At 56.2% G+C, this 56351-nt stretch carries 53 protein-coding genes, 2 tRNA genes and 1 riboswitch (2 of these 56 running past the window's edge); of the genes, 32 read left to right on the top strand and 23 right to left on the bottom strand.

What is annotated here, in order from left to right:
• The 4 genes from RBB44_RS15755 to RBB44_RS15770 all read left to right on the top strand — a co-directional run.
• On the top strand, positions 1 to 691 hold the 3' portion of the coding sequence (locus tag RBB44_RS15755) for a glycosyltransferase family 39 protein (RefSeq protein WP_306148637.1). Its footprint begins 1025 nt before the window's first position; the window shows 691 of its 1716 coding nt (coding positions 1026-1716); its start codon lies beyond the left edge, outside the window; its stop codon occupies positions 689 to 691.
• Positions 678 to 1574: a phosphatase PAP2 family protein gene (locus RBB44_RS15760; RefSeq protein ID WP_166672638.1), complete on the top strand. Its 897-nt coding sequence runs from the start codon at positions 678 to 680 to the stop codon at positions 1572 to 1574. Before RBB44_RS15755 ends, RBB44_RS15760 begins: the two co-directional genes overlap by 14 nt.
• A gap of 9 nt (positions 1575 to 1583) precedes the next feature.
• Entirely contained in the window at positions 1584 to 2345 is a 762-nt protein-coding gene (locus RBB44_RS15765; RefSeq protein ID WP_306148638.1) for a glycosyltransferase family 2 protein, read from the top strand.
• Positions 2346 to 2408: 63 nt separating this feature from the next.
• A complete protein-coding gene (locus RBB44_RS15770; RefSeq protein ID WP_008191718.1) occupies positions 2409 to 2723 on the top strand; it encodes a lipid-A-disaccharide synthase N-terminal domain-containing protein in 315 nt (104 codons plus the stop codon).
• 43 nt (positions 2724 to 2766) lie between these two features.
• On the opposite strand, the gene RBB44_RS15775 is transcribed toward RBB44_RS15770, so the two are convergent.
• Complete coding sequence (locus RBB44_RS15775) at positions 2767 to 3618, bottom strand: PhzF family phenazine biosynthesis protein (RefSeq protein WP_306148639.1); 852 nt, start codon at positions 3616 to 3618, stop codon at positions 2767 to 2769.
• A 100-nt stretch (positions 3619 to 3718) separates the two neighbouring features.
• Positions 3719 to 4894, bottom strand: a complete 1176-nt coding sequence (metC, locus tag RBB44_RS15780) for a cystathionine beta-lyase (RefSeq protein WP_306148640.1) — start codon at positions 4892 to 4894, stop codon at positions 3719 to 3721.
• A gap of 231 nt (positions 4895 to 5125) precedes the next feature.
• On the opposite strand from metC, the gene RBB44_RS15785 reads away from it, so the two are divergent.
• From RBB44_RS15785 to RBB44_RS15810, 6 genes are all read left to right on the top strand, one after another.
• Positions 5126 to 6142: an amino acid ABC transporter substrate-binding protein gene (locus tag RBB44_RS15785; protein ID WP_306148641.1), complete on the top strand. Its 1017-nt coding sequence runs from the start codon at positions 5126 to 5128 to the stop codon at positions 6140 to 6142.
• A 392-nt stretch (positions 6143 to 6534) separates the two neighbouring features.
• Positions 6535 to 7551, top strand: coding sequence for an amino acid ABC transporter substrate-binding protein (locus tag RBB44_RS15790; RefSeq protein ID WP_209002198.1), 1017 nt, complete (start codon positions 6535 to 6537; stop codon positions 7549 to 7551).
• Positions 7552 to 7796: 245 nt separating this feature from the next.
• A complete protein-coding gene (locus RBB44_RS15795; protein WP_371932272.1) occupies positions 7797 to 9002 on the top strand; it encodes an amino acid ABC transporter permease in 1206 nt (401 codons plus the stop codon).
• A 10-nt stretch (positions 9003 to 9012) separates the two neighbouring features.
• Positions 9013 to 10164, top strand: a complete 1152-nt coding sequence (locus tag RBB44_RS15800; RefSeq protein ID WP_306148642.1) for an amino acid ABC transporter permease — start codon at positions 9013 to 9015, stop codon at positions 10162 to 10164.
• Between the two features lie 67 nt (positions 10165 to 10231).
• Positions 10232 to 11035 (top strand): amino acid ABC transporter ATP-binding protein, encoded by an 804-nt coding sequence (locus tag RBB44_RS15805; protein WP_133947151.1) that lies wholly within the window; start codon positions 10232 to 10234, stop codon positions 11033 to 11035.
• Between the two features lie 317 nt (positions 11036 to 11352).
• Entirely contained in the window at positions 11353 to 12687 is a 1335-nt protein-coding gene (locus RBB44_RS15810) for a globin-coupled sensor protein (RefSeq protein ID WP_306148643.1), read from the top strand.
• A gap of 63 nt (positions 12688 to 12750) precedes the next feature.
• On the opposite strand, the gene RBB44_RS15815 is transcribed toward RBB44_RS15810, so the two are convergent.
• A complete protein-coding gene (locus RBB44_RS15815) occupies positions 12751 to 13371 on the bottom strand; it encodes a TetR/AcrR family transcriptional regulator (protein ID WP_306148644.1) in 621 nt (206 codons plus the stop codon).
• A gap of 75 nt (positions 13372 to 13446) precedes the next feature.
• On the opposite strand from RBB44_RS15815, the gene RBB44_RS15820 reads away from it, so the two are divergent.
• Positions 13447 to 14262: an HD domain-containing protein gene (locus RBB44_RS15820; protein WP_306148645.1), complete on the top strand. Its 816-nt coding sequence runs from the start codon at positions 13447 to 13449 to the stop codon at positions 14260 to 14262.
• Positions 14263 to 14317: 55 nt separating this feature from the next.
• On the opposite strand, the gene sseA is transcribed toward RBB44_RS15820, so the two are convergent.
• The 7 genes from sseA to RBB44_RS15855 all read right to left on the bottom strand — a co-directional run bounded on the left by sseA (position 14318) and on the right by RBB44_RS15855 (position 20488).
• Positions 14318 to 15163, bottom strand: a complete 846-nt coding sequence (gene sseA, locus RBB44_RS15825; RefSeq protein WP_306148646.1) for a 3-mercaptopyruvate sulfurtransferase — start codon at positions 15161 to 15163, stop codon at positions 14318 to 14320.
• The gene (locus RBB44_RS15830) at positions 15160 to 15648 is read right to left on the bottom strand and encodes a GFA family protein (RefSeq protein ID WP_306148647.1); all 489 of its coding nucleotides are present in this window, start codon (positions 15646 to 15648) and stop codon (positions 15160 to 15162) included. Before RBB44_RS15830 ends, sseA begins: the two co-directional genes overlap by 4 nt.
• A gap of 21 nt (positions 15649 to 15669) precedes the next feature.
• Complete coding sequence (locus tag RBB44_RS15835; RefSeq protein WP_306148648.1) at positions 15670 to 16386, bottom strand: alanyl-tRNA editing protein; 717 nt, start codon at positions 16384 to 16386, stop codon at positions 15670 to 15672.
• Positions 16387 to 16484: 98 nt separating this feature from the next.
• On the bottom strand, positions 16485 to 17132 hold the full coding sequence (locus RBB44_RS15840; RefSeq protein WP_306148649.1) for a LysE family translocator: 648 nt from the start codon (positions 17130 to 17132) through the stop codon (positions 16485 to 16487).
• Between the two features lie 91 nt (positions 17133 to 17223).
• Positions 17224 to 17784: a GNAT family N-acetyltransferase gene (locus tag RBB44_RS15845; RefSeq protein WP_306148650.1), complete on the bottom strand. Its 561-nt coding sequence runs from the start codon at positions 17782 to 17784 to the stop codon at positions 17224 to 17226.
• Between the two features lie 120 nt (positions 17785 to 17904).
• Positions 17905 to 19419 (bottom strand): cardiolipin synthase, encoded by a 1515-nt coding sequence (gene cls, locus RBB44_RS15850; RefSeq protein ID WP_306148651.1) that lies wholly within the window; start codon positions 19417 to 19419, stop codon positions 17905 to 17907.
• A 34-nt stretch (positions 19420 to 19453) separates the two neighbouring features.
• The gene (locus RBB44_RS15855; protein ID WP_306148652.1) at positions 19454 to 20488 is read right to left on the bottom strand and encodes a cysteine synthase A; all 1035 of its coding nucleotides are present in this window, start codon (positions 20486 to 20488) and stop codon (positions 19454 to 19456) included.
• Between the two features lie 314 nt (positions 20489 to 20802).
• Here RBB44_RS15855 and RBB44_RS15860 point away from each other — a divergent pair, with 314 nt between their 5' ends.
• Both RBB44_RS15860 and RBB44_RS15865 read left to right on the top strand, forming a co-directional pair.
• The gene (locus tag RBB44_RS15860; protein WP_306148653.1) at positions 20803 to 21453 is read left to right on the top strand and encodes a ChrR family anti-sigma-E factor; all 651 of its coding nucleotides are present in this window, start codon (positions 20803 to 20805) and stop codon (positions 21451 to 21453) included.
• Positions 21454 to 21514: 61 nt separating this feature from the next.
• Positions 21515 to 22312, top strand: a complete 798-nt coding sequence (locus RBB44_RS15865; RefSeq protein ID WP_306148781.1) for an SDR family NAD(P)-dependent oxidoreductase — start codon at positions 21515 to 21517, stop codon at positions 22310 to 22312.
• A 183-nt stretch (positions 22313 to 22495) separates the two neighbouring features.
• Here RBB44_RS15865 and RBB44_RS15870 read toward each other — a convergent pair whose 3' ends face one another.
• The 4 genes from RBB44_RS15870 to RBB44_RS15885 form a co-directional block, all read right to left on the bottom strand.
• Positions 22496 to 23725, bottom strand: a complete 1230-nt coding sequence (locus RBB44_RS15870; RefSeq protein ID WP_166672640.1) for a cyclopropane-fatty-acyl-phospholipid synthase family protein — start codon at positions 23723 to 23725, stop codon at positions 22496 to 22498.
• Complete coding sequence (locus RBB44_RS15875; protein WP_306148654.1) at positions 23722 to 24600, bottom strand: DUF1365 domain-containing protein; 879 nt, start codon at positions 24598 to 24600, stop codon at positions 23722 to 23724. Before RBB44_RS15875 ends, RBB44_RS15870 begins: the two co-directional genes overlap by 4 nt.
• Positions 24597 to 25895, bottom strand: coding sequence for an NAD(P)/FAD-dependent oxidoreductase (locus tag RBB44_RS15880; RefSeq protein WP_306148655.1), 1299 nt, complete (start codon positions 25893 to 25895; stop codon positions 24597 to 24599). Before RBB44_RS15880 ends, RBB44_RS15875 begins: the two co-directional genes overlap by 4 nt.
• A 301-nt stretch (positions 25896 to 26196) precedes the next feature.
• Positions 26197 to 26793: a hypothetical protein gene (locus RBB44_RS15885; protein ID WP_306148656.1), complete on the bottom strand. Its 597-nt coding sequence runs from the start codon at positions 26791 to 26793 to the stop codon at positions 26197 to 26199.
• Positions 26794 to 27393: 600 nt separating this feature from the next.
• Between RBB44_RS15885 and RBB44_RS15890 the strand changes: the two genes are divergently transcribed.
• On the top strand, positions 27394 to 28161 hold the full coding sequence (locus RBB44_RS15890) for a transporter substrate-binding domain-containing protein (RefSeq protein ID WP_306148657.1): 768 nt from the start codon (positions 27394 to 27396) through the stop codon (positions 28159 to 28161).
• Between the two features lie 146 nt (positions 28162 to 28307).
• Here RBB44_RS15890 and RBB44_RS15895 read toward each other — a convergent pair.
• A tRNA-Asn gene (locus tag RBB44_RS15895) sits at positions 28308 to 28383 on the bottom strand.
• Positions 28384 to 28712: 329 nt separating this feature from the next.
• Positions 28713 to 28945: riboswitch (cobalamin riboswitch) on the top strand.
• Positions 28946 to 28978: 33 nt separating this feature from the next.
• Between RBB44_RS15895 and cobU the strand changes: the two genes are divergently transcribed.
• The 8 genes from cobU to RBB44_RS15935 all read left to right on the top strand — a co-directional run bounded on the left by cobU (position 28979) and on the right by RBB44_RS15935 (position 37947).
• On the top strand, positions 28979 to 29530 hold the full coding sequence (cobU, locus tag RBB44_RS15900) for a bifunctional adenosylcobinamide kinase/adenosylcobinamide-phosphate guanylyltransferase (RefSeq protein ID WP_306148658.1): 552 nt from the start codon (positions 28979 to 28981) through the stop codon (positions 29528 to 29530).
• Positions 29527 to 30645, top strand: coding sequence for a cobalamin biosynthesis protein CobW (gene cobW, locus RBB44_RS15905; RefSeq protein WP_306148659.1), 1119 nt, complete (start codon positions 29527 to 29529; stop codon positions 30643 to 30645). The genes cobU and cobW overlap by 4 nt, the downstream gene beginning before the upstream one ends.
• Positions 30646 to 30777: 132 nt before the next feature.
• Positions 30778 to 34518 (top strand): cobaltochelatase subunit CobN, encoded by a 3741-nt coding sequence (gene cobN / locus RBB44_RS15910; RefSeq protein WP_306148660.1) that lies wholly within the window; start codon positions 30778 to 30780, stop codon positions 34516 to 34518.
• A gap of 14 nt (positions 34519 to 34532) precedes the next feature.
• The gene (gene cobO / locus RBB44_RS15915) at positions 34533 to 35171 is read left to right on the top strand and encodes a cob(I)yrinic acid a,c-diamide adenosyltransferase (RefSeq protein ID WP_209177940.1); all 639 of its coding nucleotides are present in this window, start codon (positions 34533 to 34535) and stop codon (positions 35169 to 35171) included.
• A gap of 9 nt (positions 35172 to 35180) precedes the next feature.
• Positions 35181 to 35648 (top strand): GNAT family N-acetyltransferase, encoded by a 468-nt coding sequence (locus RBB44_RS15920; protein WP_306148661.1) that lies wholly within the window; start codon positions 35181 to 35183, stop codon positions 35646 to 35648.
• 1 nt (position 35649) lies between these two features.
• Positions 35650 to 35958, top strand: coding sequence for a YrhK family protein (locus RBB44_RS15925; protein WP_306148662.1), 309 nt, complete (start codon positions 35650 to 35652; stop codon positions 35956 to 35958).
• Positions 35955 to 37442 (top strand): cobyric acid synthase, encoded by a 1488-nt coding sequence (locus RBB44_RS15930; RefSeq protein ID WP_306148663.1) that lies wholly within the window; start codon positions 35955 to 35957, stop codon positions 37440 to 37442. Before RBB44_RS15925 ends, RBB44_RS15930 begins: the two co-directional genes overlap by 4 nt.
• A gap of 28 nt (positions 37443 to 37470) precedes the next feature.
• Entirely contained in the window at positions 37471 to 37947 is a 477-nt protein-coding gene (locus tag RBB44_RS15935) for a hypothetical protein (RefSeq protein ID WP_306148664.1), read from the top strand.
• Between the two features lie 72 nt (positions 37948 to 38019).
• Here the strand turns inward: RBB44_RS15935 and RBB44_RS15940 are convergent, their stop codons facing one another.
• From RBB44_RS15940 to cobD, 3 genes are read right to left on the bottom strand one after another with little or no spacing between them, the layout of a single operon-like run.
• Entirely contained in the window at positions 38020 to 38631 is a 612-nt protein-coding gene (locus RBB44_RS15940) for a DUF938 domain-containing protein (protein ID WP_306148665.1), read from the bottom strand.
• Positions 38632 to 38642: 11 nt separating this feature from the next.
• On the bottom strand, positions 38643 to 39620 hold the full coding sequence (gene cbiB / locus RBB44_RS15945; RefSeq protein ID WP_306148666.1) for an adenosylcobinamide-phosphate synthase CbiB: 978 nt from the start codon (positions 39618 to 39620) through the stop codon (positions 38643 to 38645).
• 9 nt (positions 39621 to 39629) lie between these two features.
• Complete coding sequence (gene cobD, locus RBB44_RS15950) at positions 39630 to 40631, bottom strand: threonine-phosphate decarboxylase CobD (RefSeq protein WP_306148667.1); 1002 nt, start codon at positions 40629 to 40631, stop codon at positions 39630 to 39632.
• 247 nt (positions 40632 to 40878) lie between these two features.
• On the opposite strand from cobD, the gene RBB44_RS15955 reads away from it, so the two are divergent.
• On the top strand, positions 40879 to 41754 hold the full coding sequence (locus RBB44_RS15955) for a hypothetical protein (RefSeq protein WP_306148668.1): 876 nt from the start codon (positions 40879 to 40881) through the stop codon (positions 41752 to 41754).
• A gap of 191 nt (positions 41755 to 41945) precedes the next feature.
• Positions 41946 to 42089, top strand: coding sequence for a hypothetical protein (locus RBB44_RS15960; protein WP_306148669.1), 144 nt, complete (start codon positions 41946 to 41948; stop codon positions 42087 to 42089).
• A 30-nt stretch (positions 42090 to 42119) separates the two neighbouring features.
• Here the strand turns inward: RBB44_RS15960 and RBB44_RS15965 are convergent, their stop codons facing one another.
• Together RBB44_RS15965 and RBB44_RS15970 are read right to left on the bottom strand one after the other, a co-directional pair.
• Positions 42120 to 43280, bottom strand: a complete 1161-nt coding sequence (locus tag RBB44_RS15965) for a carboxylate-amine ligase (protein WP_306148670.1) — start codon at positions 43278 to 43280, stop codon at positions 42120 to 42122.
• Between the two features lie 208 nt (positions 43281 to 43488).
• Positions 43489 to 43562 (bottom strand) — tRNA-Cys (locus tag RBB44_RS15970).
• A 250-nt stretch (positions 43563 to 43812) separates the two neighbouring features.
• On the opposite strand from RBB44_RS15970, the gene RBB44_RS15975 reads away from it, so the two are divergent.
• The 3 genes from RBB44_RS15975 (at position 43813) to RBB44_RS15985 (ending at position 47111) form a co-directional block, all read left to right on the top strand.
• Positions 43813 to 44475, top strand: coding sequence for a protein-L-isoaspartate O-methyltransferase (locus tag RBB44_RS15975; RefSeq protein WP_209177930.1), 663 nt, complete (start codon positions 43813 to 43815; stop codon positions 44473 to 44475).
• A 244-nt stretch (positions 44476 to 44719) separates the two neighbouring features.
• A complete protein-coding gene (locus RBB44_RS15980; protein ID WP_306148671.1) occupies positions 44720 to 46084 on the top strand; it encodes a TolC family outer membrane protein in 1365 nt (454 codons plus the stop codon).
• A 262-nt stretch (positions 46085 to 46346) separates the two neighbouring features.
• On the top strand, positions 46347 to 47111 hold the full coding sequence (locus RBB44_RS15985) for a PopZ family protein (protein ID WP_306148672.1): 765 nt from the start codon (positions 46347 to 46349) through the stop codon (positions 47109 to 47111).
• Positions 47112 to 47140: 29 nt separating this feature from the next.
• Here RBB44_RS15985 and RBB44_RS15990 read toward each other — a convergent pair whose 3' ends face one another.
• Both RBB44_RS15990 and RBB44_RS15995 read right to left on the bottom strand, forming a co-directional pair.
• Positions 47141 to 47569: a DUF1284 domain-containing protein gene (locus RBB44_RS15990; RefSeq protein ID WP_306148673.1), complete on the bottom strand. Its 429-nt coding sequence runs from the start codon at positions 47567 to 47569 to the stop codon at positions 47141 to 47143.
• 51 nt (positions 47570 to 47620) lie between these two features.
• On the bottom strand, positions 47621 to 48502 hold the full coding sequence (locus RBB44_RS15995; protein WP_306148674.1) for a hypothetical protein: 882 nt from the start codon (positions 48500 to 48502) through the stop codon (positions 47621 to 47623).
• A 291-nt stretch (positions 48503 to 48793) separates the two neighbouring features.
• Between RBB44_RS15995 and RBB44_RS16000 the strand changes: the two genes are divergently transcribed.
• A complete protein-coding gene (locus tag RBB44_RS16000; RefSeq protein ID WP_306148675.1) occupies positions 48794 to 51724 on the top strand; it encodes a valine--tRNA ligase in 2931 nt (976 codons plus the stop codon).
• 176 nt (positions 51725 to 51900) lie between these two features.
• The gene (locus RBB44_RS16005; protein WP_306148782.1) at positions 51901 to 52410 is read left to right on the top strand and encodes a DUF2155 domain-containing protein; all 510 of its coding nucleotides are present in this window, start codon (positions 51901 to 51903) and stop codon (positions 52408 to 52410) included.
• A 79-nt stretch (positions 52411 to 52489) separates the two neighbouring features.
• Here the strand turns inward: RBB44_RS16005 and RBB44_RS16010 are convergent, their stop codons facing one another.
• Positions 52490 to 53158, bottom strand: coding sequence for an alpha/beta hydrolase (locus RBB44_RS16010; protein WP_306148676.1), 669 nt, complete (start codon positions 53156 to 53158; stop codon positions 52490 to 52492).
• Between the two features lie 287 nt (positions 53159 to 53445).
• Here RBB44_RS16010 and RBB44_RS16015 point away from each other — a divergent pair, with 287 nt between their 5' ends.
• The 3 genes from RBB44_RS16015 to sufC all read left to right on the top strand — a co-directional run.
• The gene (locus RBB44_RS16015; RefSeq protein ID WP_306148677.1) at positions 53446 to 54615 is read left to right on the top strand and encodes a cysteine desulfurase family protein; all 1170 of its coding nucleotides are present in this window, start codon (positions 53446 to 53448) and stop codon (positions 54613 to 54615) included.
• Between the two features lie 106 nt (positions 54616 to 54721).
• Complete coding sequence (gene sufB / locus RBB44_RS16020; RefSeq protein ID WP_133947191.1) at positions 54722 to 56194, top strand: Fe-S cluster assembly protein SufB; 1473 nt, start codon at positions 54722 to 54724, stop codon at positions 56192 to 56194.
• Positions 56195 to 56253: 59 nt separating this feature from the next.
• Positions 56254 to 56351: the 5' portion of a Fe-S cluster assembly ATPase SufC gene (sufC, locus tag RBB44_RS16025; protein ID WP_133947193.1), read on the top strand. 658 nt of this gene lie beyond the right edge of the window; 98 of the gene's 756 nt are visible here — the first part of the coding sequence; it begins with the start codon at positions 56254 to 56256; its stop codon lies beyond the right edge, outside the window.

The following is a 56351-nucleotide window of genomic DNA, read 5'->3' on the forward strand; positions in this document are numbered from 1 at the left end:
GGCGGCGGCCCTGATCGAAGGCGCCGGTTTCCAAACGGCGAAATGGCTACGTTGGGTGGCGGCGATCTTGTTGGCGGTGCCCGCCATAGGAATTGCGGCCGCCGCCTTTGGAGGCCCGTTTGCGCTTGGTATCTGGCCATCACCTCCAGGGGCGATTGTCACCGGGATTGGCGCAGTTTTTGCCGTCTTTGCCGCTACCCGTCTGCTCCGTGGACCGGCGCTCTATGCTCTGCCAGCCACAACGCTGACCGCAATTTGCGTTGCCATCGGTGTATGGGGTTTTTCAGGACCGGCACTGACCACGATCTGGGTTAGTCCGAGGCTTGTGACTGCGATGGACGAGATCCCGGGGTGCGCAAATCGGGATGCCCGGCAAGTGGTCACGACCGGCTTCCACGAGCCGAGCTTTATCTTCCTGGAAGGGACCAACACCAAGATCGTGCCGGAGGCTGAAGCCGCCGATTTCCTCGCGCAAGTTAAGGCGGGAGAGAGTGGTGTTTGCCGGATCGCAGCAATCGAGAGCCGGCATGAAGAGGCGTTTTTGGCCGCAGCCAAGGAGAAGGGTCTTGTCCCCGTGGTGCGAAAAAGGGTAGACGGCCTGAATATCAACGGCGGCGATGATGTCGATATTGCGCTCTATCAGTCGGCCGCGGACGCAACAGACACACAAGGCGGCAATGAGCAGCAATAGTCGGATAAAATGGGTGCTGGAACGGATGCGCGGCAATGCCCGGCGCGCCATGATTCTTTATTCCAATCGCAAGGAGCGCGGTACCGCTCAGTTGCGGACATTGCCTCCGGGCCAACGGCCACAAGATATCCTTGCTGTTCTTCTTTTAACGGTGGGTGTCGCAGTCGTTGCCTTTGATGCGCCGACGTATCCTTGGCTGAACTCACTGCCGAACGAATACCGGACGGCCTTCCGCTCATTCACTGATTTGGGTAAGGCAGACTGGATCCTGATTTCAACGGGTGTTCCTTGTCTCTTTCTGCTCGCGCTCGACGCCGGCCGATATGCTTTCCGGATCCGGATGGCGATCGGCGCCGTCTTCACCTATGCGGCGTTCGTCTTCTACACGGTCGCAGCGTCCGGGATTGTGGTGCTGATCATCAAGTGGAGCCTTGGGCGCGCGCGTCCGAAATTGTACGAAGAGTTCGGCCCCGTTCATTTTGATTTCCTTGCTTTTCACGGCAAGTTCACGAGCTTTCCGTCCGGCCATTCCACAACAGTCGCCGCCCTTGCGACTGCGCTTTATTTCATCTTCCCGGCTTACCGGTGGTTGATTGTTGTCAGTGCGTTCTGGCTTGCATTCTCCCGGGTGATGGCGGGTGCGCATTACCCAAGTGACGTCATTGCCGGCACACTGCTCGGCATGACCTTCACCTTCTTCACCGTGCGTGCCATGGCCCGGCGCCGGATCGGTTTTCATATCGCGGAAAACGGCAATATCGTTCCGAACATGACCGCCATTTCGGCCAAGGCAAGCGCGCGAGCCGTTTGGCAGGTTTTGCGCGGACAACGCGGAGCGCAGCGTATCGTTCCAGGCCGGGCTGCGGCCAACGAGGCGGACTGAGTGGATGTCATGACACAGAGTTACTTGGAGGCCTTGGCCGCGACAAAGGGCGGGATTGCCGTCACCGTGGTTGTTCCTGCCAAAGATGAGGCAGAGAACCTTGCCATTCTTCTGGATGAGATTGAAACGGCACTCAGCGGACGGACGTTTGAAGTCATTGTGATCGACGACGGATCATCTGACGGTACCGACATTGTTCTTCAGGACTACGCGGCAACGCATGACTGGCTGCGTCCGGTTCGGCACGAAAAGTCTTGCGGTCAGAGCTGTGCAGTACGCACCGGACTTCAGCATGCGCGTGGTGACGTCGTCGCCACCATTGATGGAGACGGGGAAAACAATCCCGCATATATCCCGCAGTTGCTCGATGCACTTGAAGCCGCAGGGCCGTCTGCTGCGCTTGCTGCAGGTCAAAGACTGGGCCGGAAAGCAAGTCTTGCAAAACGGTATGCCTCCAAGTTCGCGAACAAACTGCGGGGCGCCATCTTAAAGGACAACACCCGCGACAGCGGCTGCGGTCTCAAAGCGCTGCGCCGTGAGGTCTTCCTTCAGCTTCCGTATTTTGACAGCTGGCACCGGTTTCTCCCGGCATTGGTGATCCGCGAAGGATACAATGTGGTGCATATTGACGTTCAAGACCGGCAACGGCGCCACGGGACCTCGAAATACGGTATCTTCGACCGGGCGTTGGTCGGAGTGTTGGATTTGTTTGGTGTGTGGTGGTTGCGCCGCCGCCGCAAAAAAATTCCGGTTGTCCGGCCATTGACCTGATTTGACGCCACAATTTCCGAGCAGAAACGCGCCGCTGGCGTATCAAGGTAACTGGAATTCGACATGGCTGCCCTCATAGACTGGTTTCATGCAGTCTTCATTGCACAGTTTGATTTTTGGCTGATCTTCGGTCTGGCTGCGCAATCAATGTTTATGATGCGCTTTGTTGTTCAATGGATGGCATCCGAACGTGTCGGACGATCCATTGTGCCGATCGCTTTTTGGTTCTTTTCGATTGCCGGCGGGATCATGCTGTTCACATACGGTGTGATCAAGAAGGAGCCGATCATCATTCTGGGGCAGGGACTCGGACTGGTGATTTACTTCCGGAACCTTTGGCTGATTTTCAAGGAAAAACGGCGCGATCCTGCAATCTGACCGCGCCGTAGTTCGTGTGATATTTTGAGTGATTAGGTTGTGATCAGTCTGTGAAATCGCTTTCGTTCATGACCCGGGCCGAACCGGAAACACGGATCGAACTTCCCTTTTGAGATCCGATCTCCGCAACGATCCGGCTGGGATGCCCCATGTCAAATCCCTGATTGATTTCGATGCGGCCCTGATGCGGCCAACCAATGTCCCGCAGATATCCGGCATAGGCAGCGCTGGCAGCCCCAGTTGCCGGATCTTCATAGACCCCGCCCGAGGCAAAGGCATTGCGTGTATGGAAGAGTTGTGGCGTTTCGCTGAAGGCGATTAGAATCGTAACCCACCCATGCTTTTCCATCAGTTTACGTCCCGCTTCCTGATCATAGGTCATGTCCGAGACGGCCTCGCGTGAGTTAAGCGTCAGCGCAAAATGATCTGCGCCGCCGTGGACGAGCGCTGGCGGGATACGGATATCGATCTGATCTTTCGTGTAGCCGAAGAGATCCATAACCTCGCTCACAACATCATCCGGTGCTGGTTGGTTTTTTGTCGGCGGAGATTGGAGGGCGGCTTCCACGAGTTCGCCTGAGACCGCGCCTTCCACGGAGATTTCAGCTTCGTTGAGCTTCAGATTGTAGCGCCCTGGACCGAATTCGCGGGTGAGGGCGGATCCGAGTGCGATGGTCGCGTGACCACAAAACGGCACTTCTGATTGCGGCGAGAAATAGCGGACCCGCCAGGCCCCGTCGCCTTGAGGCGCAGCAAATGCGGTTTCGGAAAAGCCGACATCCGCTGCGATGGCCCGCATGTCTTCGACCGACGGATGCGTGTTACTGATGAGCACACCGGCCGGATTGCCGCCGGTGTCGCCATCTGAAAATGCGGAAATGCGCTGAATGTCCATGGTGGGAGCCTTTGTGTGTTTTCGGTTCCCACCATTTTGTGACAAGCAAGACTGATCACAACAGGTTCCATCCATGAAACTTGTTAATGGAATCCATCAATTATGCGAAAGCCTTGTCGAGTGCTTGGCCAAGATCCCTGATCAGATCCTCTGGATCTTCAAGGCCGATGTGAAGGCGAACAGAGTGAAGATCCGGATCTACATTTGTCGCCGAACGCATGCCTTTCAGTCGAACCGGTATCGCAAGACTTTCAAATCCGCCCCAGGAATATCCGAGACCAAACAGGGTCAGGGCGTCGAGAAACGCATAGGCCTGGCCTTGTGTTGTCCCAGTCGCAAAGTCGAAACCGCACAGGCCCGACGCCCCGCTGAAGTCACGCTTCCAGATCTCATGGCCGGGATCGCTCTCAAGCGCTGGATATCTGATCGCGCTGATGGCGGACTGCGCCTTCAGCCAATCAAGTACCACAGCTGTGTTTTTCTGATGCCGCTCCAGGCGGACCGACAGGGTTCGAAGCCCGCGCAAACCCAAATAGACATCGTCAGGACCGACATGGCTGCCCATTGCGCCATGGAGCGTGTCCAGTTTGTGCCACGCCTTTTCGCTGGCAGCGATCGTGCCGAGCATGACATCTGAATGGCCGACAATGTATTTCGTGCCCGCCTGAATGGAGAGATCAACGCCGAATGCAATTGGCTGGCAATAGAGCGGGCTGGCCCAGGTGTTGTCCATGAGCACGGTCGCATCGATTTCGTGCGCGGCTGCCGCAATTGCTGGAACGTCCTGCATTTCGAAGGTGAGGGAGCCTGGGGCCTCAGTAAAGACTGCAGTGGTGTTCGGTTTGAAGAGCGATTTGATGTCCGCACCAACAGCCGGATCGTAATACTCAACTTCGACGTTGAGGCCTGGCAGGACGGTATCTGCAAAATGACGGGTCGGGCCGTAAGCCGTATCGGCGATCAGCATATGATCGCCTGCCTTCACGCAGGATAAAATCGCCAACGCTATGGCGTTCAGGCCGGAGTTGGCCAGTTTCACGCCAGCCGCGCCTTCAATTTCCTTCAAGGCGTCTTCAAGGGAATCAGTGGTTGGATTGCCGCGGCGTGCATAGGAGTACGTCTGCGCGCCCGTCACCATGGTCTTGGTGTCGGGATAGAGCACTGTGGAGGCATGGACGACTGGCGGATTGACAAACCCATGGAACCCGGACGGATCCCGGCCGCTGTGCGCAAGAACGGTTTCAATGCTTCTTTTATTGTCCGTCGTATTCGTCATCTATCCTTTAGTCCGCTTTGGCTGTTTTGTTTTTCCATGTCGGCACTCAGCACCGGCTCAATGCCAACGAGCTGATCATGTGATGCGCCGATCGGCTTTCTGATCGCGAAATTGCGTCAAATCGCTGTTTTTCCCAAGACATTTTTTCATTGGTATTCGTGATTTGTTGCAATGGTCCTTTGAAAGGCAGGGATTTGCGAGCCCTATTTCGCGCCTCAGGAGGACTGAAAAATGAAAAACACTTTCAAAAGCCTGGTGGTTGCGGCCGCCTTTTCCGGCGCTGCCTTTCCCGCTTCTGCGTCAACACTCGAGCAGGTCAAGGAGAACGGTTACTTCACCTGTGGTGTGAGCCAGGGCAATCCCGGGTTTTCCAACCCGGACAGCGATGGGAACTGGAGTGGACTGGATGTCGACTACTGCCGAGCGATTGCCGCAGCCGTTCTCGGGGATCCGACTGCAGTCAAGTTCCGGCCATTGTCATCACCTGAACGGTTCGCGGCTCTACAATCCGGCGAAATTGATGTTCTGTCGCGCACGACAACATGGACTATGTCGCGTGACACGAACCTTGGCGCCAACTTCGCCGGTGTTATGTACTACGACGGCCAGGCGATGATGGTCCGCAAGGAGCTTGGGATTACATCGGCCATGGAACTTGCCGGCGCCTCGGTCTGTACGGCGACTGGAACCACGACGGAACTCAACGTCGCCGACTTCTTCCGGGTCAACAGCATGGAGTACGAGGTCGTTGCCTTTGAAAAAAACGATGAGGTGACACAAGCCTATGATGCTGGCCGGTGTGACGTCTATACGACCGACAAATCGGGTCTGCACGCCAACCGCTTGAAGCTGACCAATCCGTCCGAGCACATGATTTTGCCAGAGGTCATTTCAAAAGAGCCACTGGGCCCGGTGGTCAGGCAGGGCGACGACCAGTGGTTCAATATTGCGAAATGGACCTTGAACGTTCTGATTAACGCAGAAGAACTCGGTGTGACCCGGGCAAATTTCACAGACATGGCATCTTCCGATAATCCAGCTGTAAAACGGCTGCTTGGGGTGGAAGGCAACTTCGGCGGTGCGCTCGGACTTGATCAGGACTGGGCCGTCCGCATCATAAGCGCGGTCGGCAATTACGGAGAAATCTTCGCGCGCAACGTTGGTGTTGATACCCCGCTTGGAATTGAGCGAGGTTTGAATGCGTCCTGGATGGACGGCGGTATTCTTTACGCCCCACCGGTTCGGTAAAAAGGCCTTGGTCCGATGCTTTTACACGAGTGCATCGGACCTCACTTTGCGGCGTTTCAGGTCTTTCCGTAGGGGACGAAGCCTTAGCGAACAAAAACGAATGATTACGTAATGGGCAGCCAATGAGGCGAAACTAGACATGTTCGCGTTTTGTGCAGCCATGGTAACCGTATTCCTACTTCGGCCCGAGAATTTTAACGAGATATCGTCAGCAAGTACTTGACCCGAACACGCAAATGCCATCGTATGGGGGCTGTTGGATCGGGGGGATGATTTCCGGAGGAACCAGCGCTTTGCGCTGGAATTTGCCCGCAATGTCGGGCGAAGAGGACATCAACTCATACCGGCCAGCTAAATAAAAGTTATGGGTAACAAATAAAGGCTGCATATCCATGTCTAACAAAATCCTTCCGCTCGTACTCGGCGCCGCTATGGGTGTCGCTGCGACAGCTGCTGGTGCGACGACGCTGGAAGACGTCAAGGGCAAAGGCTTCATCCAGTGTGGTGTGAGCCAGGGTCTGCCGGGCTTCTCAAACCCGGATGCACAGGGGAACTGGACCGGTCTCGACGTTGATCTCTGCCGCGCAATGGCTGCTGCAGTGTTCGGCGACGCTTCTGCCGTTAAATTCACCCCGCTTTCTGCTAAAGAGCGCTTCACTGCTCTGCAGTCCGGCGAAGTTGACGTTCTGTCCCGGAACACCACCTGGACCATGTCCCGCGACACTCAGCTTGGTCTGAACTTCGCTGGCGTCAACTACTACGACGGTCAGGGCTTCATGGTCCGCAAGGATCTGGGCGTGACCTCTGCTCTGGAACTGTCCGGCGCATCTGTCTGCACCAACACCGGTACAACCACCGAGCTGAACGTTGCTGACTACTTCCGTGCGAACAACATGCCGTACGAAATCGTCGCTTTCGAAAAAGCTGACGAAGTTGTCGCTGCATACGACGCTGGCCGTTGTGACGTTTACACCACGGACGCATCCGGCCTGTACGCTCAGCGCCTGAAGCTGACCAACCCGGGCGACCACATGGTTCTGCCGGAAATCATTTCCAAAGAGCCGCTTGGTCCGGTTGTTCGTCAGGGCGACGATGAGTGGTTCAACATTGCTAAGTGGACCCTCAACGCAATGATCAACGCCGAAGAAATGGGCGTGACCTCTGCAAACGTTGACGAAATGAAGGGTTCTGACAACCCGTCCGTCAAGCGTCTGCTGGGCGCTGAAGGTGCATTCGGTGAGGCCATCGGCCTGTCCAACGACTGGGCTTACAACATCATCAAAAACGTTGGTAACTACGAAGAAAGCTTCAATGCCAACGTCGGTCCGGACACTCCGCTCGGCATCTCCCGCGGCGTGAACGCTCTGTGGTCGAACGGTGGTTTCCTGTACGCTCCGCCGGTACGCTAATCCTCTGATTTAAAGAGGTTTTTGGGGTTCCGGCGGCATGACTGCCGGAACCCTCAATAAATTCTGCGCCAAAATAACCGGAAATCATCCGGACAGTGCGCGGGGAACAAACCTGCTTTCTGCCGATAGGGGACGCTGAACAAGCGTTGAGATGGAAAGCAGACGACGCCACGTCCACGGCTTGCGGACACTTGATCTGCCACATATGCCGGGCGTGATAACTTGGGCGAGGTTCTATGTCAGTCATGGAGCAGGACTCGGCGGGGGCGCCGGCGCGTGCTTCGCTGGTGAATGATCCGAAGGTACGCGGGCTGTTTTATCAGGCACTCCTGATCGCAGCTTTGGTCTTCTTCGGATACTTCATAGTGACGAACACGGTAGCCAACCTGGAGCGGCAGAACATTGCCTCCGGTTGGGGTTTCGTTGAAAATACGGCCGGTTTTGGCATCATCCAATCCTTGGTTCCGTATGCCGAAACGTCTACTTATGGCCAGGCGATTTTCGTTGGCTTTCTCAACACACTTATGGTCGCAGTCGTCGGGATCTTTTTTGCGACCATCATCGGATTTGTCGTTGGTATTGCGCGGCTGTCCAACAACTGGGTCATCAACCAGATCGCGTATTGGTACGTCGAGCTGGTCCGAAATGTTCCACTTCTTCTCCAGATCTTCTTCTGGTACTTCGCCGTTCTGCGCGCGGTGCCGGGCAAGCGGGAAAAGTGGTCCTTGTTTGACACCTTCCATCTGAACATTGCCGGGCTGCGGATGCCCAAGCCCATTTGGGAAGACGGCTCCGGGTTTATCGGCATTGCATTGATCATTGGTATCGTCGCGTCGGTTGTGGTCTCCAGATGGGCACGTAAACGCCAGGACGAAACAGGACAGCAATTCCCGGTCTTCTGGACAGCGCTCGGATTGATCATTGGGTTGCCGGTCATCACCTATTTCGTGACCGGAATGCCGATGTATCTTGAGCATCCGAACTTCGTCGAAACAGGTCCGATCCTGCGCCGCGGCTTTGAGCTGGGTGTCGGTTTCAACCTGATCCCCGAGTTCCTTGCTCTGACAACTGCTCTCGCGATCTATACGGCTGCATTCATCGCGGAAATCGTCCGGGCAGGCATTCAGGCTGTCAGCCACGGCCAGACCGAAGCATCGCACGCTCTAGGCCTGCGTAACGGTCCGACCCTTCGTCTTGTGGTCATTCCGCAGGCGATGCGGGTCATCATTCCGCCGCTGACCAGCCAATACCTGAACCTGACGAAAAACTCGTCCCTTGCTGTGGCCATTGCCTTCCCGGATCTCGTATCCGTGGGCGGTACTGTTCTCAATCAGACCGGTCAGGCGATTGAGATCATTGCGATCTGGATGGCGGTTTATCTGTCGCTCAGTCTGATCACCTCAGCCTTCATGAACTGGTACAACCAGCGCATGGCGCTCGTGGAACGGTAAGGAGAGCGACATGTCAAAATCTGAAATGTTCCAAGTTCGAACGGAAGAGGCGCCGCTCCTGCCGGCGCCGATCTCCACCACCGGTGTCATCGGTTGGATGCGGCAGAACCTGTTCTCGTCCATCGGCAACACCATTCTGACCGTGATCGGGGTGCTGCTCGCTTATTCGATGCTCGCGCCGTTTATCCAGTTCGCGTTTATCGACGCGGTCTGGACCGGCGACAATCGTGAAGCGTGTCTGCCCCAAGATGGCGGCCATAGCGGCGCTTGCTGGGCGTATGTCGAAGCATACTTCCCGCAATTCATCTATGGCCGGTATCCGGTTGAAGAGCGTTACCGGGTGGACATCGTTTACGCGCTGTTTGCTCTGCTCCTAGTGCCACTGGCGATCCCGAGCGCACCGTTCAAGAAGATCAACGCGATCCTCTTCCTTGTGGTGTTCCCGATCATTGCCTACTTCCTGCTGACCGGTCTGGTCATCGGCGACAACGTTGTTCTGCCGATTGTCGAGACTGCAGTTTGGGGTGGTCTGCTTGTGACCTTGGTCATTGCGGTGACAGGTATCGTGGCGTCTTTGCCCTTGGGTGTGGCGCTCGCGCTTGGACGCCGTTCCAAGATGCCGATCATCAAGCTGGTCTCGATCATCTTCATCGAGTTCTGGCGCGGTGTGCCGCTGATTACCGTGTTGTTCATGTCCTCGGTGATGCTGCCACTCTTCCTGCCGGAAGGGGTGACCTTCGACAAGCTCTTGCGGGTTCTGATCGGGGTGACGCTGTTCTCGGCAGCCTACATGGCAGAAGTGGTCCGCGGCGGTCTTCAGGCGATCCCGAAGGGGCAGTATGAAGGCGCAATGGCGCTTGGTCTTAGGTTCTGGCCGATGATGTATCTCATCATCCTGCCGCAGGCTCTGAAGCTTGTGATCCCGGGGATCGTCAACACCTTCATCGGCCTGTTCAAGGACACCACACTGGTTCTGATCGTCGGCATGTTCGACCTTCTTGGCCAGATTCAGTCGTCCTTCACGGATCCGACGTGGTCGACACCCAGCCAGGGCCATACCGGTTACCTTTTTGCAGCGATCATCTTCTTCGTGTTCTGCTTCGGCATGTCGCGATATTCCATCTATATGGAGAAGAAGCTGCACACCGGACACAAACGATAACGCTCTTCCGGGGCGCGCGGGATGAAATCGCTGCGCCCCGGTCCAAAGACACTCTTGGAGTAAATCAATGACCGAAAACGCTGTACGCGACGATGACTTGGCTGCCGATCGCACCAAGATGAAGGTCTCCGACACGGACGTCGCCATCGAAATCAAGAACATGAACAAGTGGTACGGGGACTTCCACGTGCTGCGCGACATCAACCTGCGTGTGATGTCCGGCGAACGGATCGTCATCTGCGGCCCTTCCGGGTCCGGCAAGTCAACGATGATCCGTTGCATCAACCGTCTGGAAGAACACCAGGCCGGGCAGATCATCGTGGAAGGTACGGAACTGACCGATGATCTGAAGAAGATCGACGAGATCCGCCGTGAAGTCGGCATGTGCTTTCAGCACTTCAATCTGTTTCCGCATCTGACCATTCTTGAAAACTGCACCTTGGCACCGATCTGGGTTCGCAAGATGCCGAAGAAGGAAGCTGAAGATATTGCGATGCACTATCTTGAGCGGGTCAAGATCCCCGAGCAGGCGCTGAAATACCCAGGTCAGCTCTCCGGTGGTCAGCAGCAGCGTGTGGCAATTGCCCGCTCGCTCTGCATGAACCCGAAAATCATGCTGTTTGATGAGCCGACCTCGGCGCTTGATCCGGAGATGATCAAGGAAGTGCTCGACGTGATGGTTGGTCTGGCTGAAGAAGGTATGACCATGCTTTGCGTGACTCACGAAATGGGCTTTGCCCGTAAGGTTGCCAACCGGGTGATCTTCATGGATGCCGGCCAGATCGTTGAGCAGAACGAGCCGGAAGAGTTCTTCACCAATCCGCAGCACGAGCGGACGAAATTGTTCCTCAGCCAGATCCTTCATCACTGACGGATCCTGGCGAACCAAACACACTCTTGGAAATCCCGGACTTATCGTCTGGGATTTTTTTATCTTTTGTCGTGAAATGCCAAACCAACGTTTCTGAAGAACCCAAAAATAGGCTCCAAAACGACCGCGAATCGTCCATCTAAACTTATTTAAGTGACTACAAAATAGGCATTATTCAGCCTGTCTTGGTAGATCTGCGTATGCGAAAAGTAACGAAAATTGCTGAAACTATTGGTAGTTATTTCTAGGTGGTTTGCAATTTATAATATGTTTAGCATTTCAATATGACCTAACGGCAGTATGTTGCGAGGGCTGCCATGTCTGAAACCGATTTTGATCATCGTCTGAAATTTGCAGAAATTGATTCCAAAACCATCTCGGCACTGAAGAAAACATGGCCGGTTATTCAGCCGGCTCTGGATGAATTGCTTGCCGGTTTTTATGCGCACATAAAGGCTGAGCCTCATATGGCCAACATGGTCGGCGATCAGCAGCCGCGCCTGGTGGGTGCGCAAAAGAGCCACTGGGAAAAACTCTTCTTGAGCGGTTTTGACAAGGACTATCAGGAAAGCATCAACCGGATTGGGCACATTCATTGCCGGATTGGTCTCGAGCCCCGCTGGTATATTGCTGGTTACAAGTTTGTCCTGACACGCCTACACAAACATCTGGTCAAGAAATACCGGACGTCCTTTACCGACCTTGGTAATGTTCTGGAACACGTTACCGCGGCGGTCATGTTCGACATGGATCTGGCCATTTCAACTTATGAAGAACAACTGTTGTTGGAGCGGGCTGAGCAGGCAAACAAGTTGAACAGAGCGATCGAGCAGTTTCGGGAGAAAATAGAAAAGCCACTGAAGGATGCCGATGAGGGCGCCCGGATTGTGACTAGCGAGGCTGCTCAGCTTGAAAGCGTCTCCCGGGATGCACAGGACCAAATCTCAAGCGCGGAAACCGTGTCGAAGGATTCCAGTGACAGTGTGCAAACGGTCGCAGCGGCAACGGAAGAGTTGTCCAGCTCCATCCAGGAGATCTCGAAGCAGATTGTTGGTGCGTCCAGAATTGCCAGCGAGGCGTCGGCCGGAACCGAAAGGTCGAGCGACCAGGTGGCCAGCCTTGCAGGCGCTGCGCAAAAGATCGGTGATGTGGTCGGGTTGATCCAGGCAATCGCGGAACAGACCAATCTTTTGGCGCTCAATGCGACCATTGAGGCTGCACGGGCTGGGGATGCGGGAAAAGGCTTTGCTGTTGTCGCTGCCGAGGTCAAGGAACTTGCACAACAGACGGCCAAGGCGACAGAAGAAATCAGTCAGCAGGTCTCTGAAATTCAGGAATCGACTGATGGGGCGGTTGGATCCATTCAGTCCATCGCTGAAGTGGTCAAACAGCTTGACGAAATGACATCTTCCATTGCGGCAGCCGTTGAAGAGCAGGGCGCTGCGACCCAAGAAATTTCACACAGTGTCCAAACCGTTGCGAACGGTGCGCAGACCCTTGAGGAGAACATCGAAGGTGTTGGGCATGCGGTTGTGGCAACGGACCGAGCAGCCGTGAATTTCAAAACCGCGGCTGACCGGATGAACACGAGCGTTTTTGTGATTTCCGATGAGATCAAAAACTTCTTTGAGACCTTACGAACTGGAACATGAGCTCAGGAAACAACACTGATTGGTCAGGGCTGTTGATAGCGCGCAGTGCGCCCGTTGAGTGCATCAGCCGGAATCCTCGGGCAAGAGCCGGTCGACCATGTTTCCAGCCAGGGCTTTCAGGGACTTTGTGTTTTCGCCCGCGCGTGCACGAACTGAGATGCCGTGGAGCATCACCGCAAACTGCTGGCCAATCTGAGCGGCCTCTTCTGTCTCAAAGCGGTTTTTGCTCCCGGCTTCTATAAGGCGCGCGAAACCGCGATCCATTCGGCCCATCACCTTGTTCAAGGCATCAGCAAACTCTGGATCCTGGGTCGTCTCGGCCGGGAGGGTGGAGATTGCAAGGCAGCCAAACCTCGAGGCGGACACTGGTGTCTTGCCGGTGTAGAGATCGATTGCAGCAGATAAGATTGCCTTGAACCGCGCGTTCAATGAGCCATCGAAGTCACCCGCTGCTGACAGGTGTGCCTGCATCATGTCGGCAAAGCGGTTTATCACCTTCAGATACATGTCTTTTTTGCTGCCAAAGGCAGCATAAAGGCTCGGTCGGTTGAGGTTGGTTGCCTCAGCTATCTGGTCGAGGCTCGTGGCTGAATAACCGTGCTCCCAAAAGACCTGCATGATCTTGTCGAGAATTGCGGTCTCATCGAAAGACCGGGGACGGCCGCGTTTTCGTTCCTTTATCATTCTGTAACGCTTCGCATAAAAAACTCGACCTGTCTATTTTTATGCGATACGGTACAAATAAATAGAGGAGCTGATATGACCACCATCTGTCAAACAAAACGCAAGGCGCCAATTATGGGATCTCTGGCCTGGGGCGAGAGAAAAGGTGCGTTCAGTGAAGGCCGGTTAACGCGGGCCGAGAAGGTTACAGTCATTGGAAACATGGCTCGGATGAGCCTGCTGCAGGCATTGGACCAGGCGTCAGACAAATTGGGTCTGATGAATGCCTATGGGGCCGATCTTGAAGGCTTGTTGCCGCTCCAAACCCGGCTGGTATCCGACAGTGAGGCGCTTGCTTCAGAAAAACTTGGAACAGATGTTCTGGAACACAGCTGGCGGACCTACTATTGGGCGATGTGCCTTGCGGGCTATAAGAAGATCGATGTTGACCGGGAAATCCTGTTTTCGGCGGCGATGCTCCACGACCTTGGAATGGCCAAGGACCGCCCGGTTCATCCGGGCGCTTGTTGTTTCACCGTTCATGGTGCAAAGCGCAGCAAGGATCTTCTTGTCTCCCAAGGGCACGATCCGGCAAAAGCGCGGAAGATTGGAGAAGCAATCGGGCTGCACTTGAACGGGTATGTCTCGCGCCGGCTTCACGGTGCAGAGGCGCATCTGCTTTCAAGAGGTGCTATGTGTGACGTCTTCGGTATGGGCCGGACGCGCATCGCTGGATCGACCCGCCGTGAGGTCCAGAAACGTCATCCGAAGGGCGATCTCATGAATGGTCTGGAGATCTGGCCCGGACACCATCTTCAGGGAACACGTGGCGACTTTCTGATCCGGGTTGGCGGAAAGCACCACACCGCTACGATTCCCAAAGACAAGTTGCTCGCAGCGCCCCGGACCTAAGATCGTTCCGGTTATGCGGCGGCGCGATTTGGCCCCAGCGTATTCAGCCCATATCCTAGTTCGGACCAGTAACAACGTCCGTGTCGTCGCGCGCACCCCATTCAGACCAGGACCCGTCATAAAGGCTTACGTCCCGGGTTCCGAGAACTGTGAGTGCGAGGGTCAGGATGGCGGCGGTGACACCGGACCCGCAGGTGGTCGTGACCGGCCGGGACAGGTCGACGCCGGCGTTTTTGAAGGCCTGCTCCAGGCCGTCGCGTTGTTTGAACGTGCCGTCTTCGGAAATCAGGTCCGTGAATGGCAGGTTCAGCGCATTCGGCATATGTCCGCTGCGCAAACCCTGACGCGGCTCTGGAGCGTCTCCGGCAAATCGGGCGGCAGACCGGGCATCGAGAATTTGCCCGTTTCCGGATGCGCTCAAGGCTTTGATAGCAGACAGATTGGCAACAGCGCTGTGGTCGAGCCGTGCCGAGAAGTGGCGTTCCGGCCGCCGGACAGGATCATCGTTGACTGGCCGGTTTTCGGCCTGCCATTTAGGCATGCCGCCGTCCAGAACATAGACGTTTTCAACGCCAAACGTCCGAAATGTCCACCAGACACGGGCCGCGGAATAAAAGCCAAAGTCATCATAAACGACGATGGTCTGGCCATCCCCGATCCCGAGCTTGCGCATGGCGGAGGAAAAGACGTGCGGGGCCGGCAGCATATGCGGCAGGTCGCTGTTCTTGTCGCAGATCTCATTGACGTCAAAAAACACAGCGCCCGGGATATGGCTATCCGGATAGACCGGTTTGGCGTCCGGCGTCGTTACCGGCGGCATCCAGGCATTGACGACAACCACATCCGGTGCATCCAGATGATCGGCCAGCCAGTCTGTCGAGACAAGCGGATGATAGGTCATGAGGTGTCCTTGTTTTCGTAAAGGCCGTGGCGCTTGTGCCAGTCTTCGATGGAAAGCTCCGGATATTCCTGGAAATGGGCCTGATCGGGTCCTTGAGCAACCTCAACCCAGTCTGGTTTGCTCTCCAGGAGGATATGTACAGTCTCAGGTGGTTTCGGCAGCGCCGTATCGATGGCAGCTGCCAGCGGATGAACAAGGCCAGGCCACCGCGGGTCCCAAAGCCAGAGATGGCTGCCGCACCGTCCGCAGAACGAGCGCTCAGCGGGGCTCAAACCTGTCTCGAACTCCGCCTGATAGACTTTTCTCACTTTATGCGGGTCGTGGATCTGAAGGCTCTCAGCTTCGCCCATCAGATTGATCGCATAACCGCCGGCACCGGTTGTCTTCCGGCAGACCGAGCAATAACAGCGCATGTAAGGGTAGGGCGTCTTGCTCTCCACATCAAAGTGAATGGCGCCGCAATGGCAACTGCCGGATAGTTTCATGGCACATCCTCCCAAACAGTCTCAATCGGCGAGGCGAATCCGAACCCGTCTGTTCTGTTTGCCTTTTTTCTCGCTTTTGCCGAGTTCCAGAGGGCCGATTTCAGAAGTTTTCGAAACGTGGGTGCCTCCGCATGGTTGGAGATCAATATCCCCACCGATCCGGACCAGCCGTACCCGGCCGGCACCGCGCGGCGGCTGAACGGACATCGTTTTCACAAGCCCAGGGTTCGCGTCCAGTTCCTCATCGGTGATCCACTCAAACGCGACATCATGATCGCCGCCCGCAAGTTCCTTCAGTTTCTCGGCGACTTTTTCCTTGTCGAGCGCCGTGTCGCCCATATCGAAATCGAGCCGGCCTTCCCCGTCGCCGATTTGTCCTCCGGTTACCGGAAAGGGCAGCGCGACCGACAATAGATGAAGCGCCGTATGCATTCGCATCAACCGGTAGCGGCGCGCCCAATCAATATGGGCCGTCAGTTTTGTGCCCGGCTCCGGCAGTGTCTGTTCCTCTGCCGGCACGTGGACGATCGTTTTCTTGTCCGCGTCATAAACGGTCGTTGCAATCTCGATGCGGGCACCGTCATCAAGCTCCAGATACCCGGTATCTCCGGGCTGCCCGCCACCAGTTGCATAGAACACAGTTCGGTCCAGGACGATGCCGCCACGCTCGTTCACCGCCACAACATCCGCTTCGCAGCTGCGCAAATAGGCATCATCGCGGAAGAGGGGCGTGGTCATCTAAGCAACTCCTTGGAAGAAAACTGATTTTGCCCAAGAGTGCACAGCCGGAGAAATGGGTCAATCCGGTTTTGGGGTGAAAAGTCGCGCGAAACCGTTCAGGCGTTTGCCTTTGCGACCAGCAGCTTCAGTGCGAAGGTTCCCATGATCCCGGCGAACAGCCAGTCGAATGCGCGCATGAACGCTGGCGATGACTTTAGGAAACGTGAGAACGCGCCAGCGCCTAAAACCATCAGCACACAAATCGGCATCCCGAGCAGAACGAAATAGCCACCGAAAAACAGAAGTTTTGCAGTTGCATGCGGGTCGCTTGCCGACACGAATTGCGGAAGGAAGGTCACGAAAAACAGGACTATTTTCGGATTGAGAATGTTCACCCCAAGCCCCTGCAGCCAGACCCGGCGGAACGGCTGGGTTTTGCTTTCTGCGGCCTCAAGGGTGAGGGAAGTGCCTTTTCTGAGAGCCTGTATAGCAAGCCAAATCAGATACGCCGCGCCGACAAACTTCAGCACTGTAAATGCTGTCGCAGAGGCTGCAAGAAGCGCAGAAATGCCAATAGCTGCGAGGATCGTGTGGATGATCAACCCGGTCGTAGCCCCAAGGACCGCCGCAATCCCGGCTTTGCGTCCCTGGGTGAGCGTTTTGCTCATGAACAGGGTCATGTCCGGCCCTGGTGTGATTGTCAGGACCATAGCCGCGGCCGTAAAAGCTGCGAGAACCGATAAAGAGGGCAGAAAGTCGGGCATTGGACACCAAAGCGTAGGCGTTAGATGACCGCACAACACCTTATCACTCTGTCGGTGTCAAAGCATATTTGGTGAGAGCGGTCGACGCGGCCTAGACGCCCACGCGAATTGTCGCTCTCAGAATATTGCAAGGGTCGCCATAAAGCTTTTCCAGAAACGCGAGTGGTGAGGGACGTGCGACGGACAATGTGGCCTCCATGATCCCGCTGTCGATCGCAAGGTTCGCATCATGCAGTTTCGCAAGGTGTCTCATGCGGGTGTTTTCAAGAAGGCACAGCATATGGATGGTCTTGATCTGTCTGGTTTGGGCCGCGCCGATCATCCGATTGAACAGGGCTTTACCGATGCCTTTTTCTTGCCAGTCCCGTTCAACGACAAGCGCAAGTTCGGCTGCGCGCGGCCAACTGTTTTGCAGTTCGCGCAGTTCCGCCATTCCACGCAACTCGTGATCAGGAAAAGCGCCATACCCTATTGCGCCGGCTGAAAGAAGGGATTCGGCATATTGATCGACAAAACCGTCACTGACTTTTCCGGCAAACCTCAGCCGCCGGGTGTCGCTGTCAAGTCTTTGAAAATGTTCGGTGAGCCTGTCGCGGTCAGATTGCCACAGTCGTCTGATGCCGGGATGAGAAACAGCTAAGTTGTCGTTCATGTAAGGACCCTCTGTGTCTGCCGGTTTTCCGGCGATGAAAGTGTCCTCCCTGAAATCAGAGGTTAGTGCTGCAATGCGGCATAAACAGGGTCATATGGTTTTCGTGCAGTGTGCTTGACTTTACAGGATCGGAGACAACAGCCGGGCGCCTTGGGCGAGAACCTGGAAAATGTAACTGCGCGACTGGAAAGCATCCGGCCAGGTGAGGCGGGAATGCGCGAAATCTTCTTCAAGCATCTTCTCCACCTTTGTAATCAGCCGTTCATGGGTGAACCAGAGCGTGAGTTCAAAGTTGATCTGGAAGGACCTGTTGTCGAAATTCACCGTGCCGATGGACACCAGATCATCGTCAAGCAAGGTCACCTTCTGATGGAGGAAGCCATCCGTGTACCGATAGATCTTAACGCCTCTCTGGACGAGCGTATCCTCATAGGCATGGCTGGCGAGCCAGACTGTCCAGTGGTCGCGTTTTTCCGGTAGGAGAATGCGGACATCGACCCCGCGCATAGCGGCTGCGGCAAGTGCTGTTTGCACATCCAAAGAAGGCACCAGATAAGGTGTTGTGATCCAAAGTCTGTATTTTGCCTGCGCTGCGGCTTCAACAAAAGCAATTGCGCATTCTTCCAACTTGTCAGCTGGACCTGTTGGCATCACCAGCACGGACTCATCGCCCGGCATGGGAATTTCGCTCACCTGCGGCAGATCGATGTGATTGCCGCTCGCCCAGAGCCAGTCTTCCACAAATGACAAGGCGCAGGCGACCGCTGCCGGCCCTTCTATCCTCACATGGGTGTCGCGCCAATGGCCAAACCGTTTGCTCCGCCCGACATATTGATCCGCAACGTTATGGCCGCCGACAAATGCTTCGCGATAATCGATCACCACCAGTTTTCTGTGGTTTCGATAGTTGAGCCGCATTGGCCCCAAAACCCGCAGGAATTTGTGATTTTCGTTGAAGCCGCAAACCTTGATACCCGAGTCCGTCAGGCGTTCGATGTATTTATTGGAGAGCGAGTGGCTCCCGACATCATCATAGAGGAAGTAAATCTCCACTCCGTCCTTGGCTCGCGCGATTAGCGCATCGGCCATTTCCCGGCCAAGGGCATCATCGTGTATTGCAAAGAACTGAAAGAAGATAACGCTTTCGGCTCGGGCGATCCCGTCCTTGATCGCTGTGAAGGTTGCGTCGCCGTCGATCAGGAGTTCGGAAGTGTTGCCTGCAAGAAACGGCACGCCGGCAACACGGGAAAGCACGGGCCAATCCCGCGTTTCGTCGTGGTCTGTGAGACCAAGTTCATCGGCCCGGCGCGCTCGTTCGCTGCGGCCAAGTGTAATTTGAATTTTCGCGTAGTCGGAAAAGGACCGCCAGCCGAACACAAAATACAGCGGGACAGTGACATATGGGATGAAAAACAGAGACAGGAGCCAAGCAACCGAACCTTGTGAGGTGCGCGAGTACATAATCTCGCGAACCGCACAAATAATCGCTGTGATGTAAACAACCGCAAGCGCACCTGCGACCAGACCCAGGTTGTTTGCCACCATATCAACGACGGTTATGTCCGTGGCAGCATCCTGGATCACGCGCCTTGTATCGGCAATGCCGGTTTGAAGTGCAGGATCATGGGTCGACATGACTGGACCGGCTCGGTCTCCTCCTCATTGGAAGTTATGCGAAGGGCGGTTTCAGGTCGACTGTCCGCTCAAGCCAACCGGGCACCGGCAAGTTCTTGGCCCGCAGGAATTCTGGATTATAGAGTTTCGATTGGCTGCGGGTGCCATGGTCACAGAGGATGGTCACGATCGTGTGGCCCGGACCCATTTCCTTTGCCAAGCGCCTTGCGCCAGCAAGGTTGATCGCAGACGAGCCGCCGAGCAGCAGTCCTTCGTTTTCGGCAAGATCAAAGACAAGCGGCAGCGCTTCTTCATCCGGGATAGCATAGGGATGATCGACCTTGATATCGCCGACAATCACCGTTGAACGGCCAAGTCCAATGCCTTCTGCAATCGAACCGCCGTCGGTGGCCTTTGCTTCGCCATCTTTAAAGAGGTGATACATGCCTGCGCCCAGCGGGTCGGCGCATCCTATCGTAATGCCCGGCTTCTGCTCGCGCAGATACGTTGAAACGCCAGCAAGGGTTCCGCCGGAGCCGACGGCGCAAATGAACCCGTCAATCTTTCCGTCTGTCTGAGCAAGGATTTCCGGACCCGTTGTCAGATAGTGGGCTTTGCGATTGTCCAAATTGTTCCATTGATCCGCAAAGAGAACACCATTTGGTTCGGTCTTGGCCGTCTCTTCAGCAAGGCGGCGCGCCACGTGCTGGTAATTGTTCGGATCTTTGAAGGGTTTTGCCGGAACTTCAAGAAGCTCTGCGCCGCACATGCGCAGCATATCCTTCTTTTCCTGGGTTTGGGTTTCCGGAATAACGATTACGGTTCGATATCCGCGCGCACTTGCAACCAGCGCAAGGCCGATGCCGGTGTTCCCCGCAGTCCCTTCAACGATGACACCGCCGGGCTTCAGATCACCGCGTGCTTCGGCTTCCAGGATCATCTGACGGGCCGGGCGGTCCTTGACGGATTGTCCCGGGTTCATGAACTCGGCCTTGCCGAAAATCTCACAACCGGTTTCTTCGGACAGGCCCTTAAGGCGGATAAGCGGCGTATTACCGATGGCATCGACGACAGATGCGGACACAGACATTCAATTGATCCCGACAGAGTGGACAGCGGAGCGCTGTTCCATAGATTTCATAACGCGTTCAGCGCCGACGCTAATGGCACCGATAGGTCTTATCAAGCAAGCAATGTAAGTCTTTAACTGCGGATTGCTACATATTAAAATCGATATTTTTGGCGCTGTAAGCGTTTTCATTAAAAGTACTGGCTGAGTTGTTCTTCAGATCCCCTAGATCCCGAGGAAAATTCGGCTTATTTAGTTTTGCAAATGATCCAGATGCTGAATCAGGCCGTAGGCGAACTGTACTCTGGAAGCAAAAGGTAAGCATGAGATACGAGATGGAAAAGCACGTGACCGGAATGGATGAGTTGTTGGCTGGATACGCAGCCGGAACACTTACGTATCCGGCTCAAGCTCTGATTGGTGCTCACTTGGAATTGAGCGGCCAGAACCGGGGCTATGTCCATTCTCTTGAGACTCTTGCCAGCACGGGGATCGCTGATAGTGATCCTGTTGAATTTGCAGATCGCGATTCTGCCTTGGCCGCGATTTTTGAGAGTGAAGAGCCAATCCGGGACCTAGCCCCCAGGCGCACGTGCGAGAGTGATAGCCGTGTTCCCGAGTCGCTCCGTTCGATTATCGGCCCGTCGATGGACAACGTTGCCTGGAAAACACTTCTTCCTGGCGTGAAAGAATGCAAACTCGGCGAGATTGATGGCTGCGATGCCAGCCTCATCTGGGTCCGCGCAGGGCGCGCAATGCCGTCACATACACACCACGGGACTGAACTCACCCTTGTTCTCCAGGGCGGCTTTAAGGACACCGATGGTCACTATGTGACTGGCGACGTTGCCTTCGCCGACGACGATGTGGACCATCGCCCGATTGCGGACGACGGCGATGACTGCATTTGCTTTGCAGTGACCGCTGGGCGCCTGGAATTGACCGGGCCGGTTGGCCGCTGGTTCGCGCCTTTCATGCGCGGGTAATCAAACCATTTCTCCTGTCTTTGCGTATAGATAGCAGAGACTTAAGGAGACATCATTGCCCATAGTAAGTTATGTAGCAGCCCCGTCCGACGGGGCTGTTTGGATTACAGGCGCAAGTTCTGGCATTGGCCGGGAACTGGCGTTGGAGATGGCGCGGACCGGCTGGACGGTGGCAGTCACAGCGCGCTCAGAAGATGCATTGGCGGAGCTTAAAGACGCCGCATCTGATTTTTCTGGTTCCATTCAGGTTTATGCTGGCGATGTCGGCGATACCCCACTGATGGCGGCGCACTGCGCGTCTATCGCGGCCGAATACGGGCTTGCGTTGGTCGTTGCAAACGCCGGGATCTATCTGCCTCAAGATGGCCTCGACGGCGACGCGGAAGCCTACCGGAAAACGTTCGACGTGAACTTGATGGGCACGGTGAACGTCGTTCTGCCAGCTATCAATGTGATGAAGGTGGCAGGGCAGGGGCAGATCGCTATCGTGTCATCGGTTGCTGGTTATCGCGGTCTTCCAACCTCTGCTGCCTATGGGGCCAGCAAAGCTGCGCTGTTCAATTTCGCGGAAAGCCTTCGGTTTGATCTCGAGCGGGCCGGAATTCGTCTGCAAGTCATCAGCCCGGGATTTGTCGACACACCCGCAACCAAATCAAATCCGTTCCCGATGCCGCACCTGATTTCGCCTCAAGAGGCTGTCAGGGGGATCATCGACGGACTTCAGGACCGGAAGCACTTTGAGATCTCTTTTCCAAAGGCGTTTGTTCGCCAGTTGAAAGCAATCCAGTTTTTACCGTTCAACCTCTATTACAAACTGGTCCGCAAGACGACCGGATGGGATCAGAAGGGCAAGGCGTAAGCCGCCGGACATGGATCGGTAGGCCCCTTTGCACAAACGGCCATTCTCAAAGGTGACCCTCGACAGTAACGACCTGAATTCCGGTAAGGTCGGCAACCAGCGAAGATGCCTATGAATGCAAACAAGCGGTGCAGCATGGAGCTGCACCGCTTGTTTGGTTTTAAGTAGGCTCAACAGACCGAGTCAGGTCGCCTTTTCATAAACCAGCTGCCTGACGTCGATGTTGCCTGCGCGGAAACCGGCTTCGCAGTAGTGCAGATAGAACTCCCACAGCCGTTTGAACCGTTCGTCAAAACCCATCGGACGGATTTGCGGCCAGGCGGTGCGGAAACGTTGCCGCCATTCCAAAAGCGTCCGCGCGTAATCCTGCCCGAAGATTTTTTGATCTTTCAGATCAAGGCCAAGGGATTTGCCGATCTCTGCCAGTTTTCCGGGAGGCGGAAGCATGCCGCCAGGGAAAATGTAGCGTTGAATAAAGTCGGTGCCCGATCGGTAGTCCTCGAACATCTGATCCTGGATCGTGATGATCTGGAGACCCGCCTTGCCGCCCGGCTTCAGACAGTCCGACACCTTCTCAAAGTAGGTCGGCCAGTATTTTTCGCCGACAGCCTCGAACATTTCGATCGAGGCAATCCGATCATAAACACCTTTTTCATCGCGGTAGTCTTGGAAGACGATTTCGACTTTTTCGTTGAGACCGGCCTTGAAGATCCGTTCTCTGGCGTAATCATACTGCTCGCGAGAGATTGTCAGGCCTCGGACGTTCGCCCCGACTGTTTTGGCGACGTGCTCTGCAAAGCCGCCCCAACCGCAGCCGATTTCCAGAACGGAGTGTCCAGGTTCGATCCCGGTCTGCCGGACCAGTGACGCGTATTTCTCAGCTTGCGCTTGTTCCAGGCTGTTGGTTTCATTGCTGAAGATTGCAGAGGAGTAGGTCATCGACGGGTCGAGCCACTCCTGATAGAACGCATTTCCCAGATCGTAGTGTGCCGAGATGTTGCGCTTGGAGCCACGTTTTGTGTTCGCATTCAGCCAATGACGGAGTGACAACAACAGACGGGTCAGCGGGCGACCACGCAAGGCCTCCAAAGTGGACGCCTGATTGAGCGCGAAAATCTCCAGGAATGTCGTGACATCCGGAGATGACCAATAGCCAGCCATGAAGGCTTCACCGACACCAACATCGCCGCCTTTGACGGCCATGGTGAAAAATTTCCAGTTATGGATTTTCAGAACGCCATCTGGCCCAGGTTCCGTTCCATTGATCCGGAACATGCGCCCGTCCGGGAAAGTGATGTCGAGCGTTCCATAGCGGATCTTAATTGCTAGGTTTGCCGCCATGCGCGCAAGCCGCGGCGTTCCTTTGAGTTGCGTGCGGAGATTGTCCTCGGACAACACAATAGGCCCATTCATGCCGAACCCCTTGAAATGTTGTTTGTTGTTTCTTGCCAAAGTTCCGAAGCTGTGCTCCGGCCCGCGCTGTCGTCTCGACCATCATTCGCAGGCCGCGGATGAAATGGTACACGCTTGCGCCAGATTTTAAAGGCTTGCCAATGAATGGCGGCCATCACCTTGAAGGTCAAAAGCGGAACCCGCGCAAAAGCGCGCATCAAAGACCATGTGGTCAAGGGTTCCTGCGTGCCGGAAAAGGTTGCTGACAACAAGGGGCCGGTTTCGTCCGTCTCCAGGATCCGGACCCGCACCGCATTGCCTGGCGGCAGCATTCGAAAGTGATAGTGCTGCTGCATGCTGATAAACGGTGATACGTAGAATTCTTTGCGCTGGTCCTGGCGAACACCGGCATCGCTGATTTGCCCGTCACGCACCGGCCCAACATAGGTATGAAGACCGCCGAAGGTGTTGCGGACCTCATAGACGAGTGCGGTCAGCCGATCGTCCTTATCATAAGCATAGTAGACGCTGAGCGGATTGAACCCATACCCCAAAAGCCGGGGATAGGCGAGTAGCACAACCCGGTGGCCCCGCTCCAAACCCTCTTTCTCCAGCAAGCTGTCAATGTGTTGTCTCAACGAGCTTCCGTCTCGCGGGCCATGATCTTTTTCATGAAACGAGAGAAGGTTGAACCGGTTGACTGACAACATCCAACTCAATCTTGAGGCTTCTTTCAACCGATCGATATCGATCAGAAGATTGAAAACGTCATAAGAGAACCGGTGCTGTTTTGGTTTCATGCGCTGGTGCATGACAGCGCCATTGTAAAGCGCTGCCGCAGCTTCCGGCGCGGAGCCATTATCCGACATCCTGTTTGTGGCAGGTGCGGGTGTCATTCAGCGGCTTCCAGCATCACAGGCTCTTGACGCTCACGCTCCCACGGCAGGACAGCACCCAGTGCCTTGGCCACGTTGAGACCGGATGCCAATCCGTCCTCGTGGAAGCCATGACCGTTCCATGCGCCGCAATACCAGGTGTTGTTCACACCCTGGATCTTGCTGAGCAGTTGCTTGGCCGCCAGGGCTTTGGCATCAAATTGCGGGTGGTCGTAGATGTATTTGGCGAAGGTCTTGTCTTCGCTCGGTGCCTGAAACGGATTGAGCGTGACAAAGACCGGCTTGGAGCGGTCAAGGTTCTGCAACCGGTTCATCCAATAGGAAACCGTCACATCGCGTGTTTCACCCGCTTCTCGATCCGACATGTAGTTCCAGGATGCCCAAACCTTCTTCTTGTTGGGCATCAGGCTTTCGTCCCGATGCAGATACACCTCGTTCGGGCGATATCGGATTGCGCTCAGTATCTCCCGCTCTTCCGCACTTGGATCGCCGAGCATGGCAAGGCTTTGATCGGTATGGCTGGCCAGGATGACGTGATCGAATGTATCGGTATGACCGGTCTCATCACGAACAACGACTTTTCCATCTGTTCTGAGGATTTCCGCAACCGGGCTGCCAAGACGCATCTTTTTTGCAAACGGCTCAGTCAGCTTCTTCACGTAGTTGCGGCTGCCACCGGAGACCGTCCGCCACAGCTGACGGTCGAAGGATAGAAGACGGTGATTGTCGAAGAACGCCACGAAGCTTTCGGCCGGGTAGGCGCGCATCTCGTTGATCGGGGTCGACCAGATGGCAGCCCCCATGGCAAGCAGATAATCGTTGATGAAACCGCTGGAATAGCGCTCCGCCTCCAGATAGCCACCGAGGGTTTGGCCCGCAAGCCGACCTGAGTTCAAGTCTGCGACGGCTTGTTTGTTAAAGCGGAAGATGTCCCGGAGCATTTTCAAGAACCGCGGCGAGACGATGTTCTTGCGTTGCGCGAACACGGCGTTGAGCCCGTCGCCACACCACTCCAGTTTGCCCCGGTCCGCTGACAGCGAAAAACTCATGTCGCTGATCTCGGTTGCAACACCCAAGTGGTCAAGTAGGGCTGTGAAGTTCGGATAATTAAGTTCGTTATAGACAATGAAGCCCGTGTCGACGCTCATCGGGGTGCCGTCGTAGTCGATATCGGCCGTTGCGCTGTGGCCACCTGGACGGTCTCTTTTCTCGTAAAGAACAACATCGTGGTGGCTGTTAAGTGCCCATGCAGCACTGTTTCCGGAAATACCCGAGCCGATGACGGCAATCCGCATGTTAAATCCTTTGGCTTGGCAGGGCCGCCTAAATCCCAGCGTTGGGAAGCCCAGTCGGTTGGTCAGTTGCTATTCAAGACCGTCTACGGAGGAGTTTAAAGTGCGGATCACGCAGGGCAATGAATTTCCTATGAAAATTCAATTCGAGGCAAAGGTGTGTTGAAAATGAAGAGACAACCCGCCGCGGTTCGCGGCGGAGTTTTTCAAAGAGTGTAAGTTCGGGTTACTCTTGCGTGGCCAAGGGGGCGCGGCCCGCTCTCACGAGCGGACCGCATCAACCTGTTCGCGGGGACTATGGCGATCAGGCTTGAAGCGTGTCGACCAGCCAGGTCCATGCGACCTTTACCTGACTTGTGGCTGCGTTGAAGAATGCAACAACGCGTTCCCAAACTGTCTGGCCGAAGTCGGCGATTTCGAGCATCGTGCCCTTCCGAACGGGCTCGTCCGATGTTTCGATCAATTCAACCGCCGCAGCGTTGCCACCATCGTTGATGACCCGCCGGGTCACGACAAGTGCCCCTTCGGTCACGAGACGGGATTCATCCTTCTGCGCGACCATAGTCTGCGGATCCAGCGCATTGACCACGACCGCGCGTCCATCCGGCAACAGATGGGTTTCGTTGGTGCTGACTTCAGAATCGTAAATCACTTCACCATAGGAATCGATCAGCTCGACCCAAACGACGTCGCGGCCGTTCAAGTTCACTTCTCCGACCCATATGGTCAGTTCACTCTCAAGCGGATCTTTTTGATCCAGGCTCGCAGACGCGACTGTTACCTCAAGGCTATCTTCTGGCAGAGTAATCGTTTCTTGCGGCAAAGGACTGGCTGCCGCGCTTCCCGCAAACGCGAGGATGAGGCCAAGCGCAAACGCTCCTGCTTTGGTATTCCGTTGCATGATCGCCTCCCAAGGCTAATACAACTCAATTTACCGCGCTTTGGGGCCTTGTGATCCTGGTCCGTTTTGGACTTCTTGACCAAATTCCTTTTGTTTTTCGTCTTTTAGCGTGAACGCGCCCCTATATGCGCAGCCACTATTTTGCCATTATCGCACCACAATCTGGTGAATGGGTGTAATAAACATCACAAAACTGCTTGTTTCTGGCTACTTTCCGTTAATAAGTGTGTCTTAATCGCCTCAGTGCAAGAAAAATCACGCTGACGTGATGTTATCTTCATTGTAAGTATTGCGGATAAAGTCGGCGGTCTGGCGAGTCTGTTGCAGATTGGCAACGAAAAAAGGCCTGTTTTTGAGCAGAAAACCGGCAGGCTTCTTTCTGAATTAAATTAATATGAGCATTGGTCACTCTTGCCTCTGCGGAAGGTTAAGGTGTGTCGTCCTATCCAATTTTTTGTCTTTCTGGAGTGATTATCAAAAATTACGAGAAGGAATTTAAAGTTGTTTCCAAATATGAATTAATAAATGCGTAATTCATTGGGTTCTCAATTACGTTGTGAGACCAAGTTCCAGATAATTTGCCAAGAAAGGTAAGGGAACATGAAATACGCAGATCTTAAGTCATTCGTAAAATTACTACCAATTCATGCTGTTTTGGTTGGGGGTGTTTCACTTTCATCTGTTGCGTTGGCGGATACTGTAATTGTTGGCGTTGAAGATCTAACCTACTACCCGCATTACACCATGGAAGGCGGGGAGTATGGTGGTTTCGGACGGGCGCTGCTGGATGCGTGGGCGTCGGATAACGGACACACGCTGAAATATGAGGCGTATCCAATCAAGCGCTTGATGGAAAACCTGGTCGAAGGAACGGTCGATATCAAATATCCGGACAATGCCTATTGGTCCGCGGATTTGAAGGATGGCAAGCCGGTGGTCTACTCCGACAAGGTGGTCGAATACATCGATGGGGTCTCTGTGACGCCGGGCAATGTCGGTAAAGGAATGGGGTCGGTCAAGAAATTGGGTACCGTGCGCGGCTTTACGCCGTGGTCCTGGATCGATCTGACCTCCTCCGGGGCCGTTGAGTTGTCGGAAGTGAAATCCCTGGATGGTCTGATCAAACAAGCCATAAACAGCCGTATCGATGCTGCTTATGCCAACGTAGCGGTCATTCAGCACCAGCTGGGGGAAATGGGGCAGCCGAACGCGCTAGCGTTCGACCCTGATCTCAAGCATACCCGCGACTACTATTATGCCAGTACGACAACAAAGCCGGAGTTGATTGCGGACTTTAATTCTTGGATGTCCGAAAACGCTGACAAGGTCGCGGAATTGAAAGCTGAGTATAAGGTGAACCTGGACTGATCGACGGCAGTCAATGGCAGGGCGGGGCTGGCGGTTTCCGTCAGTCCTTGATTTTTGTGTTTTCGAACGCTCAAGACCCAATCGCGGACGTGCCTGATGACCGATTGTGCGTCGAGCTGTTTACATTCATATTTTCTGGGAAAGAGTGGCTCCCTGAGTAGGACTCGAACCTACGACCCAGCGATTAACAGTCGCTTGCTCTACCAACTGAGCTATCAGGGATCACCGTGCCGGGGCAGTGCTTGACCGCCCCCGTCGATGGAGATGCGTATAACGCAGCCCTTATCCATTTGCCAAGCCCTGAAATGCGTTTTTTTCATTCCATCGTTATTTTTTCGTCAGGTATGTGGAAAACTATAAATTTTTCAGACGCCTAGTTGTGTCTATCGGTTTTTAACAGGTGCGCTTCACCGGTCGTATTTCCGCATTGCCGCCAAGACGGAACTCAAAACGCTGCGTTTTCCGACCGGCCATGGCAATTTGCGGTCAAACATATGGACTAGAAGACTTGCCGCCTTAAACACTCCGGCTTGTGCGGGCTGGCGGTTCCAGCTAGGAAGGAAACAGACGGTTCTGGTGCTGGAGTGATCCAGCCCGGATGAAACGGGAATTCGGTAAGTCCTCAGAGAGGATTGATCCGGAGCTGCCCCCGCAACTGTGAGCGGCGAGTGCTGGCACATGACCCACTGGAGATCTTTGAGCATCGTTCTCAAGGTGACCGGGAAGGGGTGCTGGTCATAAGGAACCGCGAGCCAGGAGACCGGCCGTCGACAAAGTTTAACCGCAAGGCTGTCGGGCGGACGGCTGGGAGGCACATGTGACGCAGTCTGACCATGGCCGGTCTACCCTCGTTTTCGGCGGGGCCCGGTCCGGAAAAAGCACCTTTGCAGAAAGGCTTGCAGCTCGAAGTAGCCTGGAAAGGGTGTATGTCGCAACAGGTGCCGCTTTCGATGACGAGATGGCGGACCGTATTGCCAGTCACAAGGATCAACGCGGGCCCTCCTGGATTACCATTGAAGAGCAGCTGGATCTCGCAGGTGTGCTGAGCCGCGAAAATGCCGCGCATCGGGTACTCCTCGTTGACTGCCTGACCCTTTGGCTGTCCAACCTGATGTTTTCCGACAAGGACATAGCTGCGGAAACGGCGCGCTTGATTGAAGCCACCAGGGGGCTAGCCGGGCCGTGTGTGTTTGTCTCCAACGAAGTCGGCATGGGGATCGTGCCGGAGAACCGCTTGTCGCGGTCGTTCCGGGACGCGCAAGGCCGCTTGAACCAGGATATCGCCTCAGTGTGCCATCAGGTCGTATTCGTCGCCGCTGGACAGCCGCTTCTTCTCAAACCCTCGCATCAACCGGAGATCGGATTGTGACTTCTTCTAAGCTTAAGCCTGGTCAGAAAATCCCGGCAACCATCGTGACCGGTTTTCTTGGCGCGGGAAAAACGACCCTGATCCGCAACCTTTTGCAGAATGCCGGCGGCAAGCGGATTGCGCTCATCGTCAACGAATTCGGCGATATGGGATTTGACGGATCGCTGGTGAACGGCTGTGCGGACCCGAGCTGTTCGGCAGAAGAAGTTGTGGAGCTGACCAACGGCTGTATTTGCTGCACGGTTGCCGATGACTTTCTGCCGACCATGGAAATGCTGCTCGCGCGCGAGAACCCGCCGGAGCATATCGTCATCGAAACATCCGGTCTCGCCTTGCCGCAGCCGCTGGTCCGGGCCTTTTCGTGGCCATCGGTGAAACCAAAAGTCACTGTGGATGGCGTCGTTACGGTCCTGGATGCAGCCGCGCTTGCCGAAGGGCGGATCGCTCTGGATGAGGAGGCGCTGGAAGCCCAGCGCGCTGCGGATGAAGCGCTGGATCATGAGAGCCCGGTTGAGGAGCTTTTCCATGATCAGCTGCGCTGCGCGGATCTTGTGGTGCTGAACAAGGCCGATTTGGTCGCGGCCGATATTCTTGCGGGCGTTCAAGAAAAGATCGCAGCAGAGGTCCGCCCGGCGGTGCATATCGTTGCATCTGAGAAAGGCACTTTGCCGATCGAGGTTCTGCTTGGCCGCGGCTCAGCGGCTGAGGATGACATGGCCTCCCGCCATGAGCATCACCATCACCACCATGATGATGATGACCACCACCATGACCATGATGATCATCATCACGATCACGACCACCATCATGATCATCATCACCACGATGACTTTGAAAGCCATGTGATTGAGGCGCCGGTCTTTGCGTCGCTGAAGGAAGCTGAGGCGAAGGTGCTTCAGGCCATGGCATTGAAAGGTGTTCTTCGGATCAAAGGGGCCGTTCAGGTGGATGGCAAGGCCGCGCCGGCCATGGTTCAGGCGGTGGGCCCGAGGGTCGAGACCTGGTTTGCTTCAGGTGCGGAGAGCGCTGGGAAACTGGTGGTGATCGGGCTCAAGGGTTTCGATTTGGGTGCGGTGCGCGGCGCTCTATCGGGTCTTGCAGAAGCAGCTGAGTGATTTCAAAGACCCTCAAATGCTGGAGTTGCCGGGCGTTATCCGGCAATTCATTGAAAGCCTTTTCGCCCTGAAAAGTGTAGACGGGTCTCATGGTCTATCCATGAGATGATATAAGAACGAGAAACCACCCAGATGCACATTCTCGCAAGCCAGACGCGCCGGATTGATGATGGGGGCGATGCCGTCGACCTCGGCCAGCAGCCTGCCGATATTCTGTTTTTGTCCGCGGCCGATACCGAACTCGGAAGTCTGGCGGCGGCACAGTCCGGCTTGGGGGCGGATGCGCCAAGCCTCCGTCTTGCGAACCTGATTGCTCTGTCGCATCCGTATTCGGTTGACCTTTATGCGGAGCAGACGGTCCGCGGATCCCGGATTGTGATCTTGCGTGTCCTCGGTGGTGTCGAATACTGGCGCTACGGATTAGAGCGGTTTGTTGAAGAGGCGCGCGCCAGTGGCATTGATCTTGTCGTCATACCTGGTGACGACAAATGGGATGATGCTCTCACCAGCCATTCGACGCGCAACACAGAAGATGTGCGTCAGATGTGGCGCTACTTTGTTGAGGGCGGGCCTGCAAATTACGCCAATGCGTTGCGGTTTGCCGGTCACCTGATCGGGCTTGCCGAAGAGCCTGCGCATGCGGTTCCTCTGCCAAGAGCCGGTGTTTATCTGCCCGGTCATACCGCGCCGGGTCTGGAAATCTTGAGATCAACCTGGGCAGACCCGACAGCTCCTGTCGCTGCGATCACCTTTTACCGGGCGCTGGTGCAAGGGTCCCAGACCGCGCCTGTCCATGCTTTGGTATCCGCACTCGCAGAGGCAGGTGTCAATGCGCTGCCGGTCTTTGTCTCCAGTCTCAAGGAAGCAGAATCCATAGCTGTTCTGGATGCGTTGTTTGAAGAAGCAAAACCGGATGTCGTTTTGAACGGGACCGCTTTTGCGGTTTCCAAGGCCGGGATCGACCACCAGCCGACGCCGCTCGACAAATGGGGCAAACCCGTCCTTCAGGTGGTGTTCTCGTCTTCGTCCAAAGAGGGCTGGGAGGAGAGCGATCAAGGCCTGTCGATCCGCGACCTTGCCATGCATGTCGTGTTGCCGGAAATCGACGGCCGGTTGCTGACCCGGGCTGTGTCTTTCAAGGAAGAGGGGGTTTTTGACCCAGCGACGCAATCGACGCCCGTGAAATTCACCCCTGTGCCGGATCGCATGCGGTTCGTGGCCGACCTAGCCGCCAACTGGGCCCGTCTTGGCCGGGGTGCGGCAAAAGACAAAAAGACCGCGCTGATCCTGGCAAACTATCCGAACAAGGATGGCCGTCTTGCCAACGGGGTCGGCCTTGATACGCCGGCCTCCTGCGTGTCCGTGCTCAAAGCCATGAAGAAGGCCGGATATGATGTCGGCAACGTCCCGGAAACGTCTGCGGACCTGATGGATGTATTAACGTCCGGCGTGACCAACGCCCTTGCGCAGAGGCAGGAGAAGGCGAGCTATGAGCAGCTGTTACTTACCGCTTATGCTACCGAATTTGCCAAACTGCCGGAGGCGGTCCGCACAGCCGTTGAGGATCGATGGGGCAAGCCGCAAGACGATCCACATGTGATTGACGGTGCGTTCCGGTTAGCGCTGCACCGGTTCGGCAATCAGGTGGTTGGCATTCAGCCTGCACGTGGCTACAATATTGATCCCAAAGAGACTTACCACGATCCAGATCTGGTGCCGCCGCACCATTATTTCGCGTTCTATATCTGGTTGCGCCGGGAGTTTGGCGCTGATGCGGTGATCCATCTCGGCAAGCACGGAAATCTGGAGTGGCTTCCAGGCAAGGCGCTCGCGCTGTCTGAAAACTGTTTCCCGGAAGCCGTGCTTGGCCCGATGCCGAACATCTACCCGTTCATTGTCAATGATCCGGGTGAGGGGGCGCAGGCAAAGCGCCGCACATCCGCTGTAATCGTTGATCACTTGACCCCGCCGCTCACCCGGGCCGAAAGCCACGGCGTTGCCGAGGAACTGGAGACCCTGCTCGATGAGTACTACCTCGCAAGCGGTGTCGATCCTCGGCGGCTCAAGGCGCTGACCCGGGACATTCTGGATGCGGCCAGCAGGCACGGTCTCGACAAGGACATTGGCATCACCGACGAGATGGATGAAGACACCCGTCTTGCCCGGCTTGATGCGCATTTGTGTGATCTGAAAGAACTTCAAATCCGCGACGGCTTGCATATTTTGGGCGAGAGCCCGGAAGGCGATCTCCTCACCGATCTGCTGTCTGCGCTGGTGCGGGTCCCGCGCGGTGGGGAGGCGCACCAAAACAGCTTGCAGCGGGTGCTTTCAGAGGACTTGGGCTTTTCCGAATTTGACCCGCTCAATTGTGATTTTGCAGCACCTTGGATCGGACCAAAGCCGGATGTTCTGGCAAGTCTCTCTGATGCGCCATGGCGCTCAAATGGCGATACGGTTGAGCGGCTTGAACTGCTCGCACAACAAATTATCGTGGGCGATATAGTCTCGCCTTCAGGCTGGTCTGCAGTGCAGGCGGTGCTCTCCGAAATCGAAGAACGGATCCGCCCGTCGGTGACCGGTTCCGGAAAGTCCGAACTGGACGCTGTCCTAACCGCGCTGAATGGCGGTTTCGTGAAACCGGGGCCTTCCGGTGCGCCGTCTCGTGGCCGGCCGGATGTTTTGCCAACGGGTAAGAACTTTTATTCCGTCGATGTGCGTGCTGTTCCGACAGAAACAGCCTGGCGTCTTGGCCAGCAATCGGCCTCGCTGGTGGCCGAGCGGTATTTTCAGGAAGAAGGCGAGTGGCCGGCATCGTTGGTTTTGACCTGCTGGGGCACGGCCAACATGCGCACGGGCGGCGATGATATCGCGCAAGCACTGGCGCTGATTGGCGCCAAACCGGTCTGGGAGACTGCCTCTGGCCGCGTCACAGGCTTTGAAATCCTGAAATTGTCGGAGCTCGGCCGCCCGCGGATCGATGTGACCTTGCGGGTTTCGGGCTTCTTCCGCGATGCTTTCCCACATCAGATGGACCTTTTTGACAGCGCTGTACGGGCTGTCGGTCAATTGGAAGAACCTGAGGATGCCAATCCCGTTGCTGCACGTATGAAACGGGAAGCTGCCAAGTTGGCCGCCGCTGGCCTGTCGCCAGATGAGGCCCGGCGCCGGGCCGGGTTCCGGGTGTTTGGTTCAAAGCCCGGAGCCTATGGAGCCGGCCTACAAGCGCTGATCGATGAAGGCATCTGGTATGAGCGCGGTGATTTTGCCGAAGCATTCCTGACCTGGGGCGGCTATGCCTATGGCGGCGGTGCGTCGGGTGATCAGGCCCGCGGTGAGCTGGAGGGCCGGCTAGCCTCCGTTGATGCGGTTCTGCACAATCAGGACAACCGGGAGCATGACCTTCTCGACAGCGATGATTATTATCAGTTCGAAGGCGGTCTTGCGGCAACGGTGGAGCATCTCAAAGGCGACGCGCCAAAGATCTATCACAACGACCATTCGCGCCCCGAACGTCCGGTGGTGCGTTCCTTGTCAGAGGAAATCGGCCGTGTCGTGCGCGGCCGGGCCGCCAATCCGAAATGGATCAAGGGCGTGATGCGTCACGGCTACAAAGGCGCGTTCGAGATGGTGGCAACGCTCGACTATCTCTTTGCATTTGCCGCAACGACCAGGGCAGTTGGCGATCATCATTTTGATCAGCTCTATGAGGCCTATTTGGACGATGAAGTCGTGCGCGATTTTCTTCAAGACACGAATCCGGCAGGCTATCAGGAAATGCTGGCACGGTTTCAAGAGGCGCTGGATCGCGGCCTCTGGACACCGCGGCGCAATTCGACCCATGCTGCACTGAATGATTTGAACAAAACACAATAATCGGGAGACACACCATGACCGCCGATACGGATAAACCCGAGCTTACGGAAGACGAACTCAACGCGCGCCATGCGGAAAAAATGCGCAAGAAAAAAGCCGCGCGCGACAAGATCATGGCGACCAAGACCATCGAAAAGGGCCTTGTGATCGTTCACACCGGCAAGGGCAAGGGCAAGTCGACGGCCGGGTTCGGCATGGTGTTTCGCTCGCTTGGTCATGGCCACAAGGTGGGCGTTGTCCAGTTCGTGAAAGGCCGGATCGAAACTGGCGAACGCATGGCGCTGGAACGGTTCGATGACCTGGTGACCATCAAGCGGATGGGCGAGGGGTTCACCTGGGAAACCCAGGACCGGCAGCGGGACATCGATGCGGCCCAACAGGCCTGGGATGCTGCCAAAGACATGATCCGCTCCGGAGACTTTCGGCTGATCCTGTGTGATGAACTCAACATCGTGCTGCGCTACGACTATCTCGACATCAACGAGGTCGTTGATTTTCTGAAGAATGAAAAGCCGGAAGACGTTCACGTGGTTATCACCGGGCGGAACGCCAAGGACGAACTTCTGGAGGTGGCCGACCTTGTCACGGACATGACGCAGGTCAAACATCCGTTCCGGTCCGGCGTGAAGCCGCAAGAAGGCATTGAGTTCTAAGACCGATCGATGCCTTACACAGTTGCACGCGCCAGCAGCGCGGATTCTCACGAGATCGCGCTGCTGCTCCGCGCGTCCATTATTGAGCTCTGCGGGCTTGACCATGGCGACAATCCTGATCGCTATAATGCCTGGCTGAAAAACAAAACCGCGCCGCACGTGGAAAGCTGGATCGATGGTCCGGGGGCAGCGTTTGTCGTCCAGGATCAGGACAAACGCATTCTCGGGTTCGCGATGGGGACACCCAATGGGCAAATCCCCTTGATGTACGTGCTCCCGGATGCGCGTTTGACCGGGGTGAGCAAGACCTTGATGCGGGCGCTTGAAGATATGTTTCGCGACCGCGGTCTGGATGAGGCTCATCTCTCCAGCACGCTCACGGCAGACCGCTTTTATAAATCCCTTGGATATGCTGAAACCGGAGAGACAAAAACCCAGTTGGACATGACCTTCCGGTGTTTCAAAAAGGGCCTTTGAAATGAGCAAGCTGTTTGATCATAGCCTTCGCAGCGCGTCCCCGGACCATGCGGAGATCGTGCGCAAGTACGAACTCTACCGGACGATCGTAGAGTTTCTCGCAGCGCTCATGTTCGTGATCGGCAGCATTTTCTTCTTCTACGACACCCTGCTTTATGCCGGAACCTGGCTGTTTCTGATCGGCTCGATCCTTTTTGGTGTCCGGCCAACCATCCGGCTCCTTCTGGAACTGAAACTCGCCAACCTCCCGGTGCCGAAGGAATTCCGGCCATATGGCGCGCCTCCGGTTGATGAGCCGGTGAGCCGATGACACACAGCACTGGCCGCCGCACACCGGCTCTGATGATCCAGGGGACCGGGTCCAATGTCGGCAAGAGCTTGATTGTTGCCGGGCTGTGCCGCCTTTTTGCCAATCGCGGCATGACTGTCCGCCCGTTCAAGCCGCAAAACATGTCCAACAATGCCGCTGTCACCTCTGACGGCGGCGAGATCGGCCGGGCACAGGCCCTGCAGGCGATGGGCTGCCGCGTGCCTTTGTCCGTGCATATGAACCCGGTTCTCCTGAAGCCGGAAACGGATACCGGCGCGCAGATCATCGTTCAGGGCAAGCGTTTTGGCACCATGCGCGCCCGCGAATATGGCAAGCAGAAAGCAGAGCTTTTGCCGAAGGTTCTGGAAAGCTTTTCAAAACTTCAATCAGACGCCGATTTGGTCATCGTGGAAGGTGCGGGCAGCCCTGCCGAAATCAACCTTCGGGCAGGCGACATTGCCAATATGGGGTTTGCGGAGGCAGCAGACCTGCCTGTCGTTCTTTGTGCTGACATTGACCGGGGCGGTGTGATTGCTTCGGTGGTCGGGACCCATGCCGTGCTGGAGCCGTCCGAGCAGGATCGCATCAAGGCGTTTTTTATCAACCGGTTTCGCGGAGACCCGAGCCTCTTTGATGACGGCATGCGCGAGATTGCCCAACGCACCGGCTGGCAAGGCCTTGGCGTGGTGCCGTGGTTTGCAGACGCCAACAAACTGCCGGCAGAAGACGCGCTCGATCTTACAAGCGGCGCGGGCAGGGGCGGGATCAAGATCGTCGTTCCGGTGATTTCCCGGATTGCGAATTTCGATGATCTCGACCCGCTGCGGATGGAGCCGGATGTTTCGCTTGAGCTGATCCAGCCCGGAACGCCCTTGCCGGGAGATGCGGATCTGGTCCTTCTGCCCGGAACCAAATCAACCATTGGCGATTTGGCGTTCTTCCGTAAACAAGGTTGGGACATTGATCTGGCGGCTCACGTGCGCCGGGGCGGCCATGTTCTCGGGATTTGCGGCGGTTATCAGATGCTCGGCAAAATCATCTCCGACCCCGATGGCATCGAGGGAACGGCCGGAACTGTCGAAGGACTTGGGCTGCTAGATGTCGATACGGTGCTGACGCCGGATAAATCGCTTGTCGAGGCTGAGGGCAAGCATCTGGCATCAGGTGCCAGCGTCAAAGGATACGAGATCCATATCGGCCGCACATCCGGGCCTGATTGTGCCCGGCCATACCTGCACATCCGTGATGCGGGCGGAACTCCGAAACTGGACGGGGCCCAATCATCAGATGGCCGAATTGCCGGGACCTATTTGCATGGGCTTTTCACTGATGATGATTTTCGGAAAGCCTATCTGAAAGGCTTCGGGGCCGTGTCGGACCTTGCCTACGAGCACCAGATCGACGCGGTGCTTGATGATCTGGCGAAACATTTGGAGGGTGTTCTGGATACCGAGGCGATTTTGGCGATCGCAAACAACCGATAGATCTGAAGATCGATTTTTTGGGGTTCTTATGAAGTATCTTGGGGCCGTTCTGGTCCGGCTATTCGCCATTTTTCTTCTGGTTAGCAATTTGAGCACTGTGTTGAGTTTTGCGTACTTCGCCGCAAAGTCCGATCCAGCCCTTCAAATTGTGTCCTTTGGCGCTGTCGGCGGTGGTCTGCTCATAGCCGGTCTGCTGTTCTTCTTTCCGCAACTTGTTTTACGCGGTTTGAAAATACCTGATCCGAAGGCAGAGCCGGATCAGGTCCCTTCTGAAAACATGCTGCAGATCGGGATTGTTGTTATTGGTCTCTACTTCACAGTTCGCGGTCTGCAATCCCTGTTCAATGCCGTCTTGATCAAGTTTTATATGGCCTCTCAACCGGCTTCGGCTGTTCTGGCAAACCCGGGGCTTGGCAACGGATTGTTCACGCTGGGGATTGGAGTGTTCCTGTTCGTTGGAGCACGTCGATTGTCTAACTTCGTCCTGAAATTAAGGCGGTTTTGAGTGTCCGCGCTGCTTGCCGAACGATATGAAGCGCTGCGAGCAAATCGGGCAGTCGGGTACTAGATATCGTCCTCAGCCCCGCTCCCAGACCACCATCTGATTGTTCGCCGGCATGGCATGATCGTCGGTGAATTTCAGACCGGCTTTTTGGGCAAGTGCGTCGAGCGCTTCGAAATCGCGGATGCCACTGACTGGGTTCCAGCTTTTCAGCTGGACATCAAAGGCGGCATTGCTTTCGGTTGTGAATTCGCCGCCGTACTTGAGCGGCCCGTAGACGCACAGAGCGCCGTTCTTTGTGCTCAGCACTTCCCCGGCGCGGGCGAAAAACTGCTCCACATGCTCAAATGACATGATGTGCAATGTGTTGGCCGTGAAGATTGCGTCAAAGGCCTCCGGACCATTCGGGGCTGGCAAGGGCCATGGCGGCGCAGCGACATCGAGCGCGAGCGGGGCCGGTGTCCGGTCGTTGCCGTCCTGTTTCAGCCTTTCAGTGATGCCCGGAACGTTGTCCGGCAAATCGCTGCATTGCCAGGTGATCTGCGGTAAGGCGTTCGTCACGTGAACTGCGTGCTGGCCGTTGCCGCTGCCGATCTCCAGAACCTTTGTCCGGTCCGCCAGAATGGGCCGCAAGGTCTCCAGAATGACGTCCTTGTTGCGATCAGCGGCAGCAGAAAAAGGGAGCATGGGTTTGTCTCTCAAATCAGGAAAAGGACGGCCAGAAACAGAACAAGCGCGGCTTCGATACCATACGCGCCGACAAGAACCTTGAGGCCACGTGAGATGTCATCGGCCGTAGCGTCGCGGCGCCCGTCTGCATTCATATAAGGATCATCGACCGTGTATCCAGGATAGGTCCGTGGGCCGGCCAAGGCCAAGCCGAGTGCCACGGCCATTGCCGCTTCCGGCCAGCCGGCATTGGGGGAGCGGTGCTGTTCCGCATCCCGGACCATTGCCGTGAAGCTTTTTCGGATGGATCCACTGGCAAGTGGTGCAGCAAGTGCCAGGAACACACCCGACAAACGGGAGGCAGGAAGATTGATCAGGTCATCGAACCGTGCCGATGCCCAGCCGAAATCAGAATAGGTCTCGTTCTTGTGTCCGATCATGCTGTCTGCGGTGTTCACCGCTTTGTAGGCGATCAAGCCAGGCAACCCCAGAACCGCAAACCAGAAAACCGGCGCGACAATTCCGTCGGAGAAGTTCTCGGCGCAGGATTCGATCGCAGCGCGGGAGACGCCCGCTTCATCCAAGGTGTTCGGATCCCGGCCGACGATCATAGCGACGGCCTGCCGGCCACCAGAAAGCCCGTAGTTTTGCAAGCCGTCTCTGACCGCAGCAACGTGCTCATAAAGGCTTTTTTGAGCGATCAAAACCGCCGCGATAACAACGATCAGGAGTTCACCGAAAGGGAGCTTCGCTGCGAATTCCTGAATGATGAAGCCCAACGCCAGACTGCTGGCCAATAAGATCAGCAAGGTCACGATCCCGGTGAACCGGCGGGTCTGAACGCGCCAGTCTTTGCGGTTCAGCGTTTTATCAAGCGCTGAAATAACCTTGCCAATCCAGACTACAGGATGGGGTAGACGGCGCCAGAGCCAGTCCGGATCGCCTATTATCCCGTCGAGGATCAAGGCGGCGAGAAGCAGCCAAAGCGCGTTTTCATAAAGCAACATGAGTGCTGGTTAGAGGTCTTTTTGAGCCGCTGCAAGCGCGTCGGTCAGGCGGGCCAGATTTTCAGCGCCACCCGGCAGGCCAAAGCGGATCCAGGTTGGTGCATAGTCGAAGATCCGGGTCCAGATCCGCTGTTTGGCGAGCGCGTCATGCAGCTTGGCGGCAGATCTCGTCCCGGCGAGCGCATAAAGCGGGGTGCCGCCAAAGACGCTGAGCATGTTCTGTTGCAGCGCCAGTGTGAGATCGGCCATTTCGTCGGCCAGTTGGCGGCTCATCGATTTCTGCCAGGCTTGGTCTTTCAGCGCAGTGGCGCCGAGCTCGAGCGCCGGGCCGCTGAGGCACCAGCTTTCCAGAAGGGCGGAGACCTTTGCGATCATCGGCTTCGGCCCCGCCAGGAAACCGAGGCGCAGCCCGGCCAGACCAAAGAACTTGCCGAAGGAACGCAGGATCAAGATGTTTTCATCAGTAATGTGCGGCAGAAGGCTGGAACCGGGCATGACATCGGCAAAAGCTTCGTCCACCACGAGGTACCCGCCGCGCTCCGTCAACGTCCGGGCGATCTCCAGAAGGCTTTTGACATCAACAAGCTGGCCGTCGGGATTGTTCGGATTGACGAGCAGAACGATTTTCGCATCGGCCGGTAGGGCGTAAATGCTGGACAGCTCGACCGGTTTGCGGCCGTCCCGTGTCCAGACGTCTGCATGGCTGGTGTAAGTCGGGGCTGCGAGCGCAACAGGGCCCTGGGGTAGGAGCTGCGGCAACACTGACAAGAGCAGCTGGGTGCCGGGTCCGGCGGCAAGTCCAAGATGATCCGGCACTGTATAGGCCTGGCGTGCGGCGCCGATAAGCTGATCCTGGGCTGATTGTGCGGGCAGGGACGCCCAGGCCTTCTCTGAAAATCGGTCCGGGACTGGATAGGCATGCGGATTGATGCCGGTCGACAAATCGAGCCACTGGTCAGGTGTCCCGCCAAAGCGCTCGATTGCTTCGCTCAAATCTCCGCCGTGCTTCATGACCCGGTCAGTCCTGTTTAGTGCGCAAGCCGCATGGTTGTCCAAGGCTGCTATCTAGTGGATATCAATGATAAAAGTACAGGCGGATCGCGACCTAGGTTGCGGTAGAAACGGCACATGAGACAAGTTTGCAGTTTCGCGCGTGGAAAAAGACATTGTCGATTTGGCCAAGTCGCCAAGGCCTGCAGATCAAGTTACCAATTCTCGTGTGTTTTTTGCCCGTTGGGTTCCAGTCAAGGGAGACGCAATGTTCGGATCACGTGCTGTGCTGGTCTTGGTCCTGATGATCTGGATAACTGCAAGTGCGGGTGTTCAGGCACAGCAGGTCGTGCGGCTTGGGATCGAACATTATGATGATGGCGAAGACCGGTATGAAGTCTCCTTGCTAAAACTGGGCTTGGAGCATTCCGGAGTGGATGCCGTCCTTGAGGTGGTCTCCCTCGGCGACACGACGCAGGAACGCGTCTTGATCGAGTTCGAGCAGGGCCGCTCCAACTTCGATGTATTTTACAGCGGCGGCTCGCCGGAACGCGAACAGCGTTTTGAGCAGATCGACATCCCCTTGAGCCGTGGCTTGCTCGGGCACCGCATATTTGTGACCCGCAAAGATCAGCTTTATCGCCTGGCGCAGATTAAGACCCTCGACGAATTTCGCGACTATGCCGTAGTTGGCTCAGGCTTTGGCTGGCCGGACACGGATATTTTCAGGGCAGCCGGGTTCAAGGTTTTACCGGCAGAGTGGAAAAACATCTGGCGGATGCTGTCGGTGGGCCGCACGAACGTCTTTAATCTCGGTGTCCATGAAGCTCATGCGGAAAGAGCGAATTTCGATGCGATCTATCCAAACCTCACTGTCGATAACAATCTGCTGGTCAAATACCGCTTCGGGTTTTTCTTCTACGTACAAAAAGACAACCGCGCTCTGGCAGAACTGATCGAACGCGGACTGGAGCGGGCTTACGAGACCGGTGCGTTCATGCAGCTTTTCGAGCGCCATCCACGCATACAGCGCGCCTTGAATCATATACGGCAAAACGATTTGACCGTTCTGGAGATCCCCAATCCATATTTATCTGACCGGCACCGAGCGATCCCGGACCGGTATTGGCATGACGTAAAATAGCTTTGCTTCATGTTGACACGCCGCGCAGCTTGACTGAAAATAGAACAAAATAAGAACATTTGGCTGTGCGCAGGATAGAATTGACCATGTCTCATCCAAGACGAACCCGGTCTCCATTGGATTTTGACCGGGATAAGTTGCTGCAATCGCTGGGAAGTGCCCGTGCGGCGCTGATTGAGGCGCATCGAAGCATGAAACCTAAATCAGGCCTTGCGCGTTCTGCAGATGCGGTCGTGTCTGAAATCGATGAATTTGCCCTGGTTCTGACCGGATCGCGTGACTTTTTTCATCTGAAAGCGCACGGAACACCGCCATCCCGCGATGAGCAGAGCTAAGGCTTCTGGTCCCGGAAGATCAGATCAGCGTCATACGGCTTTTGCTGACACAGGTATTTCGGCAAGGCCATGCTGGGTTTCATGGACCAGCTGATCCACAACGGCCTCCAGTTTCGATCGGTCGATTAGGCTGTCTTCCGTCATGTCTCCTGCAAGTGCCAGCTGTCGATCCGCTGATGTACCGCGCTCTGCAATCGTCCGGATGTGGGCGATCTCCGCTTCACAGCCAAAAAACGCTGCATCTGGGGCCACCAGCTCGCTGATTTCGTCGACCAGATCCTTGAATGCGATGGATTTCTTCTGGCCGAAGTCGATCAGATTGGCAGCCGAGCCATGCCGCTGAGCCTGCCAGCGATTTTCCGCGAGCAGGAACCTTGAATAGTGCCGCCAGCCCTGATTGGCGCGCCGCAGGCGGTAGAGCATCCGGCACAGGCACTGGAAGAGCGCTGCAATGGCAACGGCATCCTCAACGCACGGGCAGACATCTGTCACCCGCATTTCAAGGGTCGGAAACCGGTCGGAGGGTCGAAGGTCCCACCAGATCTTGGTCGCATCCTCGATGACGCCAGCTTGAACCAGCATGTCGATGGTGTGGCGGTAGTCTTCGTGGCTCTCAAATCGCGGTGGCAATCCGGTGCGGGGCAGCTCGTTGAACACCGAAAGCCGGTAGGATTTAAGTCCCGTGTTTCGGCCCCGCCAGAAAGGCGAAGATGTGCTGAGCGCCAGAAGATGAGGCAGGAAGTAGGTCAGTTGATTGAAAAGATCGACGCGCAGCTCTGCATCTTCAATGCCGATATGAACATGCATGCCGCAGATCAGGAGGCGCTTGGCGACAACCTGCATGACCCTGGCCAGATCGTTGTAGCGTTCCTTGTCGGTGTGTGGCTGCTCGGTCCATTCCGCGAAGGGGTGGGTTGAGGCGGCAATAGGCGCCAGGCCATGCCGGGCGGCCTCATCGGCTATGGTTTTGCGGAAATAAGCCAGTTCTGCCTTCACTTCGCCAAGCGTCATGCAAACGGGAGTGCCAACTTCGATCTGGCATTGAAGAAATTCGGGACTGACCCGTCCTTCCAGTGCGGTTTCGCAGGCAGAAAACAATTCGGATGGCGGGGAGCTCGCGATTTTGCGGCTCGCGAGGTCGACCAGAAGATATTCTTCCTCAACCCCGATGCTAAAGCTGGGTTCTTTCATTTAAACAGCTTGCGGGAGCAAGCTTCAAAGGGTCAAGCACGAATTATTGCGTAAAGCACCATTGATATTTGCAATGAGAGCCCTCGTGTGGCTCCGGCGCACTCAGGTTGACCGGATGGCGAACACTCAAAACACCAGGACAGATGCCGCGCGGATCTGCGCTCGGTGACTGAGGCCGGCCAGAAAACTTGAAATTTTCGAAGAAAAGTGGAGGCCCCGACCGGAATCGAACCGGTGTACACGGATTTGCAATCCGCTGCGTCACCACTCCGCCACAGGGCCCCTCGGTGGTGTGCCGCGCCTTATCAAACACTTGGCGCGGCAGGTCAAGTCCTGATTGATTGGCTGATGACATTTCCACTGTGACACCCGTGGAAAGGTCTGTATGACTGATTGTCAGCGGTAAAAATTCTCCCGGAATTCAAAGGGTTTGATGATAGAGCCGCATCTGGTGCTTGTCAGGGCGGGTTTGCCTCGGTATGGAACCAGCCGAAGAGGTGCCGGGACGCCGGCAATTCAAGCGAGGGCCGATATGACGGACTTTAACCAGTCCCGCCGCAAGATGGTGGACAACCAGTTGCGTACCAACGATGTGACGGATCACCAGATCCTGGATGCAATGGAGGTGGTTCCGCGCGAACGGTTCGTACCTGCATCCAAGCGAGCAGTGGCCTACATCGATGAAGATCTGCCCATCGGTGCCTCCGGGTCCGGCCGGTACTTGATGAAGCCGCATATCTTCGGAAAGCTGATCCAGCTGGCGCAAATCAGTGCGGACGACATTGTGCTCGTGATTGGAGCCGGCAGCGGCTACAGCACGGCGGTCGCGGCAAAACTGGCGGCATCTGTCGTTGCTCTGGAAGAAAACGCGGAACTGGCCCGCGATGCTGGCGATCTCCTCGTGGATCTCGGAACTGAAAACGCAGTCGTTGTGGAAGGTCCGCTGGTCGATGGCTACGCAGCGGAAGGCCCATACGACGTTATCCTGATTGATGGTGCGGTTGAGGTTCTGCCCGAGGCTTTGCTGAAACAGTTGAAGTCCGATGGTCGCCTTGTTGTCATCGAAGGCCAGGGCGGAGCAGGGGTTGCCAAGCTTTATCAGAAATCAGGCGAAGCGGTGAGTGGACGATTTGCGTTTAATGCATCGGCAGCTTTGCTTCCCGGTTTTGCTCAAGCCGCAGAATTCACCTTTTAAAGGTCTGTTATAAGAGTTATTTCCGGTCTGATCTGAAGACCGGGGCTGATCGGCCAGTGTCACGTGTTGTGTTACGCAGCGTGCTCTTTTGGAGCCTGTTGCCCATAAGCCGCACTGGAAGATTTTCATTAAATCTGGGCTCGTGCCGGTTGAAGATGGACACCGGTGAGTTTACTCAGGTTTTGAGTGTACGTGGGTGAGCCGGAAGGAGTGTGGAGTGTCTGGTCGTTCAAGGGTGAAAGCAATGACACTATCGAAAGGACTGATGAGCGGGGTTGCCGCTGTCGTCTTGTCCGGCTTCATTGCGTCCTCGGCCAGTGCCGACACGATCCGTGATGCGCTGTCTCTCGCCTATGCGAACAACCCGACCTTGAACGCGGCCCGGGCCCAGTTGCGTGGTGTCAACGAAAACGTGCCGCAAGCTCTGGCCGGTTGGCGGCCAACGGCTTCTGCGGCGCTGGCGGCCGGCGGTGTTCGCTCCTCAGTGAATGGGCGGCAGGCTTACCGCAACAATGCGGCGATCTCGTTGACCCTCAGCCAAGCGGTCTTCCGCGGCTTTCGAACAGTAAACTCCACGCGCCAGGCTGAGGCTGTTGTCCGTGCCCAGCGCGAAAGCCTGATGTCAAGCGAGCAGGACACGCTTCTCAGTGCCGCGACCGCCTACGTCGACGTGATTCGCGATACTGCGCTCGTCTCCCTGCAGCGCAGTGACTTAGCGTTCCTCCAAGAGCAGGTTCGTGCGGCGCGCGACCGGTTTGATGTGGGTGAGGGAACCCGGACCGATGTCTCCCAGGCAGAAGCGCGGGCAGCGGAAGCTCAGGCATCGTTGAACACGGCACTTGCCAATTTGAACACCAGTCGGGCGATCTACCGTCAGGTGATCGGTGTGGATCCGAAGAGCCTTTCGGCGGACACATCTATTACCCGTCAGGTTCCTAAGTCCTTGGATGTTGCACTTCAGATCAGTGAAGAGAAGCAGCCGTTGATCCAGCAGGCACTGCATCTAGTTGATGCTGCGATCTTTAATGTGAAGGCCATTGAGGGTGAGCTGCTTCCGACTGTCACCGTCGATGCGAGCGTTGGTCGAAGCTGGAACCCGTCGAACACGGTCGATCTCAACAACAATGCTCAGATCTTCGGTAACGTCAGCATTCCGATCTATCAGGGTGGCGGCGTTTATTCGCGTGTGCGTCAAGCCAAGGAAGAGCTGGGACAAACCCGTCTTCAGCTGGACGTTGCCCGCGATCAGGTCCGCGCGAACGTGATCACCGCTTGGGGGATCTTTCAGGCGGCCGAAGCGTCAATCGTAGCGGCGCGTGCGGCGGTCGAAGCGCAGCAGCTGGCTCTTGAAGGGGTGATCGAAGAGCAGCGCGTTGGTCAGCGGACAACTCTGGACGTTTTGGATGCGCAGCGCGAACTGGTCATTCAACAGTCCAATCTTGTGACTGCACAGCGGAACCGGATCGTTGGTGGTTATCAGCTTGTCGCTGCCGTTGGTCATCTGGATGCTGAAACACTCGGGCTGAATGTCTCCATCTACAATCCGGAACAGCATTACAAGTCCGTTCGCGGCAAGTGGATTGGCCTGCGGACACCGGATGGCCGCTGAAGCAGGCCATTAGGTCTCTCGCCAATGCACACGCAACTCTGAAACCGGCTCTGGCCGGTTTCTTCGTTTTTGGCGTTTGCACGGAGCGATTCGGTTTGCATTTACCCAAAAGTTTACAAAAAGTGGACTTAAAAGGGGAAAAGCCTATCTCAGGCCGTGCGGTTGCTTTGCGCGTTTCCAGTTGATCCGCATAATTTCCTTAACGAATCATCCGGGGACTTCTGGTTGGAGCGTAGAGTAGCCAACAAGTACGGGGGACGTCATGGCAGAGGCGAGCAAGGCTGAAGAGCCGTCGATGGAGGAGATCCTCGCATCGATACGCCGGATCATATCTGATGAAGACTCCCAGAGTGCGGACTCCGGCAATGAACAAGCAGATGAAACCCCAGTAGAAGCAAAGGCGGAGGATGATATGGGTGATGCCTCCGAGATGTCCCAAGACGACCTCGACAAGCTGTTCGATATGGACGGCGATGACGATGTCGCTGAAGACGAAGGCGCGGATGACATGGCTGCGGCCATGATGGCCGACGCTGCGGAAGATGAGAGCGATGCGGGCGACGACGACGTCCTCGAACTGACGGAAGAACTTGCGGTCGAATCCACCGACGATCTGGATATGGTCGATGGGCTCGCCGAAGACCTCGATAACCTCGACGGCGACGTTTCCTTCGCTCCGGATCCAGAGCCTGCAGAAGACATCATGGCGCCGCCTGAGCCTGAGGCCGAGCCGGAAGCCTTGTTCGAGCCGGAAGAACCGGTGATCCAGTCCAAGCCTATTCCGGATGACCTGCCGGATGTGGCGCCTGAAGACTATCTGACATCCGCTGCGACAGGGCAGGCGGTTCACGCGGCGCTTGACAATTTTTCTGACATGTTGATCAGCACGAAAGCTCAGACCATCGAAGAGATGGTTCGTGACATGCTGCGTCCGATGATCAAGGCTTGGCTGGATCAGAATCTGCCGCCCATGGTGGAGCAGATGGTCAAGAAGGAAGTCCAGCGCGTAATCCGCCGCCGCGATTGATCCTGCAAATACATCGGATGTATGGGATATTACAGGGGCGACCGGAGACGGCAGCCCCTGAAGTTCGTTTGGGCAATGCCTGTACAAAGCTCATACCACTCGCACCCCGTACACGCTTGCCGAATGTTTCCGTCCTGAAAAGCCGAACGCAGTTTCGCAATATCTTCGCCGCTGAGGCGGAGAGGGCCAACCGATAGCGGTTTGCCAAAGAGCAGCAGCCCGATGTCGCCTGCGGCCAATCGGTCCCGCTCGCGTACGCTTTCATTGTGACAATGGCAGGTGGGGTCATTGAGCATCGGGACGCAAATGTCGTCCGGACCATCGACCAGTTTGATGGCCTCACCATCGTTGAGGCGATTGATAATAGCTTTGTAGGCTTCCACGAAAGCAGGGGTGTAGCCCTTTCCGGCGAAGGTCAGCATACATAGAAGATGGTGTGCGCGGAGGCAGATGGTCATAAGAACAGGCGTTTCACCGGCTTGGTGTGTGGTTTTGCCGAGGATGGCAGGTTACTCGGGTTCACCGGAGAACTTATGCCAGTAATAATCGGGAAGTGCAGCCGTTTCCGGGGTCAGATTGGGGTTGTCGAAGCGGAGTGGCCGACGACTGTCGAGATGGAGTTCCGCGAAGATCTCCCGGATCATCGGGTGTGTCCGGAAGTACTGGATGAAACTGCCGTCCTCATATGCGGTCACCAGGCCCGTTTCGATGATCTCAGCAAGATCTTCGTTGTGCTTGCCGGTGAAAAAATAGAACGGAAACCGGTCGTAGATCAGGACGACTTCCTGCTCGATGTCATAGTCCAGTTGGCTGTATTCCGTCCACTCGCTCAGAATTTCCACTGAAGCTCGTGGAAATGCATCGGCGTCCGCCGAAGCGATCATCGGATAAAGATGGCTTTTCCGAGCAGTCTTTACCGTCAACCCGGCGCCTTCAAGGATCGCAATGTCTCCCCAGTCGATGCCTTGAAGGAACGTCATGTTCTGGAGGTCGCCGACCGTGTTGACCGATAAAAACTTGTCCTGGCTGCCTTTTGGAATCGCGTTGATCCGGGCACCAATCAGACCGCGCACCAGTGGGACGCGGATCGGCAGAGCAATCTCTTCGTAGTGCTTTGAAGTGCCCGCCGCATAGAGATTGAACTCCGAACTCGCCGGGTCAGTGAGTTTTTCCATCACTTCTACAGCGGTGAGGTCTTTGGAATTTTCTGGCAATACGATCTTGAACGGTCGGTCCTGTTTGGAGAGGGCAAGCTCCAGAAGCGGGACCGTGTATTCCGGGATAGAGGCAAGCTGCGGCAGGCGTATTTCAATCGTCTGGTCGGCGGCTGCCGGCCCTGCGAAAAACAGTGTGGCCATCAAACCGATGATACCGCATCTGGGTATCGTCATTCGAAGCTCCTTCCCGGTGCGCAGCAAGCGCAGGTGTCGTACACCGGATTAGACGACGAAATTTCTACTCAAAACCTAATTCCAGCTGAGAAACCGAACAAGCAACCTTGGGTAATGGGCTATTAGATCCTCGTGCCGAGCATCGATTGGTTCGAACGACACAATCGTTTACGGCCTTGGACGGGATAGAAGCGCCGGACCATACCTCTTAGGCGGTTGACTTGCAGGGCGGCTTCCGATTTACACGGGAACTCACGATTTTCTGGACAACTTCCCCATTGAGTGACCCTGATGCTGGATAAGACCTACGATGCGGCCAGCGTTGAGCCGCGGATTTACGAAACCTGGGAAAAGGCGGAGGCCTTCAAGGCCGGAGCCGGTGCCAAGGATGGCGCCGATGCCTTCACCATCGTAATTCCGCCACCGAATGTGACAGGCTCCCTGCACATGGGCCATGCGCTGAACAACACGCTGCAGGATATCCTGGTCCGCTGGAAGCGCATGCAGGGCTATGACGTTTTGTGGCAGCCGGGCACCGACCACGCGGGCATTGCAACGCAGATGGTTGTTGAGCGTGAGCTTGCCGCGGACAACAAGCCAAGCCGCCGGGACATGGGCCGGGAGGCCTTCATCGAGCGTGTATGGGAGCAAAAACGGAAGTCCGAAGGCACGATCCTAGGTCAGCTGAAGCGTCTTGGTGCATCCTGTGACTGGAGCCGCACCGAGTTCACCATGTCGCCGAACCTCTCGGACGCTGTCCTGAAGGTCTTTGTCGATCTCTACAAGCAGGGCTTGATCTACAAGTCCAAGCGGCTCGTCAACTGGGATCCGAAGTTCGAGACGGCGATTTCCGATCTGGAAGTCGAGAACATCGAAACCGATGGCCACATGTGGCACTTCAAGTACCCGCTGGCCGGTGGGGAAACCTATGAGTATGTCGAGAAGGATGAAGACGGCAACGTCACGCTGCGCGAGACGCGCGACTACATCTCGATCGCGACGACCCGCCCTGAAACAATGCTGGGCGACGGCGCCGTTGCCGTTCACCCGGGGGACGAGCGCTACAAGCCGATCATTGGCAAGCTCTGCGAAATTCCTGTCGGGCCGAAGGAACACCGCCGCCTCATCCCGATCATCACCGATGAATATCCGGATCCCGATTTTGGCTCTGGTGCGGTGAAGATCACCGGTGCGCACGATTTCAACGACTATCAGGTCGCCTTGCGTGGCAAGATCCCGATGTACCGGCTGATGGACACGCAAGGGGCCATGCGGGCCGATGGCGCGCCCTATTCTGAGGAAGCGAAAAAGGCGCAGGCGATCATCGACGGCGCCGAGATGACGATCAACGAGATCGACGAGATCAACATCGTTCCCGATGAGCTGCGCGGTCTTGACCGGTTTGCCGCCCGCAAGCGTGTGATCGACCAAATCACCGCGGAAGGCCTCGCTGTAATGGTCCCTAGCGACCATCCGGACGTTGCCTGGATGAAGGGCAAAGCGCCGGAGTGGGACGACAAGGGCAAGGCCAAGGTCCAAAAACTTGGCGACGACGAGGAAGGTCCGGCAGCTCTGCCAATGGTCGAATCCAAGAAGATCATGCAACCGTTCGGCGACCGCTCAAAGGTCGTGATCGAGCCGATGCTCACAGATCAGTGGTTCGTTGATGCCAAGACGCTGGCGGAACCAGCGCTGAAGGCAGTTCAGGACGGGGACACAAAATTCGTTCCGGGCAACTGGGACAAGACCTACTACAACTGGCTGAACGACATTCAGCCTTGGTGCATTTCGCGCCAACTCTGGTGGGGCCACCAGATCCCGGTTTGGTACGACGAAGAGGGCAACGAATACTGCGCGATGAGCGAGGAGGAAGCCGTCGAAATGTCAGGCGGCAAGACCTTGAAGCGCGACGAAGACGTGCTCGACACGTGGTTCTCGTCCGCGTTGTGGCCGTTCTCCACGCTTGGTTGGCCGCATGAGACGCCGGAACTGGAGCGTTACTACAAGACGGACGTCCTGATCACCGGCTTCGATATCATCTTCTTTTGGGTCGCCCGGATGATGATGCAGGGCATCCACTTCATGAAAGAAGTGCCGTTCCACACCGTCTACATCAACTCCATCGTGGTCGACAAAAACGGGAAGAAGATGTCCAAGTCCTTGGGCAACGTTCTCGACCCGCTGGATCTCATCGCGTCTTATGGTGCGGATGCAACCCGCTACGCGCTGGCGAGCCAGGAAGTGCAGGGACGCCGGACGTTGCGCATGTCGGATCAGGCAGCTGAAGGTGGTCAGCGCTTTGCGACCAAGCTCTGGAACGCGGCCCGCTTTGCGGAATTGAACGGCTGCGGCCGGGTTGACGGGTTCGACCCGTCGACTGCGAGCCATACACTCAATCGCTGGATTGCGACCGAAATGGGCAAGTGCATTGCCGAAGTCACCAAGGCGCTTGAAGACTACCGCTTCAATGATGCCTCCGGCGGCGTCTATCGGTTCACCTGGAACACATTCTGCGACTGGTACCTGGAGCTCGCCAAGCCGATCTTCAACGGGGATGACGAGGCGGCGAAGGCCGAGACACGCGCAACGGCTGCCTGGGCGATCGACGAGATCCTGAAAGTGTTGCATCCGTTCATGCCGTTCCTGACCGAAGAGCTTTGGGAGCGGCTGGGCGACGAGGGCCAGAAAGCGGACAAGCTGTTGATGCTAAGCGCGTGGCCGAAGCCGCTGGTCAGTGATGAGACGGCTGCCGGGGAGATCAACTGGTTGGTTGATTTGATCTCTGAAATCCGCTCGGTCCGTGCGGAAATGAATATACCGGCGGGTGCCAAGGTTCAGCTGGTTGTTGTCGGGGCAAATGACCTGACCCAGAGCCGGATTGCAACCCATGAACCTGCGATCCAGCGTCTGGCGCGTGCCGAAGACATTTCGATGGCCGCAGCGGCTCCTGCTGGATCTGCGCAGATCATCATCGGCGAAGCAACGATCTGCTTGCCGCTTGCCGGCGTGATCGACCTTGCCGCTGAAAAAGCCCGTCTTTCCAAGGAGGCCGGCAAACTGGAGGCTGACATCTCGAAGATCGAGAAGAAGCTTTCCAATCCGAAGTTTGTTGAGAAGGCCCCGGATGAGGTGGTTGCCGGTGAGCGGGAGAAAGTTGCTGAGTCCAAGGAAAAGCTGGACAAGATCAACGTTGCTTTGAGCCGGCTTGCCGAAATCGGCTAATATAGGCCGTACATTCTGTTGGATAGACGGCCCGGATGCGCTCGTTGCCGCGTCCGGGCCGCATTTCAATGGTAGCGCCCGGTCCCCAGGCAGGGATAGGATTGAAATTGCGAATCTGGTCGGAGCTGATGCCCCACGTGTTTTTTGATGGTCGAACTGTTTTAAAGCCTGCCGCAATGGTATTCGGGCTCGGGTTGCTTGCGTTTCAGCCGCAGGCTGCGCTCGCGCAGGCCGAATCGGAAAAAATCGAAAACCCGGTGGCCGTCTTTTCAGGTCTCGACAAGATTACGGGCCGGATCATCAACTTCGACGTCTATATAGGCGAAACGGTTCAGTTTGGCGCCCTTCAAGTGACACCGCGGGTCTGCCACACCCGTCCGCAAACCGAGTCGCCGCTGACGACCGGCTTTGTGCAGGTCGACGAAATTACCTTGAACAATGAGGTCCGCCGGATCTTTTCAGGCTGGATGTATGCGGCAAGCCCGGGTCTTCATGCGGTTGAGCACCCGGTCTACGACATCTGGCTGACCGACTGCCGCCTGGCATCGAAAGTCCCACCGCCGGAGGATTATGACGGCCCGCCGATCAAGGGTGTTGTTGCAGAAGGGGAAGACCCACTTGCAGGTCCTGATGATGGCGTCGATACAGGGCCAGGTATTCCGCGCGCCAAGCCGTTTCAGGGATAAATCTCGAACTTGGTTGGTATTTGACCAACAAAAAACCCGCCGGTTTGGCGGGTTTTTCATTTTCTGAGTAAATTAGAAATCAGTCGACGTCGACATAATCGGCAGGTGTCAGACCAAGGCGGCCATCGACGTAATCGCCGCAATTGTCGATCAACGTGTCCATGTCGTTTTCAAAGAAATGGTTCGCGCCCGGGATCGTCTGGTGATCGATGACGATGCCCTTCTGGGTTTTCAGCTTGTCGACAAGCGTCTGAACGTCCTTTTGCGGCACAACCTTGTCCTGCTCGCCGTGAATGATCAGGCCGGAGGACGGGCAGGGCGCCAGGAACGAGAAGTCGTGCAGGTTTGCCGGCGGGGCAACGGAAATGAAGCCTTCCACTTCCGGGCGGCGCATCAGGAGCTGCATGCCGATCCACGCACCGAATGAAAAGCCCGCAATCCAGCAGGCGCGGGCATCGGGATGAACAGTCTGGACCCAGTCGAGCGCAGCAGCTGCATCAGACAACTCGCCCTGTCCATGATCGAATGAACCCTGCGAACGGCCAACGCCGCGGAAATTGAAGCGCAGAACCGCGAAGCCGCGCCGGGCGAACATGTAGTACATCTGATAAACAATCTGATTGTTCATCGTGCCGCCGAACTGGGGGTGCAGGTGCAGAACCAGGGCGATGGGAGCGTTGCGCTTTTTTGCGGGATGGAACCGGCCTTCCAGCCGGCCGGCGGGACCGTTGAAGATCACCTCAGGCATGAAGCGATTTATCCTTGTGTTTTGACGGCAGCCGAACGGCCGCCGGTGAATTCGGTTCTATACGTGGTTTCCCGTAAGTCTAAACTTGACTCTCAAGCTCCAAGTTTCTAGAACCTTGTTTAGAATTATTCGAAAGTTCGTGCCGCCGCTGAAATGGCGACACTCGGTTCGACCGGTTGTCGCTGTTATCGTCATCACGGCGGAAAATTTCAAGTTTTTCGAACAGATGCTTGAAAATTGTACGGATTTTGGAAGCCAAACGTATCCAGTTTCACCGAAGAGGTGTCATGTCCCGCCGCTCCGACCCGGTTTATCTCGATCACAACGCAGGTGCGCCCATGCGTCCTGACGTGCGTGATGCGATGATTACCGTGCTTCAGGACGCCGGAAATGCCTCTTCCGTTCACACCCATGGCCGGAAGGCGCGGGGCAGGATCGAGGAAGCCCGCGAAGCGGTGGCCCGCCTGTGCGGTGCCAAAACCCGGGCTGTAACCTTTGTGTCTGGTGGTACGGAAGCCAATATGACGGCGCTGGCGCCTGCGTGGCAGGATCAGGGTGCTCCCGTCTATCTCGACAAGTTGTTCCGCAGCGCGGTCGAGCACCCGTCCGTTGTGACCGGCGGACGTTTCCCCGTGATGGATCAGGTGGTTGTTCCAGTTGATTCGAATGGCGTGGTCGATCTCGGCGCGTTGGAAGGCCTGATCAAGGATGCCGCGCCGAGCCTGATTTCGGTCATGGCGGCAAACAATGAGACTGGGGTCATCGAGCCGCTCACAGACATTGGCGCGCTGGCTGCGAAATACGGTCACTTTTTCCATGTCGACGCGGTTCAGGCAGCCGGCCGGATGCCGATTGACATTGGAACCTGGGGCGCGGATGTCATCACGCTGTCCGCGCATAAATTTGGTGGCCCGCAAGGCATGGGCGCTGTTGTGGTTCGGTCCACTGCCCGTGTACCGGCGCCGCTGATGGTGGGCGGGGGCCAAGAAAACTGGCGTCGGGGCGGTACGGAAAACGTCTCCGCGATTGCCGGATTTGGCATTGCGGCGCAGGCGGCTCTTGAGGATGCGGCCGATACATCCCATTTCGTCGCCTTTAGGGAAAAACTCGAAGATGGCTTGCGGGCAGTTTGCCCGGAGACAGTCATCTTCGGTGAGGGCACAGACCGCTTGGTCAACACTGTTTGTTTCGCCGTTCCCGGCATAGCAGCTGAAACCGCACTGATCGCTTTTGACTTGGAAAGCGTATCTGTTTCATCGGGGTCTGCTTGTTCGTCCGGAAAGGTTTCCGTGTCGCATGTTCTGACCGCGATGGGTGTGGATGAAGATACGGCGCGCGGCGCACTCAGGATCAGCATGGGCTGGGACACGGGCCCACGGGAAATCGACCGGTTTTTGGAGGTTTGGCCGAAGATCGTCGACCGGCTGAACCCGGAAGCACGCCACAAGGCTGCGTGAGGAACGAAATCTGGTGGGAAACCGCCATCACACCTTGGGCCGCAGTTCGCGGCACATGGACATGCAAAAGACGCGGACACGTCCGTCCGCATAATGGAGGCAAGCGATGCCAGCTGTACAGGAAACCATCGACCAGGTGAAAGCCATCGATGTTGACCAGTATAAATACGGCTTTGTAACCGATATCGAGTCGGAAAAGGGTGCCAAGGGTTTGTCCGAGGAAACCATCCGGTTCCTGTCGGCGAAAAAAGACGAACCCGAGTGGATGACCGAGTGGCGCCTTGATGCTCTGCGCCGCTTCCAGCAGATGGAAGAGCCGGATTGGGCGCGCGTCTCCTACCCGAAGATCGACTTCGACGAGCTCTACTACTGGGCGGCTCCGAAGTCCGTCGAAGGCCCGAAGAGCCTGGACGAGGTCGATCCGGAACTCCTGGAAACCTATGAAAAGCTTGGCATTCCGCTGCGCGAGCAGGAAATCCTGGCAGGTGTCGCGCCTGAAAACCGGGTGGCTGTCGACGCTGTCTTCGATTCTGTTTCCGTTGTTACGACGTTCAAGGAAGAACTGAAGAAGGCCGGTGTCATCTTCTGTTCCATTTCCGAGGCGATGCGCGAGTATCCGGACCTTGTGAAGAAGTACATCGGGTCCGTGGTTCCGGTGACAGACAACTATTATGCGACGCTGAACTCGGCCGTTTTCTCCGACGGATCCTTCGTCTACATTCCGGAGGGCGTCCGCTGCCCTATGGAGCTGTCGACCTACTTCCGCATCAACGAGCAGAACACAGGTCAGTTTGAGCGCACGCTGATCATTGCCGACAAGGGCTCCTACGTTTCCTATCTGGAAGGTTGTACGGCACCACAGCGGGATGAAAACCAGCTGCACGCGGCGGTCGTGGAACTGGTTGCGCTGGACGATGCGGAGATCAAGTACTCCACCGTTCAGAATTGGTTCCCGGGCGACAAGGACGGCAAGGGCGGCATCTACAACTTCGTCACCAAGCGGGGCGATTGCCGCGGCAAGAACTCCAAGATCTCCTGGACCCAGGTCGAAACCGGCTCTGCGATTACCTGGAAGTACCCGTCCTGCATTCTGCGCGGCGACAACTCCCGTGGTGAGTTCTATTCCATTGCGGTGTCCAACGGTCACCAGCAGATCGACAGCGGCACCAAGATGATCCACCTTGGCAAGAACACGTCGAGCCGGGTGATCTCCAAGGGCATTTCCGCCGGCAAGTCGGAAAACACCTACCGCGGTCTGATTTCAGCCCACCGCAAGGCATCCAACGCCCGGAACTTCACCCAGTGTGACAGTTTGCTGATCGGTCAGGAGTGCGGCGCGCATACGGTTCCTTACATTGAAAGCAAGAACGCAACGGCACAGTTCGAGCACGAGGCGACCACCTCGAAGATCTCGGACGACCAGATGTTCTATTGCCTGCAACGCGGGATGAACGAAGAAGAAGCGGTGGCGCTGATCGTCAACGGCTTCGTCAAGGACGTCATCCAGCAGCTGCCAATGGAATTTGCTGTCGAAGCTCAAAAGCTGATCTCGATCAGCCTTGAAGGATCTGTGGGCTAAGCCCGCCTGAAAATTTGGTTTGGGCGACGACTGCCCTTTGAATGACAAGGAACATCTCAATGCTTGAGATCAAAAACCTGCACGCTCGCATCGCGGAAGATGAAACAGAAATCCTGCGCGGCATTGACCTTACCGTCAACGCTGGCGAAGTCCACGC

The organism is Roseibium sp. MMSF_3247, from assembly GCF_030733765.1.
Lineage (GTDB): Bacteria > Pseudomonadota > Alphaproteobacteria > Rhizobiales > Stappiaceae > Roseibium.

What these genes read in the sequence shown, in the direction of transcription:
- RBB44_RS15990 (WP_306148673.1), bottom strand. Translation starts at nt 47,569, where the DNA reads ATGACCATCTGCCTCCGCGCACACCATCTTCTATGTATGCTGACCTTC.
- RBB44_RS15960 (WP_306148669.1), top strand. Translation starts at nt 41,946, where the DNA reads ATGAAACCTAAATCAGGCCTTGCGCGTTCTGCAGATGCGGTCGTGTCT.
- RBB44_RS15890 (WP_306148657.1), top strand. Translation starts at nt 27,394, where the DNA reads ATGAAATACGCAGATCTTAAGTCATTCGTAAAATTACTACCAATTCAT.
- RBB44_RS15955 (WP_306148668.1), top strand. Translation starts at nt 40,879, where the DNA reads ATGTTCGGATCACGTGCTGTGCTGGTCTTGGTCCTGATGATCTGGATA.
- RBB44_RS15875 (WP_306148654.1), bottom strand. Translation starts at nt 24,600, where the DNA reads ATGACACCCGCACCTGCCACAAACAGGATGTCGGATAATGGCTCCGCG.
- RBB44_RS15795 (WP_371932272.1), top strand. Translation starts at nt 7,797, where the DNA reads ATGGAGCAGGACTCGGCGGGGGCGCCGGCGCGTGCTTCGCTGGTGAAT.
- RBB44_RS15805 (WP_133947151.1), top strand. Translation starts at nt 10,232, where the DNA reads ATGACCGAAAACGCTGTACGCGACGATGACTTGGCTGCCGATCGCACC.
- RBB44_RS15820 (WP_306148645.1), top strand. Translation starts at nt 13,447, where the DNA reads ATGACCACCATCTGTCAAACAAAACGCAAGGCGCCAATTATGGGATCT.
- cobO (WP_209177940.1), top strand. Translation starts at nt 34,533, where the DNA reads ATGACCGCCGATACGGATAAACCCGAGCTTACGGAAGACGAACTCAAC.
- RBB44_RS15975 (WP_209177930.1), top strand. Translation starts at nt 43,813, where the DNA reads ATGACGGACTTTAACCAGTCCCGCCGCAAGATGGTGGACAACCAGTTG.
- RBB44_RS16000 (WP_306148675.1), top strand. Translation starts at nt 48,794, where the DNA reads ATGCTGGATAAGACCTACGATGCGGCCAGCGTTGAGCCGCGGATTTAC.
- RBB44_RS15810 (WP_306148643.1), top strand. Translation starts at nt 11,353, where the DNA reads ATGTCTGAAACCGATTTTGATCATCGTCTGAAATTTGCAGAAATTGAT.
- RBB44_RS15925 (WP_306148662.1), top strand. Translation starts at nt 35,650, where the DNA reads ATGAGCAAGCTGTTTGATCATAGCCTTCGCAGCGCGTCCCCGGACCAT.
- RBB44_RS15835 (WP_306148648.1), bottom strand. Translation starts at nt 16,386, where the DNA reads ATGACCACGCCCCTCTTCCGCGATGATGCCTATTTGCGCAGCTGCGAA.
- RBB44_RS16005 (WP_306148782.1), top strand. Translation starts at nt 51,901, where the DNA reads ATGGTATTCGGGCTCGGGTTGCTTGCGTTTCAGCCGCAGGCTGCGCTC.
- RBB44_RS15920 (WP_306148661.1), top strand. Translation starts at nt 35,181, where the DNA reads ATGCCTTACACAGTTGCACGCGCCAGCAGCGCGGATTCTCACGAGATC.
- RBB44_RS15880 (WP_306148655.1), bottom strand. Translation starts at nt 25,895, where the DNA reads ATGCGGATTGCCGTCATCGGCTCGGGTATTTCCGGAAACAGTGCTGCA.
- sseA (WP_306148646.1), bottom strand. Translation starts at nt 15,163, where the DNA reads ATGACCTATCATCCGCTTGTCTCGACAGACTGGCTGGCCGATCATCTG.
- RBB44_RS15855 (WP_306148652.1), bottom strand. Translation starts at nt 20,488, where the DNA reads ATGTCTGTGTCCGCATCTGTCGTCGATGCCATCGGTAATACGCCGCTT.
- RBB44_RS15845 (WP_306148650.1), bottom strand. Translation starts at nt 17,784, where the DNA reads ATGAACGACAACTTAGCTGTTTCTCATCCCGGCATCAGACGACTGTGG.
- RBB44_RS15815 (WP_306148644.1), bottom strand. Translation starts at nt 13,371, where the DNA reads ATGATAAAGGAACGAAAACGCGGCCGTCCCCGGTCTTTCGATGAGACC.
- RBB44_RS15840 (WP_306148649.1), bottom strand. Translation starts at nt 17,132, where the DNA reads ATGCCCGACTTTCTGCCCTCTTTATCGGTTCTCGCAGCTTTTACGGCC.
- RBB44_RS16015 (WP_306148677.1), top strand. Translation starts at nt 53,446, where the DNA reads ATGTCCCGCCGCTCCGACCCGGTTTATCTCGATCACAACGCAGGTGCG.
- RBB44_RS15860 (WP_306148653.1), top strand. Translation starts at nt 20,803, where the DNA reads ATGGAAAAGCACGTGACCGGAATGGATGAGTTGTTGGCTGGATACGCA.
- RBB44_RS15995 (WP_306148674.1), bottom strand. Translation starts at nt 48,502, where the DNA reads ATGACGATACCCAGATGCGGTATCATCGGTTTGATGGCCACACTGTTT.
- RBB44_RS15985 (WP_306148672.1), top strand. Translation starts at nt 46,347, where the DNA reads ATGGCAGAGGCGAGCAAGGCTGAAGAGCCGTCGATGGAGGAGATCCTC.
- RBB44_RS15830 (WP_306148647.1), bottom strand. Translation starts at nt 15,648, where the DNA reads ATGAAACTATCCGGCAGTTGCCATTGCGGCGCCATTCACTTTGATGTG.
- RBB44_RS15790 (WP_209002198.1), top strand. Translation starts at nt 6,535, where the DNA reads ATGTCTAACAAAATCCTTCCGCTCGTACTCGGCGCCGCTATGGGTGTC.
- RBB44_RS16010 (WP_306148676.1), bottom strand. Translation starts at nt 53,158, where the DNA reads ATGCCTGAGGTGATCTTCAACGGTCCCGCCGGCCGGCTGGAAGGCCGG.
- metC (WP_306148640.1), bottom strand. Translation starts at nt 4,894, where the DNA reads ATGACGAATACGACGGACAATAAAAGAAGCATTGAAACCGTTCTTGCG.
- RBB44_RS15760 (WP_166672638.1), top strand. Translation starts at nt 678, where the DNA reads ATGAGCAGCAATAGTCGGATAAAATGGGTGCTGGAACGGATGCGCGGC.
- RBB44_RS15965 (WP_306148670.1), bottom strand. Translation starts at nt 43,280, where the DNA reads ATGAAAGAACCCAGCTTTAGCATCGGGGTTGAGGAAGAATATCTTCTG.
- RBB44_RS15935 (WP_306148664.1), top strand. Translation starts at nt 37,471, where the DNA reads ATGAAGTATCTTGGGGCCGTTCTGGTCCGGCTATTCGCCATTTTTCTT.
- RBB44_RS15940 (WP_306148665.1), bottom strand. Translation starts at nt 38,631, where the DNA reads ATGCTCCCTTTTTCTGCTGCCGCTGATCGCAACAAGGACGTCATTCTG.
- RBB44_RS15800 (WP_306148642.1), top strand. Translation starts at nt 9,013, where the DNA reads ATGTCAAAATCTGAAATGTTCCAAGTTCGAACGGAAGAGGCGCCGCTC.
- RBB44_RS15930 (WP_306148663.1), top strand. Translation starts at nt 35,955, where the DNA reads ATGACACACAGCACTGGCCGCCGCACACCGGCTCTGATGATCCAGGGG.
- RBB44_RS15980 (WP_306148671.1), top strand. Translation starts at nt 44,720, where the DNA reads ATGACACTATCGAAAGGACTGATGAGCGGGGTTGCCGCTGTCGTCTTG.
- cobN (WP_306148660.1), top strand. Translation starts at nt 30,778, where the DNA reads ATGCACATTCTCGCAAGCCAGACGCGCCGGATTGATGATGGGGGCGAT.
- RBB44_RS15785 (WP_306148641.1), top strand. Translation starts at nt 5,126, where the DNA reads ATGAAAAACACTTTCAAAAGCCTGGTGGTTGCGGCCGCCTTTTCCGGC.
- RBB44_RS15775 (WP_306148639.1), bottom strand. Translation starts at nt 3,618, where the DNA reads ATGGACATTCAGCGCATTTCCGCATTTTCAGATGGCGACACCGGCGGC.
- RBB44_RS15765 (WP_306148638.1), top strand. Translation starts at nt 1,584, where the DNA reads ATGACACAGAGTTACTTGGAGGCCTTGGCCGCGACAAAGGGCGGGATT.
- RBB44_RS15770 (WP_008191718.1), top strand. Translation starts at nt 2,409, where the DNA reads ATGGCTGCCCTCATAGACTGGTTTCATGCAGTCTTCATTGCACAGTTT.
- cls (WP_306148651.1), bottom strand. Translation starts at nt 19,419, where the DNA reads ATGTCGACCCATGATCCTGCACTTCAAACCGGCATTGCCGATACAAGG.
- sufB (WP_133947191.1), top strand. Translation starts at nt 54,722, where the DNA reads ATGCCAGCTGTACAGGAAACCATCGACCAGGTGAAAGCCATCGATGTT.
- cbiB (WP_306148666.1), bottom strand. Translation starts at nt 39,620, where the DNA reads ATGTTGCTTTATGAAAACGCGCTTTGGCTGCTTCTCGCCGCCTTGATC.
- cobD (WP_306148667.1), bottom strand. Translation starts at nt 40,631, where the DNA reads ATGAAGCACGGCGGAGATTTGAGCGAAGCAATCGAGCGCTTTGGCGGG.
- RBB44_RS15885 (WP_306148656.1), bottom strand. Translation starts at nt 26,793, where the DNA reads ATGCAACGGAATACCAAAGCAGGAGCGTTTGCGCTTGGCCTCATCCTC.
- RBB44_RS15870 (WP_166672640.1), bottom strand. Translation starts at nt 23,725, where the DNA reads ATGAATGGGCCTATTGTGTTGTCCGAGGACAATCTCCGCACGCAACTC.